This is a genomic window from Nesterenkonia sandarakina (genome assembly GCF_003003175.1).
GTDB lineage: Bacteria > Actinomycetota > Actinomycetes > Actinomycetales > Micrococcaceae > Nesterenkonia > Nesterenkonia sandarakina_A.
In genome coordinates, this window is sequence record NZ_PVTY01000007.1 from 113,999 (window position 1) to 171,669 (window position 57,671).

At 68.8% G+C, this 57,671-nt stretch carries 49 protein-coding genes and 1 tRNA gene (2 of these 50 running past the window's edge); 15 read left to right on the plus strand and 35 right to left on the minus strand.

The genetic code is table 11. From position 1 onward, the window contains the following. The 10 genes from BCL67_RS07315 to BCL67_RS07360 form a co-directional block, all read right to left on the minus strand. On the minus strand, positions 1-1,641 hold the 5' portion of the coding sequence (locus tag BCL67_RS07315; RefSeq protein WP_106122793.1) for a helix-turn-helix transcriptional regulator. The gene continues 423 nt to the left of window position 1, outside the view; only the first 1,641 of its 2,064 coding nucleotides appear in the window; the start codon lies at positions 1,639-1,641; its stop codon lies beyond the left edge, outside the window. 41 nt (positions 1,642-1,682) lie between these two features. Further along, entirely contained in the window at positions 1,683-2,087 is a 405-nt protein-coding gene (locus BCL67_RS07320; RefSeq protein WP_106122794.1) for an FKBP-type peptidyl-prolyl cis-trans isomerase, read from the minus strand. After that, positions 2,087-3,235 carry an FKBP-type peptidyl-prolyl cis-trans isomerase gene (locus tag BCL67_RS07325; RefSeq protein ID WP_106122795.1) on the minus strand — a complete coding sequence of 383 codons (1,149 nt, stop codon included), beginning with the start codon at positions 3,233-3,235 and terminating at the stop codon, positions 2,087-2,089. The genes BCL67_RS07320 and BCL67_RS07325 overlap by 1 nt, the downstream gene beginning before the upstream one ends. Positions 3,236-3,314: 79 nt before the next feature. Then, complete coding sequence (gene pafA / locus BCL67_RS07330) at positions 3,315-4,808, minus strand: Pup--protein ligase (RefSeq protein WP_106122796.1); 1,494 nt, start codon at positions 4,806-4,808, stop codon at positions 3,315-3,317. A 6-nt stretch (positions 4,809-4,814) separates the two neighbouring features. After that, positions 4,815-5,015 carry a ubiquitin-like protein Pup gene (locus BCL67_RS07335; protein WP_106122797.1) on the minus strand — a complete coding sequence of 67 codons (201 nt, stop codon included), beginning with the start codon at positions 5,013-5,015 and terminating at the stop codon, positions 4,815-4,817. 72 nt (positions 5,016-5,087) lie between these two features. Further along, positions 5,088-6,821 carry a depupylase/deamidase Dop gene (dop, locus tag BCL67_RS07340; protein WP_106122798.1) on the minus strand — a complete coding sequence of 578 codons (1,734 nt, stop codon included), beginning with the start codon at positions 6,819-6,821 and terminating at the stop codon, positions 5,088-5,090. After that, on the minus strand, positions 6,818-8,710 hold the full coding sequence (arc, locus tag BCL67_RS07345; protein ID WP_374955636.1) for a proteasome ATPase: 1,893 nt from the start codon (positions 8,708-8,710) through the stop codon (positions 6,818-6,820). Before arc ends, dop begins: the two co-directional genes overlap by 4 nt. Further along, a complete protein-coding gene (locus tag BCL67_RS07350; RefSeq protein ID WP_106122849.1) occupies positions 8,652-9,656 on the minus strand; it encodes a tRNA (adenine-N1)-methyltransferase in 1,005 nt (334 codons plus the stop codon). Before BCL67_RS07350 ends, arc begins: the two co-directional genes overlap by 59 nt. A gap of 207 nt (positions 9,657-9,863) precedes the next feature. Further along, a complete protein-coding gene (locus BCL67_RS07355; RefSeq protein WP_106122799.1) occupies positions 9,864-10,622 on the minus strand; it encodes a site-2 protease family protein in 759 nt (252 codons plus the stop codon). Further along, positions 10,619-11,368 carry an HAD family hydrolase gene (locus tag BCL67_RS07360; RefSeq protein ID WP_106122800.1) on the minus strand — a complete coding sequence of 250 codons (750 nt, stop codon included), beginning with the start codon at positions 11,366-11,368 and terminating at the stop codon, positions 10,619-10,621. The genes BCL67_RS07355 and BCL67_RS07360 overlap by 4 nt, the downstream gene beginning before the upstream one ends. A 53-nt stretch (positions 11,369-11,421) precedes the next feature. Here BCL67_RS07360 and BCL67_RS07365 point away from each other — a divergent pair, with 53 nt between their 5' ends. Continuing rightward, the gene (locus BCL67_RS07365) at positions 11,422-12,405 is read left to right on the plus strand and encodes a PAC2 family protein (protein WP_258174854.1); all 984 of its coding nucleotides are present in this window, start codon (positions 11,422-11,424) and stop codon (positions 12,403-12,405) included. A gap of 66 nt (positions 12,406-12,471) precedes the next feature. Here BCL67_RS07365 and mshC read toward each other — a convergent pair whose 3' ends face one another. The 3 genes from mshC to BCL67_RS15440 all read right to left on the minus strand — a co-directional run bounded on the left by mshC (position 12,472) and on the right by BCL67_RS15440 (position 15,246). Beyond that, entirely contained in the window at positions 12,472-13,842 is a 1,371-nt protein-coding gene (gene mshC / locus BCL67_RS07370) for a cysteine--1-D-myo-inosityl 2-amino-2-deoxy-alpha-D-glucopyranoside ligase (protein ID WP_106122801.1), read from the minus strand. Positions 13,843-13,944: 102 nt separating this feature from the next. Further along, positions 13,945-14,772, minus strand: a complete 828-nt coding sequence (locus BCL67_RS07375; RefSeq protein ID WP_106122802.1) for an undecaprenyl-diphosphate phosphatase — start codon at positions 14,770-14,772, stop codon at positions 13,945-13,947. 141 nt (positions 14,773-14,913) lie between these two features. Next, complete coding sequence (locus BCL67_RS15440) at positions 14,914-15,246, minus strand: primosomal protein (RefSeq protein WP_181255924.1); 333 nt, start codon at positions 15,244-15,246, stop codon at positions 14,914-14,916. Positions 15,247-15,390: 144 nt separating this feature from the next. Here BCL67_RS15440 and BCL67_RS07380 point away from each other — a divergent pair, with 144 nt between their 5' ends. Beyond that, positions 15,391-15,609 (plus strand): DUF5703 family protein, encoded by a 219-nt coding sequence (locus BCL67_RS07380; RefSeq protein ID WP_106122851.1) that lies wholly within the window; start codon positions 15,391-15,393, stop codon positions 15,607-15,609. A gap of 86 nt (positions 15,610-15,695) precedes the next feature. On the opposite strand, the gene BCL67_RS07385 is transcribed toward BCL67_RS07380, so the two are convergent. Both BCL67_RS07385 and BCL67_RS07390 read right to left on the minus strand, forming a co-directional pair. Next, the gene (locus tag BCL67_RS07385) at positions 15,696-16,856 is read right to left on the minus strand and encodes an acyl-CoA dehydrogenase family protein (RefSeq protein WP_106122803.1); all 1,161 of its coding nucleotides are present in this window, start codon (positions 16,854-16,856) and stop codon (positions 15,696-15,698) included. Between the two features lie 87 nt (positions 16,857-16,943). Further along, a complete protein-coding gene (locus BCL67_RS07390; protein WP_374955635.1) occupies positions 16,944-18,278 on the minus strand; it encodes a M20/M25/M40 family metallo-hydrolase in 1,335 nt (444 codons plus the stop codon). Positions 18,279-18,651: 373 nt separating this feature from the next. Between BCL67_RS07390 and BCL67_RS07395 the strand changes: the two genes are divergently transcribed. Then, complete coding sequence (locus BCL67_RS07395; protein WP_106122804.1) at positions 18,652-19,236, plus strand: hypothetical protein; 585 nt, start codon at positions 18,652-18,654, stop codon at positions 19,234-19,236. A 527-nt stretch (positions 19,237-19,763) separates the two neighbouring features. On the opposite strand, the gene BCL67_RS07400 is transcribed toward BCL67_RS07395, so the two are convergent. The 6 genes from BCL67_RS07400 to yczE all read right to left on the minus strand — a co-directional run bounded on the left by BCL67_RS07400 (position 19,764) and on the right by yczE (position 24,012). Continuing rightward, positions 19,764-19,849, minus strand: a tRNA-Leu gene (locus BCL67_RS07400). A 108-nt stretch (positions 19,850-19,957) separates the two neighbouring features. After that, on the minus strand, positions 19,958-21,049 hold the full coding sequence (locus tag BCL67_RS07405; RefSeq protein WP_106122805.1) for a lipoate--protein ligase family protein: 1,092 nt from the start codon (positions 21,047-21,049) through the stop codon (positions 19,958-19,960). Positions 21,050-21,089: 40 nt separating this feature from the next. Then, positions 21,090-22,163, minus strand: a complete 1,074-nt coding sequence (locus tag BCL67_RS07410) for a sugar-transfer associated ATP-grasp domain-containing protein (RefSeq protein ID WP_106122806.1) — start codon at positions 22,161-22,163, stop codon at positions 21,090-21,092. Positions 22,164-22,311: 148 nt separating this feature from the next. Beyond that, complete coding sequence (locus BCL67_RS07415) at positions 22,312-22,989, minus strand: hypothetical protein (RefSeq protein ID WP_106122807.1); 678 nt, start codon at positions 22,987-22,989, stop codon at positions 22,312-22,314. Positions 22,990-23,104: 115 nt separating this feature from the next. Then, positions 23,105-23,326 carry a hypothetical protein gene (locus BCL67_RS07420; protein WP_146131105.1) on the minus strand — a complete coding sequence of 74 codons (222 nt, stop codon included), beginning with the start codon at positions 23,324-23,326 and terminating at the stop codon, positions 23,105-23,107. Positions 23,327-23,373: 47 nt separating this feature from the next. After that, positions 23,374-24,012, minus strand: a complete 639-nt coding sequence (gene yczE, locus BCL67_RS07425) for a membrane protein YczE (protein ID WP_106122809.1) — start codon at positions 24,010-24,012, stop codon at positions 23,374-23,376. Between the two features lie 61 nt (positions 24,013-24,073). Between yczE and yczR the strand changes: the two genes are divergently transcribed. Then, a complete protein-coding gene (gene yczR, locus BCL67_RS07430; protein ID WP_258174856.1) occupies positions 24,074-25,489 on the plus strand; it encodes a MocR-like transcription factor YczR in 1,416 nt (471 codons plus the stop codon). 136 nt (positions 25,490-25,625) lie between these two features. Here yczR and BCL67_RS07435 read toward each other — a convergent pair whose 3' ends face one another. From BCL67_RS07435 to BCL67_RS07445, 3 genes are all read right to left on the minus strand, one after another. After that, entirely contained in the window at positions 25,626-25,883 is a 258-nt protein-coding gene (locus tag BCL67_RS07435; RefSeq protein WP_036474713.1) for a type B 50S ribosomal protein L31, read from the minus strand. Between the two features lie 184 nt (positions 25,884-26,067). Further along, positions 26,068-26,997: a sulfite exporter TauE/SafE family protein gene (locus BCL67_RS07440; protein WP_106122810.1), complete on the minus strand. Its 930-nt coding sequence runs from the start codon at positions 26,995-26,997 to the stop codon at positions 26,068-26,070. Continuing rightward, positions 26,997-27,836, minus strand: a complete 840-nt coding sequence (locus BCL67_RS07445; protein ID WP_106122811.1) for an ABC transporter ATP-binding protein — start codon at positions 27,834-27,836, stop codon at positions 26,997-26,999. The genes BCL67_RS07440 and BCL67_RS07445 overlap by 1 nt, the downstream gene beginning before the upstream one ends. A gap of 48 nt (positions 27,837-27,884) precedes the next feature. Between BCL67_RS07445 and serB the strand changes: the two genes are divergently transcribed. From serB to pgl, 7 genes are all read left to right on the plus strand, one after another. Then, positions 27,885-28,847 carry a phosphoserine phosphatase SerB gene (gene serB / locus BCL67_RS07450; protein ID WP_258174858.1) on the plus strand — a complete coding sequence of 321 codons (963 nt, stop codon included), beginning with the start codon at positions 27,885-27,887 and terminating at the stop codon, positions 28,845-28,847. 237 nt (positions 28,848-29,084) lie between these two features. Continuing rightward, positions 29,085-31,196, plus strand: a complete 2,112-nt coding sequence (tkt, locus tag BCL67_RS07455) for a transketolase (RefSeq protein ID WP_258174860.1) — start codon at positions 29,085-29,087, stop codon at positions 31,194-31,196. Between the two features lie 142 nt (positions 31,197-31,338). Continuing rightward, positions 31,339-32,460 (plus strand): transaldolase, encoded by a 1,122-nt coding sequence (gene tal, locus BCL67_RS07460; protein ID WP_106122813.1) that lies wholly within the window; start codon positions 31,339-31,341, stop codon positions 32,458-32,460. Positions 32,461-32,682: 222 nt separating this feature from the next. Continuing rightward, entirely contained in the window at positions 32,683-34,332 is a 1,650-nt protein-coding gene (locus BCL67_RS07465; protein WP_106122814.1) for a glucose-6-phosphate isomerase, read from the plus strand. Between the two features lie 113 nt (positions 34,333-34,445). Beyond that, positions 34,446-35,915 carry a glucose-6-phosphate dehydrogenase gene (gene zwf / locus BCL67_RS07470; protein WP_219886449.1) on the plus strand — a complete coding sequence of 490 codons (1,470 nt, stop codon included), beginning with the start codon at positions 34,446-34,448 and terminating at the stop codon, positions 35,913-35,915. Between the two features lie 13 nt (positions 35,916-35,928). Continuing rightward, on the plus strand, positions 35,929-36,891 hold the full coding sequence (locus BCL67_RS07475; RefSeq protein ID WP_106122815.1) for a glucose-6-phosphate dehydrogenase assembly protein OpcA: 963 nt from the start codon (positions 35,929-35,931) through the stop codon (positions 36,889-36,891). Positions 36,892-36,956: 65 nt separating this feature from the next. Beyond that, positions 36,957-37,760 carry a 6-phosphogluconolactonase gene (pgl, locus tag BCL67_RS07480; protein ID WP_106122816.1) on the plus strand — a complete coding sequence of 268 codons (804 nt, stop codon included), beginning with the start codon at positions 36,957-36,959 and terminating at the stop codon, positions 37,758-37,760. Positions 37,761-37,887: 127 nt separating this feature from the next. On the opposite strand, the gene secG is transcribed toward pgl, so the two are convergent. From secG to uvrA, 11 genes are all read right to left on the minus strand, one after another. Next, positions 37,888-38,139 (minus strand): preprotein translocase subunit SecG, encoded by a 252-nt coding sequence (gene secG / locus BCL67_RS07485; protein WP_106122817.1) that lies wholly within the window; start codon positions 38,137-38,139, stop codon positions 37,888-37,890. Between the two features lie 82 nt (positions 38,140-38,221). Beyond that, a complete protein-coding gene (gene tpiA, locus BCL67_RS07490; RefSeq protein WP_106122818.1) occupies positions 38,222-39,046 on the minus strand; it encodes a triose-phosphate isomerase in 825 nt (274 codons plus the stop codon). A 56-nt stretch (positions 39,047-39,102) separates the two neighbouring features. Further along, positions 39,103-40,329, minus strand: coding sequence for a phosphoglycerate kinase (locus tag BCL67_RS07495; protein WP_106122819.1), 1,227 nt, complete (start codon positions 40,327-40,329; stop codon positions 39,103-39,105). Between the two features lie 203 nt (positions 40,330-40,532). Continuing rightward, the gene (gene gap, locus BCL67_RS07500) at positions 40,533-41,537 is read right to left on the minus strand and encodes a type I glyceraldehyde-3-phosphate dehydrogenase (RefSeq protein ID WP_106122820.1); all 1,005 of its coding nucleotides are present in this window, start codon (positions 41,535-41,537) and stop codon (positions 40,533-40,535) included. A gap of 340 nt (positions 41,538-41,877) precedes the next feature. Then, positions 41,878-42,501, minus strand: a complete 624-nt coding sequence (locus BCL67_RS07505) for a superoxide dismutase (protein WP_106122821.1) — start codon at positions 42,499-42,501, stop codon at positions 41,878-41,880. Between the two features lie 212 nt (positions 42,502-42,713). After that, positions 42,714-43,694 (minus strand): DNA-binding protein WhiA, encoded by a 981-nt coding sequence (gene whiA, locus BCL67_RS07510; RefSeq protein ID WP_106122822.1) that lies wholly within the window; start codon positions 43,692-43,694, stop codon positions 42,714-42,716. A 71-nt stretch (positions 43,695-43,765) separates the two neighbouring features. Next, entirely contained in the window at positions 43,766-44,788 is a 1,023-nt protein-coding gene (locus tag BCL67_RS07515) for a gluconeogenesis factor YvcK family protein (protein ID WP_106122823.1), read from the minus strand. A gap of 3 nt (positions 44,789-44,791) precedes the next feature. Next, positions 44,792-45,685 carry an RNase adapter RapZ gene (gene rapZ, locus BCL67_RS07520; protein ID WP_106122824.1) on the minus strand — a complete coding sequence of 298 codons (894 nt, stop codon included), beginning with the start codon at positions 45,683-45,685 and terminating at the stop codon, positions 44,792-44,794. 67 nt (positions 45,686-45,752) lie between these two features. After that, entirely contained in the window at positions 45,753-47,780 is a 2,028-nt protein-coding gene (uvrC, locus tag BCL67_RS07525) for an excinuclease ABC subunit UvrC (RefSeq protein WP_106122825.1), read from the minus strand. Next, a complete protein-coding gene (locus BCL67_RS07530; RefSeq protein WP_106122826.1) occupies positions 47,773-48,483 on the minus strand; it encodes a lysophospholipid acyltransferase family protein in 711 nt (236 codons plus the stop codon). Before BCL67_RS07530 ends, uvrC begins: the two co-directional genes overlap by 8 nt. 78 nt (positions 48,484-48,561) lie before the next feature. Further along, positions 48,562-51,465 carry an excinuclease ABC subunit UvrA gene (uvrA, locus tag BCL67_RS07535; RefSeq protein ID WP_258174867.1) on the minus strand — a complete coding sequence of 968 codons (2,904 nt, stop codon included), beginning with the start codon at positions 51,463-51,465 and terminating at the stop codon, positions 48,562-48,564. A 576-nt stretch (positions 51,466-52,041) separates the two neighbouring features. On the opposite strand from uvrA, the gene BCL67_RS07540 reads away from it, so the two are divergent. The 4 genes from BCL67_RS07540 to BCL67_RS07555 form a co-directional block, all read left to right on the plus strand. Next, positions 52,042-53,301, plus strand: coding sequence for a cytosine permease (locus BCL67_RS07540; RefSeq protein ID WP_258174862.1), 1,260 nt, complete (start codon positions 52,042-52,044; stop codon positions 53,299-53,301). Positions 53,302-53,471: 170 nt separating this feature from the next. Beyond that, complete coding sequence (locus tag BCL67_RS07545) at positions 53,472-54,308, plus strand: HAD hydrolase-like protein (protein ID WP_181255925.1); 837 nt, start codon at positions 53,472-53,474, stop codon at positions 54,306-54,308. A gap of 5 nt (positions 54,309-54,313) precedes the next feature. Continuing rightward, complete coding sequence (locus tag BCL67_RS07550; RefSeq protein ID WP_106122828.1) at positions 54,314-55,018, plus strand: MBL fold metallo-hydrolase; 705 nt, start codon at positions 54,314-54,316, stop codon at positions 55,016-55,018. Continuing rightward, positions 54,997-57,671 carry the 5' portion of a DEAD/DEAH box helicase gene (locus BCL67_RS07555; RefSeq protein ID WP_106122829.1) on the plus strand. The gene runs 13 nt beyond the window's last position, so only the first 2,675 of its 2,688 coding nucleotides appear in the window; it begins with the start codon at positions 54,997-54,999; the stop codon falls past the right edge of the window. Before BCL67_RS07550 ends, BCL67_RS07555 begins: the two co-directional genes overlap by 22 nt.

Consider the following 57,671-nt stretch of genomic DNA (forward strand, 5'->3'; position numbering starts at 1 on the left):
GACGTGGGTCGGTTCGACCACCCGCTCGGTGATGGTCCCGGAGGCGTCCTCATAGCGCAGCTGCAGGCAGTAGCCGCCGGTGACGGCGTCGCGCAGCGCGGCGGTGGCGTCGTCGTGCGCCTGCGCGCCGGCGGCGACCTTGGTCGCGGCCTCCTGCAGCCCCTCGGGCAGCACGGTGGCGATCTTCTCGCGCAGCGACTCGGCGGCGGCGACCCAGTTCTCCGCGCCGGGCTCGGCGTCGGCCGCGCTGATCATGGTGTTCAGCGCGATCAGCAGCGAGAGCGCGCCGGGTTTGGTCAGCGTCAGCGGCCGGGCGAGGACGTCGCCGGTGCGCGCCGACGGCATCGCCAGGGTGATCGGCGCATCGGTCGCCAGGTAGTCCTGGGTGAAGCTGTCCAGGTTCAGCGGCGGCGCGGGGTGGATGTCGATGAACTCGCCGTACTGCCCGGGGCCGAAGCTGCCCGACTGCTGGATCGAGAGCAGGTCCTTGAGCAGCTGCTTCGGTGTGATCTGGTGGCGGGCCAGCAGCTCCGACGGGCGCACGCCGTCGGCGCTGAGCAGGTAGGCGGCCATGGCCAGCACCCGCTCGACCTTGCGGTGCGCGGGATCGGCCCGGCGCGGGGTCCCGGCGGGGGCGAGCCGGGGCGGCTTCGGAGCGGGACCCTCATGGGCTGCGAGAACGCCGTGCAGCAGCCGCCTGGGGTCCTCGTCACCGGTGAGTCCGTCCAGCGGAGATCCGGCATCCGCCGCGCTGCTGAGGGCCGCGTCGATGGCGGCGCGGTCGGCGTCGGTCAGCGCAGGTGCTGGGCGCAGCGCGGTGATCGGTCCGTGCACCCGGTCGAGCCGGAAGGTCCTGCGCGCGCCGCGGTCGAGGTCGTGCCCGATCAGGTACCAGTGGCCGCGGGCGGCGAAGTCCAGCAGCACCACGCGGCGGGAGGCTGGCTGCTGCGCTCCCCTGCCGGTGTAGTCGAAGCGGATCATCTGGCGCGGCGGCAGCGCGGCGAGCTCGGTGAGCCGTTCGAACTCCTCGTCGCTGCCCAGGTTGAAGCTCAGCGCGCCGGAAGGACGCGCAGGAGCGACGGACGGATCCGCGTCCGGCGAATCAGCGCCGGGCGCCGCGGCCTGGGGCGCCGCAGCCTGGTGCGCCGCGGCATCCGGTGCGAGCAAGGACGACGGCGCGGACGAGGACGGCGCGGGCTCGGCCGGTCCGGCCAGCGCCCAGCTCGCCTGGTCCAGCCAGGAGCGGGTGCGGCTGCCGGCCCAGAGCTGCGTGGCGCGGGAGAGCACCAGCGTCTCGGTCTCGCTCAGCGACAGCGGGGGCAGCCCGTAGTCCGCCGGGTCGATCCGGTAGCGGTAGTCCTCGCGGTCCGCGGCAGGCTCCTCGATCGCGATCCCGGAGCTGCGCAGGTGGTCCTTGTCGCGGCTGAACAGCCGCTCCCAGGCATCCTCGGACTGCTCCTCGGACTGGCTGCGGTAGTGCTCGACCCGTTCGCGGATCTCCGCCTTGGTGAGCCCACCCGCTCCGGCGTCGAGGATGCTCGCAGCCAGGGAGAAGGCACGCGCCACGCCGTAGTCGGCGAAGACGTCCTGTTCCTCCTCCGCGGGCTGCTGCGCCGCGTCGTCGTCGATCGTCTCAGTCACCGTGCTGCTCAGCTGCCGCGCTTCTCGGTCACCTTCGCGCTTCAGGAGGCCTTGCGGACGCTGACCAGGTCCACTACGAAGATCAGGGTCTCGTTGGGGCCGATGGCGGCGCCGGCGCCCTGCTCGCCGTAGCCCAGGTGCGGCGGGATCTCGAAGCGGCGGCGTGCGCCCTCCTTCATCCCGATCAGGCCCTGGTCCCAGCCCTGGATGACCTGGCCGATGCCGGCGGTGAAGTCGAGGGTCTCGCCGCGGTTCCAGGAGGCGTCGAACTCCTCGCCGGTGGACCAGGAGACGCCCACGTAGTGGCAGGAGATCGAGTCTCCGGGCTCGACGGTGTGGCCGCCGCCGGCGATGAGCTCTTCGATGACCAGTTCTTCGGGCGGGGTGTCGCCGGGGAAGTCGATCTCTGGGCGGGTGCGGTCATAGCTGCGCTGGCCGAATGACATCAGTCGGTCTCCTCTTCGTTCGCGTCTTCGTTGCTTGCATCATCGTTGCCGGCATCTTCGCCGCCGGCGTCCTCGCCCTCGGCGCCTTCTTCAGCACCTTCGGCGCCGCCCTGCTCGGCTTCCATCTGCTCGATCATCTCTTCGATGTCTTCCTCGGAGAGCTCGGGCTGGCCCTCGGGGGCGGGGGCGGGGGCTGCGGCCTGGGGCGCTTCGGCGGAGGCGATCAGGTCCACCACGAAGATCAGGGTCTCGCCTGCGAGTTCGTGCTGGGTGCCCTCTTCGGCGTCCTCGTCCGCCTCGCCGTAGCCTGATTCCGGCGGGATGACCATCAGCACGCGGGAGCCGATCTGCTCACCCTCGAGGCCCTCCGCCCAGCCGGGGACCAGGTTGCTCAGCGGGAAGCCCGCCGGTCCGGCGTCGGCCTCCTCGTCGTCTGCAGGCCAGTTGGAGTCGAAGAGCTCGCCGTCGGACCACTTCCAGCCGGAGTAGCGCACCACGACCTGGTCGTCGGCGGCCACCTCCTCGCCGTCGCCCTGGATCAGCACCTCGGTGCTGACGTCCTCGGGTGCGTCGCCGTCGTTGCCGCCGAGCAGCTCCGGGAGCACGCCTTCTTCGTTCTCGATCTCGGGCAGCTCGCCGTCCTGCTCCTGGACCTCGCCCTCGGCGAAGGCCGGGGACTGGCCCTCCACCCGCAGCACCAGCAGCGTGGCCGCCGCGCCGGTCTCGGCGTTGGCGGGTTCGAACAATGCGATCTCGGACCCGACGGTGAGGTCGGTGTCGGTGAGCGACTCGTAGATGAACTCGCTCTGCTCCTGCATCTGCGGGAGGAAGATCATCGAGGGGTTGTCCTGGCTGAAGCTCTCCTCCTGGATCTCTCCGGTGCTGGGGTCCGCCACAGCGTGGGATACCTCGAGGATCTGCTCCTCGTCGAGGTCCTCGCCGTCGCCGCGATCGAGCACCCGGGAGGCCTCCTCCTCGAGCTCCAGCGGGCTGCGCAGGATGACCTCTGGGGCACCGTCGTCGGTGAAATGCAGGTCCACACCGGAGAGCGCGTCGGTGTCGCCCAGCCCGTCGTCGGAGCAGGACGTGAGCAGCAGGACTGCCGGGATGGACAGTGCCACGCAGGTGCGGCGGAACGGAGAATGCACAGGGGTTTCCTTCAGCTTGAACGGCGACCTGACAAGGTCTGGGCCTGCCCAGCACTGTACAGGCCGGATACCTGGTTCGTCAGATCAGCGGAGGCTCAGCAAGCTCCTGGGGATGCCCCAGCTTGTAGCGCTCGCTGAGCGCCAGCGGGAGCTCCTGCGCCCGGCGCTCCTCGAGGCTCTGCTCGCGCAGCGTGGCGACCCGCTCGCCGAGCCGGCCCAGCAGCGTGTCCACGCGGGGGTCCTCGGCGCTGAGCGGATCCTTGAGCATCAGCGCGTCCAGCGGACGGTCCACCAGCTTGTGGTGCACCCAGTCCACGGTGTGCTCGGAGCCCATGGCGCGGGCGGTGGAGAGGAAGCGTCCGCGCAGCGCGGCCCGGGTGGTGGCCGGCGGGTCCACGATGGCGCGCTGGATCCGCTCGGGCTCCAGCTGGGTGCTGGCCCGGCCGCGGGCCGCGAGCAGGTTGAACACCCCGCGGGTGGGGTGGACGTCGTGATAGGCCATGTCGAGCTGTTCCAGCTTCGGGTGTCCCATGGGCAGGCCGCCGCGTTCGGCGACATCAATGAGCAGCCGCTTCTTGATCGCCCAGTCGATGTCGCGTTCGATCGGTGCGTGCTCGCCGCTGGCCACGGCCTGCAGGGTGCGTTCCCAGAGCTCGAAGATCTGCTCCACCCGGTCGTGGTGGGCGCCGTTCTCCCGGACGAAGCGTCGGGCGCGGTCGAGCAGCCGGGCCTGGATGTCCACGGCGGTCTGTTCGCCTCCATGACGAATCTTGACGCTGGCCTGCCCGGTGATGTCGTGGCTGATGTGCCGGATCGCGCCGATCGGGTTTTCCAGCTCGAAGTCCCCCACCGGGATCCCGGATTCGACCATCCGCAGCACCAGGTCGGTGGCGCCGTAGCGCAGCAGGCTGGTGGTCTCGGACATGTTGGAGTCGCCCACGATCACGTGCAGCCGCCGGTGCACGGCGGCGTCGGAGTGGGGCTCGTCGCGGGTGTTGATGATCGGCCGGGAGCGGGTGGTGGCCGAAGAGATGCCCTCCCACATGTGGTCCGCCCGCTGGGAGAACGCGTAGTGCGCCGGGGTCTCGTCGGTGGCCGGGACCAGCCGGCCGGCGCCGACCATGATCTGCCGGGTCACCAGGAAGGGCAGCAGGATGGTGGAGAGCCGCCGGAAGTGGGTGGTGCGCGGGATCAGGTAGTTCTCGTGGCTGCCGTAGGAGTTGCCCTGGGAGTCCACGTTGTTCTTCAGCAGGTACACGCTGCCGTCGAAGCCGTCCTCGGTCATCGCGGCCTCGGCGCGCTGGGCCAGGTCGTGCATGATCAGCTCGCCGGCCCGGTCGGAGGCGATCAGGTCCAGCAGGTCATCGCATTCGGCGGTGGCGTACTCCGGGTGGGAGCCGACGTCGAGGTAGAGCCGGGAGGCGTTCGGGATGAAGACGTTGGAGCTTCTCCCCCAGCGCAGCACCGGGCGGAAGAGGTAGCGCGCCACCTCCTCCGGGGGCAGGCCGCGGTGGGTGCCGCCGGTGTGGGTGATGCCGAACTCGGTCTCGACCCCGATGACGCGCCGATCCATGGAGGCCTACTCGCCGCCCTTCTGCACGAAGCCCTTGACGAACTCCTCGGCGTTGGACTCCAGCACCGAATCGATCTCATCGAGCAGGCTGTCGAGCTCGCCGGCCCGTTTCTGGGCCTGCGCGTTGGCGCCGACCGCGCCCGCGGCCTCGGGCGCTGCGCCGTCGTCGTTTCCGCCCTGCGGGCGCTTCTGCGGTTGCGTGGACATGATGTCTCCTTCTAGGAACCCTGCAGTTCGGTGACTCAGCAGCCTGTTCACCAAGGTCTGTCACCCGAGAGTCTAGTGACCCAGCAGCCGTTGGAGTCCGGTGATGAGGTCCTGCGCCGTCTCCGCGGTGGCAAGTGTATTCTCCGCCGCCGCCCGCGTGCCGGCATAGGGGTCGGGCAGGCCCAGCCGCACCACGGGGGAGACGTCATCGGCGCGCAGCAGGATCTGGTCCCAGCTGGCCCCGACGACGACGTCGGCATGGTCGCTGACCAGCTGGCCGCGCAGCCAGGCGCGGGTCTCCTCGGGCGGGTGCTCCGCGGCCCAGGCGATCTGCGCATCCGTGAACAGTCGGCGCATCCGTCCGGCGCGGGCGAGCTTGTAGTAGAGGCCCTTCTCCGGGCGCAGGTCCGCGTACTGCAGGTCCACCATGCCCAGCAGCGGGGCGTCCCAGGCGAGGCCGTCGCGGCGGCGGTAGGACTCGAGCAGGGTCAGCTTCGCGATCCAGTCCACCCGGTCCGCCGCGGCATAGAGGTCGGTGCCCAGGTCCTCGAGCAGCTCCTCCCAGGCCTCGAGCAGCTCCGCGGTCTCGGCGTCGGGGACGCTGACGCTGTCGCTGGGGCCCGCCTTCTCCTGCTCCCAAGCGATCGCCGCGTCCAGGTAGAGCTGCTGGATCTGGACCGCGGTGAGCTCCCCGCGGGAGGTCGGCACCGTGGCGGTGAGCGTCGGGTCGTGGGAGATGGTCTTCAGCGCGGCGACCGGGTCGCTGAGCGTCAGCTCCGGGGCTCGTCCGGATTCGATCAGGTCCAGCACCAGCGCGGTGCTGCCCACCCGCATCCAGGCCGAGTACTCGCTCATGTTCGCGTCACCGATGATCACGTGCAGCCGGCGGAACCGGTCGTGATCGGCGTGCGGCTCGTCGCGGGTGTTGATGATCGGGCGGCGCACCGTGGTCTCCAGGCCGACCTGTTCTTCGAAGAAGTCGGCGCGCTGGGAGATCTGGTACCCGGCCTGCGCGCTGGTGTGCCCGATCCCGACCCGCCCGGCGCCGCAGAGGACCTGCCGGGTCGCGAAGAAGGGCAGCAGCCCGGCGACGATCGCGTCGAAGTCCACGCTGCGCGGCACCAGGTAGTTCTCGTGGGCGCCGTAGGAGACGGACTTGTTGTCGGTGTTGTTCTTGTACAGCAGCACCTGCGGGGCGTGCTGCTCCTGGCTCAGCCGGCGGGCGGCGGCCAGCGCGACCCGGTCACCGGCGACGTCGTAGAGCACGGCGCGGCGGGCGCCGATGGCCTCGGGCGAGGAGTATTCCGGGTGGGCATGGTCCACGTAGAACCGGGCCCCGTTGCCCAGGACCAGGTTCATCAGCAGCTGCGGGGCCCCCTCGGCGGCCTGGAAGAACTCGCCGCGCCAGTGCGGCGATCCCGGCGCGTGGAAGGCGACGTCGGCCGGGCTGGGATCCCCGGAGCTGACGTTGCCCAGCGCGTCCCGCACCGGGCCGTGGCCGGGCTCCTGCTCGGTGGCGTAGCTGAGCGTGTCGTCGTGGCGGGCGTGGGCCAGCGCCTCCCCGGAATCGGTGAGCTGCGAGGGGTGCGCCGCGGAGCGCGGGAGCACCCAGCCGCGGGCGTCGACCAGCGGGGACTCGGACTGATAGTCCCATTCGGTGCCGGCCACTGCCCCGCCGGACTCGGTGACGTGGGCGGCGTAGGCGTTGACCAGCTCGATGGAGAGCGCGATGTGGCTGGCGCGCGGGTTGGCCGGGGCGTGGATCCCGTATTCGGTCTCCATCCCGATCAGCCGGCGCACGGTCATCGGTGCGCCCCGGCGGCGGCCTGGGAGGGCCGTTCGATCCGGACCACCGGGGAGGTCGAGGCGCCGACCACGCGGGCCCAGGCCTGCGGGTCTGCGGTGTTGACCAGGTCCTCCTGGTCGCGGAGCTCCTCCTCGGCGGCGGCGAGCAGATGATCCAGTGTGAGGCCCTTCTGCGCCGGGTCGGTGCCGGCGCGCAGGAAGTCCTTGATCGCGGCCTTCTTCGCCCGGTCCACGATGTTGCTGAGCACCGCACCGGACATGAAGTCCGCGGCCTGGAACGCGGTGTGGGTGCCGTCGGCGTGGATCAGGCGCAGCCGGGCCACAGGGGTGTGCGGGAAGAGCCGGTCCAGCAGCGCGTCCACCAGGGCGGCGACGGCGGCGGCGCGGTCTCCGTGGGCGGCGAGCAGCTCGGGGTGCAGCGGGACCGCTCCGCCGAGGTGGATGCCGAGGATCTCCCCGGCGCCCTCGCGGCCGGGACGCTGGACGCGGATCTTCACGTCGAGGCGGCCCGGGCGCAGGATGGCCGGGTCGATCATGTCTTCACGGTTGGAGGCGCCGATCACGATGACGTTCTCCAGCGATTCCACGCCGTCGATCTCGGCCAGCAGCTGCGGGACGATGGTGGTCTCCACATCGGAGGAGACCCCGGAGCCGCGGGTGCGGAAGAGCGCCTCCATCTCATCGAAGAACACCACCACCGGCTGCCCGGCGGAGGCGCGTTCGCGGGCCCGGGAGAAGATCACCCGGATGTGCCGCTCGGTCTCGCCCACGTACTTGTTCAGCAGCTCGGGGCCCTTGATGTTGAGGAAGAACGCGCCCTTGCCGGGGCCGGCGCTGCCGGAACCGGCACCTTGGCCGGTGCCGGGCTGGCCGGCGTCGTCGGCCGCTGACTGGCCGGTCTCGGCCAGCGAGCTTGCCACGGCCTTGGCGATCATGGTCTTGCCGCAGCCGGGAGGCCCGTAGAGCAGGATCCCCTTCGGCGCGCGCAGCCCGTGCTCCTTGTAGAGGTCCGCGTGCAGGAAGGGCAGCTCCACGGCGTCGCGGATCGCCTCGATCTGTTCGGAGAGGCCGCCGATGTCGGAGTAGGAGACGTCCGGGGACTCCTCGAGCACCACGTCCTCGACCTCGGAGAGCGGCACGATCTCGGTGGCGGTGCCGGTGCGCAGGTCCACCATCACGGCGTCGCCGACCCGGGCGCTGTGCAGTCCCTCGCGCTGGGCCGCAGCGGTGGCGGCCTCGGTGAGGGTGACCACCCGCTCGTCCTCGCCGCGGGAGATGATCACCAGTCGGGAGTCGGGCAGCACCTCTTTGACCCGGGCGAGCTCCCCGGTGCGCTCGGCGCCGAGGATCGCGACCACGGTGAAGTTCTCGTTCAGCAGCACCTCGTCGCCGGCCTGAAGCTGGTCCGGGCTGATCAGCGGGGACAGGCTGACCCGGAGCTTGCGTCCGGCCTGGAGGATGTCGACCCCGGCCACGGTGGTGGCCTGGATCTCGCGGCCCTCGGCCTGGGCGTGCGCGGGCCGGTACGCGATGACCGTGCCGAAGGTGAACGGCGCCTGGCCATCGGCCTGCAGCGCGTTGCGCAGCTGGGAGATCTCGTTGCGGGTGGTCTCCAGCAGGTCGGACATCCGCTGGTTGTTCCGCCCGGCGCTCTGCAGCTGGGCCTCGAGCTGCTTGGAGCGGCTGCGCAGCGTGTCCAGCTGGCGGTGCGCCTGGGCGAGACGCTCCTGCTGGCGCTGCGCCTCGCGGGCCTGCTCGGTGCTGGGCGTGAAGGTCTGCGCGGGCTCGAAGTCAGGGGTCCGTGCGGGGGTGCGCTCGTTGCCGGTCTGCTCACTCACGGGTGAACACCTCCTTGGCCTGGGCGGCGATCTTCTGGGACAGGGCCGCAGCCTTGCGGGCCTTCTTTCCGGAGACGGTGCGGGTCTTCAGGCTCTCCTCGTCCCAGACGGCGTCGGGATCGTTGGCCGGCCAGGCGGCGCGGTCCTCCTCGCTGACCACCGAGACCTTCTCGCGCTTCTTCAGCTGCAGCGGGGTCTGGTCGTCGGCGAGCCGGCGGGCTGAGAGCAGGAAGCCGGTGTGGGCGACCATCCGGTGGTCCGGGCGCACGGCGAGCCCGTCGAGGTGCCAGGTGCGCAGCATGGTCTCATGCGCCTCCGGCTCGGTGAAGCCCTCCGAGGAGCGGATCTCCTCGGCGAGCCGGGAGAGCTGGGTGACCGAGGCGACGTAGCTGACCCATACGCCGCCGGGGGCCAGCACGGTCTTCACCGCGTCCAGGCACTCCCAGGGGGCGAGCATGTCCAGCACCACCCGGTCCACGCTGCCGGGGGCCTCCACGGTGAGGACCTCCTCCTGCATGTCGCCGAGGTAGACCTCCCAGCCGGGGTGGGGTTCGCCGAAGAACGCCTCGACATTGCCCACCGCGATGTCCTTGAAGTCCTCGCGCCGCTCGAAGGAGTGCAGGATGCCGCTCTCCCCCACCGCGCGCAGCAGCGAGATCGACAGCGCCCCGGAGCCGACCCCGGCCTCGACCACGCGGGCGCCGGGGAAGATGTCGGCGACCTGGACGATCTGTGCGGAGTCCTTGGGGTAGACCACGGTGGCGCCGCGCGGCATGGACAGCACGAAGTCATTGAGCAGCGGGCGCAGCACCTGGTACTCGTGGCCGGCGTCGTTGGCGACCAGGATGCCTTCGCTGGCGCCGATGAGCAGATCGTGGCGCAGCACCCCCTGGTGGGTGTGCCATTCACCGCCGGGCTGCAGCGTGATGGTGCTGGGCCGGCCCTTGCGGTCGGTGAGCTGCACACGCTGGCCCGCGCGCAGCGGACCCGAGCGCATATGGGCCCCGATGGGACCGGTGCGGGTCGTGGTCGGGGTCTTGCCGGAGGTGCTCGTGGTCACTGAAACTCGCTCTCTGAGGTGCTGCGGCTCCGCCGACCGTGATCCGGTCCAGGCGGACGTATCGTCTGGCTTCAGCCTATCCCTGTCAGGGCTTCGGCTTCAGCGGCCGCTGTCACAGCGACTTCTCCTATCAGCGCCGGGTCCTCAGCGCGGGCGGCTGAGCCGGGCGTTGGCGACCCGGACGGTCTCCGAGGCGCCCTGCCAGAGGAAGAAGCTGACCATCACGGTCACCACGACGACGACCAGGCTCACCTCGCGCATCCCGCTGATCACCACGGCGGCCAGTCCGGCCAGCAGCAGGACGACGACGACGCGCCCGGCCCACCCGGCGGCGCGCATCCCGCGGTCCTGGTCTCCGGTGGCGGCCCAGACCGCGGATTCCACGATCCGTCCGCCGTCCAGCGGCAGTCCCGGCAGCAGGTTGAAGACCCCGACGAAGAAGTTCACCAGCACGGTGACCTGGAAGAGCATCGCGGCGACTCCGGTGAGCTCGAGGATCCCGGAGAGGTAGAGGCCGAGTCCGGCGATCACCAGGTTGGCGGCGGGTCCGGCCAGGGACACCGCGAGGGACTTCGCCGGGGTGGCCCGGTGGGCGAGGAACTCGGTGTGTCCGCCCCAGAGGTTGAGCTCGATCTCGGTGGTGGGCCAGCCGAAGGAGCGGGCGGCCAGCGCATGGGCGAGCTCGTGGGCCAGCACCGAGAACATCAGCAGCACCGCATAGCCCAGCGCCACCAGGTAGGCCAGGGCGCCCAGCTCGGGGAAGATCCGCTGGACCTGGGGGCCGAAGAGCACCACGATGACGGCGCTGACCAGGAACCAGGAGGCGCGGAAGCGCACGGGGACCCCGGCGATCCGCACCAGGGTCATCGCCTTGCGTGCTCGGCCGCCGGGGCGTGCGGTCATCGGGGCAGGAGTCCTTCGAGGTCTGCCGCGCTCACGCCGGCCAGCCCGTCGAGGGTCTGCCAACGGGCGTCGGCTGGGATCGGGGTGTAGTGCGGGACCGCGACGGTGACCAGCCCGGAGGCGGCCGCGGAGCTGACCCCCGGTACCGAGTCCTCGATCGCGATGCAGCGGCGGATCGCCAGCGGCTCCCCGCTGCGCTGTTCGTGATCTCCGGACATGGTGCTGAAGGCCTGCTGGTAGGCCTCCGGGTCGGGCTTGCCGCGGCTGACCATGTCCCCGCTGACGATGAACTCCATCGAACCCTCCGGGAGCGCGGCGACGATCGCCTCGGCCAGCGGCTTCTCGCTCATGGTGACCAGGGCGCAGCGGACTCCGGCGGCCTTGAGGTCGGCGAGCAGCTCGCGGGCTCCCGGGCGCCAGGGCATCTCGGCGGCGGCGCGGGCCGCGACCCGGGTGATGAGGTGATCGATGATCTCGCGCACCGTCATGTCCACCCCGGCCTCGCGCAGCACGGTGGCGCTGTAGCTCAGCGCCTGTCCGACCAGGCCGTGGGCCTGCTCCTGGGACCAGGTGCCGCCATGCGCCTCGACCAGGGCGCGCTCCTCAGAGATCCAATACGGCTCGGTGTCCACCAGCGTGCCGTCCATGTCCCAGAACACGGCCTGGAGCTCCCCGGAGAGCGGCTCGGAGGCGAGGGGGGCGGCGGAGGGCTGCTGCTGAACGGCGGCGGAGGAGGTCGAAGGCATGGGCTCAATCGTACGCTTCCCGTGTGCTCGCCAGGGGGGATAGTCTGAGAAGCGTGAGCGAAGAAACACCGTCTCAGGACTCCTCCCCCGAGGACTCCGGCGAAACTCCGGCAGCCGGAGACTCCACGCTGCCCGAGGGCTTCGCGCAGCGCTTCGCCGAGCATCTTCGGGCCAACCAGACCGCGGCGACCACCGGAGAGGGCCGGCCCGCGCGCTCGCGGCCCACGGTGATGGTGATGGCCTTCGAGGGCTGGAACGACGCCGGCGCCGCCGCCTCCTCCGCGGTGCGCGCAGTGGGCCAGGCCTGCGGCGCGGAGCTCATCGGCAAGGTCGACGACGAGGGATATTACGACTACCAGTTCTCCCGGCCCAAGGTGCGCAGCAGCGGCGGCCACCGCGAGATCATCTGGCCCTCCACCAAGATCTACCGAGCCCGGCCGGCCCGGGCGGCGGTGGACCTGCTGCTGGTCCACGGCGTGGAGCCGAGCTTCCGCTGGCAGGCCTTCACCGCGGATCTGCTGACCCGCGCCGCGGAGAACGACGTCTCCGGGATCATCCTGGTGGGTGCGCTGCTGGCCGATGTCCCGCACACCCGCCCGATCCCGGCCTCGCTCTCCAGCGAGGACGTGGCGCTCCAGGAGATCCTCGACATCGACGAGCCCAGCTACGAGGGTCCCACCGGGATCGTCGGGGTGCTCGCGCACACGGCCGCGCAGGCCGGTCTGCCCGCCGTCTCGCTCTGGGCGGCGATCCCGCACTACGTGGGCCAGGCGCCCTCCCCGAAGGCGCAGCTGGCGATCATGCGCGAGCTCGAGGACCTGCTCGGACTGACCCTCGATGAGAGCGAGGTCGTCGAGGACGCCGAGGCCTGGGAGCGCGGCGTCGATGACCTGGCCGAGGAGGACACCGAGATCGCAGATTACGTCAAGCGTCTCGAGGAGGCCACGGACACCACGAATCTCCCCGAGGCCAGCGGCGAGGCGATCGCCCAGGAGTTCGAGCGCTACCTGCGCCGGCGCAAGCGCCCGGAGAGCTAGCCCCGGCCTCAGCCGGAAGTCTTGACGGCGCCGGCCGACGGCGTCGCCGGCCCGGCAGTCGCAAGCTCAGCCGGCGGTGTTGACCGCGCCGGCCTCCACGCTGTGCGCGGGGCTGGCGTGCTGCAGCTCGATGCCCAGCAGCGCCTTGACCACGGCGATGACCCGGGCTCGGCTGGTGCCGCCGGCGAGCTGGCCGGTGGCCCACATGTCCAGGGTGTCCAGGGCCGCGGGGGCGTTGAGGTTCTGTGAGAGCGCCGAGTGCAGGGCGTACTGCAGGTCCTCGGGCACGGCGCTGGCGGTGCCGAGCTCTCCGTAGCCGTCGGTCTCCGGCGCCTGCTCCAGGGCGGCGTTCCAGCGCCCCCAGCGCTGGGCGGCGGCCTCGAGGAGGTCCGGCGTGTAGCTCCAGTCCGCCCGGTAGTGGTGGCTCAGCAGCAGGGTGCGGATCACCTGCGGGTCCACGCCCTCGGCGCGCATCCGCGAGGAGAGCACCAGGTTGCCCTTGGACTTGGACATCTTCTCGCCGTCGAGCCCGACCATCCCGGCGTGCAGGTAGGTCTTGGCCAGCGCGACGCCGTCGGCGGCGGTGGCGTGGGCGGCGCTGAACTCATGGTGCGGGAAGCGCAGGTCGGAGCCGCCGCCCTGGACCATGAACGGGGCGGGCAGGTGGCGGCGGGCGATGACCGAACATTCGATGTGCCAGCCCGGGCGGCCCTGGCCGAGGCTGCGCCCGTCCCAGTGCGGCTCGCCGTTGCGGCGGGCACGCCACAGCAGCGGATCCAGCGGGTCGCGCTTGCCGGCGCGCTCGGGGTCTCCGCCGCGCTGCGGGAAGAGCTCTTCCATCTCGGCGCGGTCGTAGTTGCCGATGCTGCCCAGGGTCCACGGGGTGGTGGCCTGCGCCGCGGTGGTGTCGAAGTAGATGTCGAAGGATTCGCGCTCACCGGGGGTGACGCCGTCGGCCAGCTCCTCCAGCAGCACCGGCACGGGGTAGCCCATGCCGAGCTCGACCAGCTGGGCCACGTCCTGGGCCACGACCGGGATGGTCTCCACCGCGCCGAGGTAGGTGTCCGGGGCGATGACGCCGAGGGCGGTCATGTCCTCGCGGAAGAGCTCGGTCTGTTCCTGGGCGAGTGAGAACCAGTCCACCCCGGTGGCAGTGGCGCGTTCCAGCAGCGGATCGTCGATGTCGGTGACGTTCTGCACATAGTTGACCCGCAGCCCGGCGGCGCGCCAGTAGCGCACCAGCAGGTCGAACTGGACATAGGTGTTCGCGTGGCCCAGGTGGGTGGCGTCATAGGGGGTGATGCCGCAGACGTAGAGCGACCCCACGCCGTCGGTGGACTCCACCGGGACCAGAGTGCCCGCCGAGGTGTCGTGCAGCTGCAGGGTCTCGGGCAGCGCAGGCAGGGTGGGCACGTCCGGGGAGATCCACGATTTCACGCAGAGGTCCTTTCACCAGTGGGGCCCCGGCAGCTGATCGGGAGGGCTCGCCCGCCGAAGAATCCCCTGCCGGGAAGAATGTCGTTACTGTCGCAACGCAGATCAGGCGTTGATGATTCCGAGGCCGAGCATCACGTAGACGAACAGGCCCAGCAGGATCCGGTAGTTCACGAACAAGGTGTAGGAGTTCGTGGAGACATATTTGAGGAACCAGCCGATGATCAGATATGCCACGAAGAACCCGACCAGGGTGGCCAGCAGGGTCTGGCCCATCGTGTAGGGGCCGGTCTGCTCCCCCAGCGAGCCGAAGAGCTTGTAGAAGCCCGAGCCGAAGACCGCCGGGATCGCCAGCAGGAAGGAGTACCGGGCCGCGGCCTCGCGGGTGTAGCCCATCAACAGTCCTGCGGTGATGGTGCCGCCGGAGCGGGAGACCCCGGGGATCAGGGCCATGGCCTGGGCGAAGCCGAAGATGATGCCGTCGCGGATGCTGAGCTGGTCCAGCGGTTTGCGCTGCTTGCCGTAGGCGTCCGCGAAGGCCAGCAGCACGCCGAAGACCACCAGCATGGTGGCGGTGAGCCAGAGCGTGCGGAAGACCGATTCGATCATGTCCTCGAGCAGCAGTCCGAGCACCACGATCGGGATGCTGCCGACGATGATGAGCCAGCCCATCCGCACGTCGGCGTCGGAATGCGGCAGCTTGCCCATCAGGGCGGCGAACCAGGCCTTGACGATGCGCACGATGTCGCGCCAGAAGTAGACCAGCACGGCGAACTCGGTGCCGAGCTGGGTGATCGCGGTGAAGGCCGCGCCGGGGTCAGCGGCGCCGGGCAGGAACTCCCCCACGATCCGCAGATGTGCGGATGATGAGACGGGGAGGAACTCTGTCAGGCCTTGCACCAGGCCAAGAATGATCGCTTCTATCCACTGCACAGGCCGAGCTTAGAGCATCGGAGCCTGGATGCCCGGGACCCACCACGGTGGTGAAGATCACCCAGGGCTGTGAGCGCGCTGGAAGTGCCCTGCTAGAGCCCTGCGAGTGACCTGGGGTTCAGCTGGACCGGCGCGGGGCGCTCAGCGCTCCTCGTCGTCCTCGTCCTCGTAGATCTCGTCCTCACCGTCGGAGTCTTCGTCGTTCTCGTCGTCGTCGTCGTCTTCGTCGAGATCGTCGTCGTCATCATCGTCATCATCGCTGTCGTTGTCGTCCTCGTCATAGAGGTCCAGCGGGGTGACCTCGCCGCTGGCGGCGAAGAGGGCGTCCTCATAGGCTTCGAAGGCGTCGGAGATGTTGTAGAACGCAGACTCCACCGAAGGATCCTCATCTCCACGGCGGTTCAACGAGGCGGAGAGGTGCTCTTCAAGAGCGTTTGTCAGCGCGTTGAGTGCCACGCGAGGATCCATAGTCATAAGCTCACCGTACCAACGAGACACCACTTCGGTAAGTCCTGGTTGTGATCTCGGATTGAGACTCAAGTTCCACGTAGGCTGAAGCTTCCCCACGAAAGTGAAGGTGAACCTCTGATGACCCAGCAGAACTGGTGGTCCCAGCCCATGGCCGAGCTCTACACCACGACCGACGACGCCGGTCCCACCTGGGAATACATGGTCATCACCTGCCAGCCGCAGGAGTCCTTGAAAGAGGTGCGCCGTCGGGTCACCGACCACGCGGAGTACGGCAAATGGGAGCTCCGCCGCTCCATGATCTACACCGGCGGGCTGCGCCGCTATTGGCTGCGCCGCCGCGTGATGCGGGTCCAGCGCACGCTGTAGCAGCGGAGCCGCGCGTCGAGCGCTGCTACGCGTTCCCGGGTGATCTTCAGCGGGCTGCTTGGGACGTGCTGGTCAAGACTTGTCCCTCAGAGCGGGCCGAGGGTGTAGTTCGCCAGGGTCCGGTGGGCTGATTCGTCGTCGGAGGGGTGATGGATCCCGGCCAGGGCGTCCCGGTAGAGCCGACTGAGCTCGGACTTACGGTGATACTGCGCTCCCCCGCTGACGCCCAGGACCAGGTCCAGGACCTTGCGTGCGGTCCGGGTGGCATTGGTGCGCAGCGCCGCGAGCCGGGGTGACCAGGAGGCGCCATGGTCGACGCCGGCTTCGATCTCCGCAGCGAGCCCGCGCAGCTGGGAGTCCAGAGACAGCTGGGCCAGCTGCGCCTCGGCCAGCTTGTACCGGGCATCGGGATCCCGGTCCATCGTCTCCCCGCTCAGCAGCGAGGTGCGTTTGGCCACCAGCTCCGCGCCCAGCGCCAGCGCCCGGTCCCCGATGCCGGTGTAGACCGCGGCGAGCAGGGTCAGGAACGAGGAGAAGATCGCGAACACCAGCGGGTCCGGGTTCGGTCCCACCGGGAGGCGTCGCACGATCCGTTCCGGCGGCACGCGTGCGCCCTCCAGCGCTGTGGCGTGGGACTGGGTGGCGCGCATCCCGAGGGTGTCCCAGTTCTCGATGGTGCGCCAGCCGGTGGCCTCGCGTTCCAGGAACCCGAAGATCAGCGGGGTCTCCCCCGCCTCACCGGTGGCCGCGGTGTCCTTGCCGAAGAGGCCGAGCCGGGTCCAGACCGGGGCCAAGGTGGTGAAGATCTTGGTGCCGGTGAAGGTGACCGCGCCGTCGTCGTCGACCTCGGCCTGGGTGGTGGAGTCGAAGAGCACCGCGTCGTTGCCGGCCTCGGAGATCCCGAAGGCGAAGATCTCCCCGCTCGACGCCTCGCGCAGCACCTGCTCGAAGGCGGTGTGCCCGCCGGCGACCATGCTGCGCGCCACGGACACCCAGATGTGGTGCATGTTCACCGCGAGCGCGGTGGCCGGGGCGGCGGCCGCGAGGCGGCGCTGCGCGGAGACCAGGGTCGGCAGGTCCCAGCCGAGCCCGCCCAGCTCGGTCGGGACCATGGCGCGCAGGTACCCGGCCTCGGTGAGCTCGGCGAGGTCCTCGTGGCAGAACTCGTTGCGGGCGTCGTATCCGGGGGCGCGGGCGGCGATGCGCGCCAGCAGCTCCGGGCTCAGCACGGCGGTGACGGGGTCCATGGTGCGCTCCTGCGGTGGGGACTGACTGTCGGGTGGGCGGTCTCGGGGGCGGGGCTGTCCTGCGGTGTGCCTGCCGGGGGGCGGGGCTTACTGGGCGGCGAGGAAGCGGTGCAGCACCCGGACGCCGAAGGTCAGCGCCTCGGTGGGGACGCGCTCGTCCACGCCGTGGAACATGCCGGTGAAGTCCAGTTCGGCGGGCAGCTGCAGCGGGGCGAAGCCGTAGCCGGAGATCCCCAGCGAGGACAGGTGCTTGTTGTCGGTGCCGCCGCCGAGCATGTAGGGAAGCACCACGGCCTCGGGATCCTCGGCCTTGAGCGAGGCGACCATCTGTTCGACGAGCAGCCCGGAGAACGGGACCTCCAGCGAGGGGCCGCCGTTGAGCAGCTCGAAGCTGACCTTCTCGCCGGCGAGCTCCTTGAGCTTCGCGGCGACCTGCTCGTCCTGCTCCGGGAGGGTGCGCGCATCGACCAGCGCCGACGCGGAGCCGGGGACCACGTTGTGCTTATAGCCGCCCTCGAGCAGGGTCGGGTTGGAGGTGTTGCGCAGGGTGGCGGAGATGAACTTCGAGGCGCTGCCGGTGGCTTCGAGGAGCTCGGAGGGGTCCTTCTCGTCGAAGGGGATCCCGGTGAGCTCGGAGAGCTGTTCCATCAGCGCCCGGGTGGTCTTGGTGTAGTCCAGCGGCCACTCGTATTCGCCGATGGCGGCCACGGCGGCGCCGAGCCGCACCACCGGGTTGTCGCTGTGGATCGCGGAGCCGTGCCCGGCGGTGCCGGAGGCGGTCATCTTGGTCCAGTGCAGGCCCTTCTCCCCGGTCTGGATCAGGTAGGCGCGCTGCCCGGCGACGTCGGTGGAGAACCCGCCGACCTCGCTGATCGCCTCGGTGGCGCCGGCGAACGCCTCGGGGTGGTGCTCGACCATCCACTTGGCGCCGAAGCTGCCGTTGTCCTCTTCATCCGCGAAGAAGGCGAAGATCAGGTCGCGCTGGGGCTGGTGGCCCTCGCGGTGCATCCGCAACAGCGCGGCGAGGATCATCGCGTTCATGTCCTTCATGTCCACCGCCCCTCGGCCCCAGATCATCCCGTCACGGATCTCCGCGGCGAAGGGATCGACCTGCCAGTCCTCGGCCTGGGCGGGGACGACGTCGAGGTGCCCGTGCACGACCAGCGCGCCCAGCTCCGGGTCCGCGCCCTTCATCCGGGCCACCACGGAGGTGCGTCCGGGTGCGGATTCGTAGATCTCCGGTTCAAGCCCGGCCTGGCGCATGATCGCGGCACAGTACTCGGCGGCCTCGCGCTCCCCGTTGGACTTGCCCTCGCCCCAGTTGGAGGTGTCGAAGCGGATCAGGTCCCGGCAGAAGTCGATGACCTCGGTCTCAGCGGCGGCTGCGGGATCTGCGGGATTCGTGCCGGGGGCGATGCTCACAGTGCGTCTCCTGGGGTAGGGGAATCTTCTGCCCCCAGCCTATCGAGTCTCCTCCTCCCAGGCTCTGTACAGGTTGCATGCACTCTTTAGGTGTGTCCTCGGCTATACTCCGAACATGATCATCAGAACAGTTCTCATGTGGCTCGGCCGCAAAGTCTTCCGTATGGTACGCAGCCGCTCCGGCCGCAACCCCGGCAACCCCGGCGCAGGCACCGCCCCGCGCTGACCCTGCTCGACCCTTTCCACGTTGAGGGGCGGATTCTGCGCCTGGTTTGACCCGAGACGGGCTTGAACCGGTGGCAGAATCCGCCCCTCAGTGCGTGGTGCATAATTTTCTCTCGCCTAGAGACCCTCGTTTTTGTAGAGTCGCGATATGAACATACGCAAGTGGTGGCCTGCCGCCTCGATCGTGGGTGTCGCTCTCTTGGTCTCTTCCTGCGCCGAGAACCCTGCTCCCGCTGATGTTGCGGCGGCCGACGACGGCTCACTCGATGCTGCGGGTTCGTCAGACGCAGTGGAGGCCGACGAGGTGCCCGACGGCGTCGACCCTGACTACTTGGAATGGGAGGCTGCCCAGGCTGAAGATGCCGACGCAAGCGACATGTACGCCCCGCCGCTGCCTCCCGCCGAGGACTCCCCGCCGATCGCCGCTTACGACGAGGTGCCGACGCCGGAAAACCCCTTCGACCACGAACTCACCTCGACCGCCTTCGCTGAGGCCCAAGCACAAGGTGCAGATCCAGACGAGACCGGCCTGATCGAGCTGGACGAGGCTCTCTGGGAACTCGACATCGATGGCACTACCTTCACGATCGACGGAGTGATCAATCCCGGCGACGCAACGCCGTTGTATGAGGACGAACACAGCGAAGGGGCTATCAGCCTGACTCCTGTGATTGAAGAGCTCACCAACATCCCTTGGCCTGAGCGGCGCGAGGACATTCTCCGAGATCAGTAATCAGAGGCAGCGTGCGGAGACGGGCGTCAGCACCTCTGGCTCAGTTTCGACACGGAACAGGATCCAACCTGTTTCCAGGAATCCGGAGGTGTTGTCGATCCCTACTTTCGGACGATCAGCGCCATCTGCCATGCGTCTGAGCCCCAGCAGGCCCGGACCTTGTACATGGGTCTGGGCGGAGGCCAGTCTTTCCAGTCCGACTACGGCCAAGGCACGGGCTGGGACCTGATGTACCGCAGTCCCCGGATCGTCGAGGCGAACAGTTGCTACGCCTTCACCGTGCCCGTCCGTGGCGCAGTCGCCTCCTTCGGAGACTCTGCCCACTGAGACCCATCCCCGGCGTCAGAAGCGGATCTGGCCCTTTCTGCGTTGACGGGCGGAATGTACGACCAGTTGGGCGGATAAACCGCATGAGATGCCCGCCGCATCCGCCCCTCAACGCAGGGGGCCCGGCAGGACGAAACAAAAGACCCCGGCCGACTGGATTGCTCCATGTCAGACCGGGGTCTTTGCTTCGTTCTCAGATGTGCGCGGAAGGGGACTTGAACCCCTACCCTCTTATACGAGGACTAGCACCTCAAGCTAGCGCGTCTACCTATTCCGCCACCCGCGCATCTTGTTTTTGCCTCAAAGGCAACGACAAGAAACATTAGCACGGCCCTGAACGGGAGGGCGAATCGGGCACGTCACCACCCGCCGTCGGACGCTGTGTCGACCCAGCTCAGGGGACTCGTGCGGTCCATTCGTCGGTGCTGAACTTCTCCTGGACGAGCTGCTCGGCGCGGGCCAGCTCCTCGGGGCGGATCTCAGCGATCCGCGCGCCATACTTGGTCGCGAAGGTCTCCACGAAGGCGTCGAGGATCTCCTGACGGGCCAGCCCGGTCTGGCTGCGCAGCGGGTCCACCCGCTTCGCGGCGGAGGTGATCCCCTTGTCGGAGATCTTCTCCCGCCCGATGCGCAGCACCTGGAGCATGTCGTCGGCGTTCATGTCGTAGCTCATGGTCACGTGGTGCACCATGCCGCCGCTGGCCAGGCGCTTCTGCGCCGCGCCGCCTATCTTGCCCTCAGTGGAGACGATGTCGTTGAGCGGCTTGTACGAGGCGGTGATCCCGATCGAGGTCAGCGCCTCCATCGCCCAGGCATCGAGGAACGGGTAGGAATCGGCGAAGCTGAGCCCGTCCACCAGAGACTGCGGGACCGAGAGCGAGTAGGTGACGAAGCTGCCTTCGTCCATGTACATCGCTCCCCCACCGGTGATCCGTCTGACCACGGTGGCGCCGAGCCGCTGGGCTGCCTCGGAGTCCACCTCGTTGGCCAGGGACTGGAAGGAGCCGATCACCACGGCGCGGCCGGAGTAGTCCCACATCCGCATCAGCGGGGGCCGGTTGCCGCGACCCACCTCCTCGGTGAGCACCTGGTCCAGCGCCACGTGCATCTCCACGGGCAGCTGCAGCGCGGGCATGACCTCCCAGTCGTGGTCCTCCCAGCGGGTGGCATGACCGAGGGCGCGGCGCACCGCGGTGGCGATGGCGTATTCGTCGAAGCCGAACATGTGCGCCTCCGCCGGCAGCTGGGCACGCACCGACTCGGCGATCTCCTCCCGGGTGGCACGGGTCGGCAGTCCGATCAGCGCGGCGTTGAGCGAGTCCAGCGCCTCATCGGGCTCGAGGAAGAAGTCCCCGTTGACCGAGGCGGCGGTGATGGTGGCGTCCCGCGGGTGGCTGCGGGGGTCGAGGTCAGTGTGGAGGTCGACGACGACGAGCTTGCCGCCCACGACCTTGTACTCCCCGTGATGCTGATGCGTATCCGTCATGGGGCAATCCTATGGGTGCTGGCGGTGCGGCCGCCCGCGGTCACCCGGTGACCGGGACCTCGGCACGGCTTCGGCCGAGGTGCTCCCAGCCCAGGCCTGTGAAGCACGGACCAGAGGTCGCTTCGGAGAACTTGATGTCGTTGTGGCCGCTGTTCCACTCCAGCACCTGCACCGAACCGTCCTGGTCAACCGTGAGATCCCAGCCGATGGACGGGACCATGGGGATGCGCCGATGCAGCCGTTCTACCGCCTCGAGGCACGCTGCATAGTTCGGCACCTGGTTCCCCGCGAACACGAAGCCGGAGTCAGGATGCCGGTCGATCTCGAGCCAGTCCACCGAGTAGCCGATCGGACTGAAGACACCGGTGGCAGTGTCCAGCAGCACGCGGATATTGGACTCGGAGAAGACATGGTCGTCGGTGTCCCGGCCGAACCGCATATAGGCATCTCTGGTGGTGATCTGCCCGTCTGGCTCGATCACAGTCGTCATGCGCAGCGTGCCGACCGAGCGGGACGCGACCTGCGCAAAGGCCTCGTGCTGGTCGATGAAGGGCTGGATCACGCCGTCGGGAAGACCCACCGCCGTCTGCATGAACCTGTCTCGATCAAGGATCTTCACGCCGCGTCCGCGATCACTCGCGTCGGCCTTGAAGGCCACCTTCTCAACCCCGGAGAAGATGTGGTTCGTGAACTCCTCGAACGACGAGACCGGTTCAAGTGACGCGTCGTACAGCCGGCCCTTGACCACGTATCCCCGGTCGGGGATCTCTTTTCCGTGGCCGAAGACGCGCGCCGTCATCGACCGCATATCAGAGAGCCCGCCGTACCGACCTTCGATCGCAGGAAGGACCACCGACATGTAGTAGTTGTCGGGGATCCACCCCTCTCGGAACTCACCGGCGATCGCGCTGTAGACGTACAGCCACGGCGCATAGCTCTTGGAGCCGAGGACATCGGCCGCGTAGGCATCGGCCTGTGCCTTGAGATGCCCTGGAAGCGGGCCCTTGGCGGCTTCGATGGACTTGAGCACTTTCGCGGCGATCCGGCTGTTCAGGCGGGAACGGACTCGCATCAGCAGGTCATTCTGAGCCCGCTCAACGGTGTACAGGTTCACGTCAACTCCTCTGAGTTCAGGTGATGACAACCTATGTTCATTTGGGCCGAAAAGACAGGTGTTTCTGAGGTGAATAGGAATGGATTCGATGTTGGGGCGCGGTTCAGCCCAGGGACACCCATGACTGAGCGCCCCCACTTCAGGTGCATCATGGTTCCTGGCACGGCGGGCTGACGTCGTCGTCGTTCCCGGCCCAGACGACCGCACCTCCGGGACAGAGCGTCACTTCGAACGCCATGCCGTCCCGTTGGGCACGGAGGTGGTTCTCGTCGTCGTCGACCACGTCCCAGCCGGTCTCTGGCAGCGCGCCCCGGTAGTGCCCGAGCACATCGACCTCCTCCGAGACCTCCAGGCTCCGGTCACAGCCGCCGACGCCGCTGGTCCCGCCTCGGTTGAAGGATCCGATGTGCTCGAGGGAGTCGAACGCTTCCTGGGACTGACGCTCCGCGGTGGCGGCGGGCTCCCCCGAGTCCTCGCTCACGCATCGCGGGACGGAGTCGTACTGGGCCTCGATCTTCTGCCTGAGCGCCAAGGGCGTGAGGGCGAGCATCGTGAGCAGCATGATGACCGGGATGGCGACGGCGGTCCACCGGATCCAGGTTCGGCGAGAGAGCACCAGGACGATCCCGGCGATGACGAGGACCAGAACGAGTGCGACGCCGGAGACGCCGGCAGTCAGCCCCCAGACCAGGCCCTCAAGGGCATTGTCGGTGATGATGCCGTACTCGACCAGGAACCCGTGGTGGAGCAGCACCCCCAGCAGCGCCACTGCCGCCGCGAGGACCAGCAGCACCGCCGCGGCGGTGGTCCGGCCGGTCTGAGCCATAGCTCATTCTAGTTTCCGGGGCGGGGGCTCAGACAGGGTCCGGTCTCGGAACCTCAGCCCAGCGACCGCCGGCCGAATGGCGCGAGCAGGTCCCCCCGCGAGGCTCCGCGACACCTCACTGTCCTTTGGGCGGGGTCTTGTCGGTGGGCTGATCCAGAACCCGCTGCAGCGGCGTGCGCGCGGCGCACACATCGATCCCGCGCCGGGCATTTCGCCACAGGTCTTGAGAGCTCCAGCTGGTCACGGGGAGGCGCTCCCGGGCAGGCATCGACGCCCGCCCGACATATGCAATGACAGCAACGGTGAAGAGCACGACAGACAACAGTGACAGCATCATGGTCCCTTGAGTTGATGGGTCTGGCCGGTGATCGCGACGCTCTGCGTCTATGTGTAGCCGTGGAGCGTCGACGGCCCGGGAGGCTGCGGGCGTTGCTCGGGCAGCGGGATGAGGAAGATCGGCAGCGCCAGGTGGACCAACGGGCCGATGAGCAAGGCGACCGCCACCGTCCCAAGGCCCACAGGACCGCCGAGCAGCCACCCCAGAACAAGCACCGTTCCCTCGATACCTGTGCGAACCAGCCAGATGGGTAAGCCGAAGCGACGATGCACTCCGGTCATGAGCCCATCCCGGGGGCCGGGTCCGTATTGGGCTCCGATATAGAGCCCCGTGGCGACTGCGAGGAGGACCAAGCCGCCGGCGAACAGCAGGATGCGCGCCCACAGCGCCTCGGGTTCGCCGAGGACCGCCAGGCCGACCTCCGCGCTCGGCCCCACCAGCAGCACGTTGAGGACCGTGCCCACTCCGGGCTTCTGCCGGAGCGGGATCCACAGCAGGAGCACGATGAGTCCGATGATGTTGGTCATCACTCCAAACGGGAGTCCGGTCTGCAGCGCTGAGCCTTGGCCCAGGACGTCCCACGGGGAGACACCAAGCGTGGCTCTGATCATCATGGCGAGCGAGAACCCATAGAGGAACAATCCGACCATCAGCTGGGCACTGCGCCACACATCACGAAGACTCATGAGAGAAGTTCACCAGCTGATTGGCATTACAACAAGAGTCCAATTGTGGCATGGTGGACTGATGATGGTTCTCACTGCCCGCCGGCTGGCCTCGGAACTCGGCGCGTGGCGCGTGGCGGGGCCTGCCTACAGTGCTCTCGCCGATCGTATCCGCCTCCTCACCCTCGATGGTCGGATCCCGCTCGGCACCCGGCTCCCGGCGGAACGGGAACTCGCCTCCGAGCTGGGCGTGAGTCGCACGACCGTCGCGGCCGCCTATGCGCGGCTTCGCGAGGCCGGCTACCTGCACAGCACCCGCGGATCCGGCAGCGTGGTCTCGATACCGGGACGTGACAGCCCGGTGCCGGACATCGAGGCGCGGACCACCACCACTCTCGACTTCAGCAAGGCGGCACCTCCCGCTGCCCCGCAGGTCGCCGAGGCCGCCCTGCGAGCCGCGCACGCGCTGCCGGCCTACCTGGGCGGCACCGGCTATGACCTGCTCGGGCTGCCTCGACTCCGCCAGGCTCTGGCCGACCGGTACACGGCCAAAGGTGTGCCGACCGAGCCCGAGAACATCATGGTGACCCTCGGGGCGCAGCATGCCATCTCACTGATCACCAAGACGTTCCTGTCTCGGGCCGACACCGCCCTGGTGGAGGCCCCCAGCTACCCCCACGCCTACGACGCCTTGGGCCTGAAGGCTCGCAGGCTGGTGACCGTCACCGTGGACCCCCGCCGAGGCTGGGACGACAACGGGCTGGTGCAGGCCTTCCGCGGGGCGAGACCGGGCCTGGCCTACGTGATGCCGGACTTCCACAACCCCACGGGTGCCGTCATGCCGGCGAGTCAGCGCGAGCTGCTCATGGATCTGGCCCGACGCCACGACACGTTGGTGGTCGCCGATGAGACGACGGCGGACCTGCACATCGACGGCGCTGCGGGAGCCCCGCTGGCCGCTTATGGGCCGGCGATCCTGGTCGGGTCCATGGGCAAGACCGTCTGGGGCGGACTGAGGCTCGGGTGGATCCGCGCGCAGCCCGACAAGATCAGGCGACTCGAACAGGCCCGCTACGCGCAGGACCTGGGCACGCCCATCTTGGAGCAGCTCATCGCCCTGGAGCTGCTCGGACAGTACGACGAGATCCTGCGCTTCCGGACGGTGCAGCTCACCGAGGGGCGCGACCATGTGGAGCACCTGCTGCGCGCGAACTTCCCGCAGTGGGATGTCCCGCACGTCGCCGGGGGGCTGTGCACCTGGGTCAACATCGGGGAACCCGTCAGTTCCCAGCTGGCGCTGGCCGCGCGCGACGGCGGCCTCCCGATCGGCGCGGGCCCGAGGTTCGGACTCGGCGGAGCCTTCGAGCGGTTCCTGCGCTTCCCGTTCAGCTACCCCGCGGAGGAGACCAGCCTCGCCGTGGAGATCCTCGCCGACGCCTGGCGCCGCGTGGAGCCCAGCAGCACGGTGGGCACCGAGTTCAAGCCGGCTCTGGTCTGAGCGGTGAACTCACCAGCGGCAGACTCGCGCGGCTGGCCGGGTTCCAGCCCAACAGGCTCGCAAAACAGCAGCAGGGCCACAGTCGAAGATGACTGTGGCCCTGCTGGAGGTGCTTGGAGCGAAAGAAGCGAAGTGCTTACTTCTTGCCGCCGAAGCCCTTGAAGCGTGCGTTGAAGCGCTCGACGCGACCCTCGGAGTCCATGATGCGCTGCTTGCCCGTGTAGAACGGGTGCGAGGCTGCGGAGATCTCGACGTCGATGACCGGGTAGGTGTTGCCGTCTTCCCACTCCATGGTCTTCTTCGAGGAGGTGGTGGAGCGGGTGAGGATCTTCTCACCGGAGGCCAGGTCGTTGAAGATGACCGGCTCGTACTTGGGGTGGATATCAGACTTCATGAAGTGTGTCCTTTTCATCTGCCGCTGGATTTTGCCAGAAGCGTGGAACTGAGGGTGGGCCGAGTTTGGACCAACACAGCACTATATCAAACCGACCCCGCACCTGCCGGACACCCCGCTGTCCTGGGTGGTTGTGTGTCCTGGGTGGTTGAGTTTTCCGGCGGTTACGTAGTAGCCGGAAAACTCAACCACCCAGGAAGAGGTTGCGCAGCATCACGAACAGCGCGACCAGGCCCAGGGTGACGATGATCAGGCGCAGCACCAGCGGGGAGAGCCGGCGGCCGACCCAGGCGCCGATGAGTCCGCCGAGCATGGAGCCCACCGCGATGACCACCACGATCTCCCAGAGGATCACCCGGTCATCGGCCTCGCGCAGCACGTAGTCCACGAACAGGTAGCTGATCGCGGCGGTCAGGTTCACGACGGCGACCAGCAGGTTCTTCACGCCGTTGGCCTGCTGGATGTTGGCCATCAGGAAGATTCCGAGGATGCCCATCAGCAGGATCCCCTGCGCGGCGACGAAGTAGCCGCCGTAGATGCCGGCGGCGAAGACCAGCAGCATCAGCACCAGGCTCACCGTGGGCATCGAGGGCTTAGAAGACTTCGCGGCGCCCTCCGTCCCGGCGGCAGAGGCGGCGTCGGCGTCAGTGGTGGAAGCATCCGTCGCGGGATCGGCGTCCTTCTCCCGAGCCGCGGCCCGGGCCCGCACCCAGGCGGAGAGCCGGGGCTGGGCGATGACGAAGCCGAGCGAGACCACGATCAGGATCGGCGCGACCCGGCCGAAGACCTCTTCGGGCAGGGTGATCAGCAGCACCGCGCCGATCACGCCGCCCAGCACCGAGGCCGGGATCAGCTTCACCAGCACCGACTTCACCTGCCGGATCTCGCGCCGGTAGCCCCAGGCGCCGGTGAAGTTGCCGGCGATGAGTCCCATCGCGTTGGAGATCGTCGCGGAGACCGGCGGGACGCCCATGGCGACCAGCACCGGGAAGGTCACCAGCGTGCCGGAGCCCACGACGGTGTTGATCGCGCCGGCCCAGATCCCTGCCACCAGGATCAGCAGCAGCTGCGCGACGCTCAGGTCATCGAGGAAGAAGTCAGCGAGCGCCTCCATCAGCCACGAGCCTGCGAGGACGCGGAGCCGGCCGACGACGCCGCCACAGCCGCAGCCGGCTTCTTGAACGCGGAGAAGCGTCCGTCCCGGTGGATCAGCTCCAGCTCGGTGTCAAAGGTCTTCGAGAGGTTCGCCGAGGTCATGGTCTCCTCGATCGGTCCCGCGGCGACGGTCGTGCCGTCGCGCAGCAGCAGCACGTGGGTGAATCCGGGCGGGATCTCTTCGAGGTGGTGGGTGACGAGCACCGTCGTCGGCGCCTCCTCGCTGGTGACCAGCTCGCTGGTCCGCTCCACGAGCGCCTCGCGTCCGCCCAGGTCGAGTCCGGCGCCGGGCTCGTCGAGGAGCAGCAGCTCGGGGTCGGTCATCAGCGCCCGGGCGATCTGCACCCGCTTGCGCTCCCCCTCGGAGAGCGTGCTGAACGGGCGGTCGAAGACCGTGCCCACGCCCCACTCGTTGAGCAGCGCGAAGGCGCGGCGCTCATCGAGCTGCTCGTACTCCTCGCGCCAGCGACCGGTGACCCCGTAGGCGGCGGTGACGACGACGTTCAGCGCCGTCTCCTGCATCGGGACCGTGGTGGTCAGCGAGTTGGAGCTGAACCCGATCAGCGGGCGGAGCTCGAAGACGTCGACGGCGCCGAGCTGCTCGTCGAGGATCTTCGCCGTGCCGGTGGTCGGGAACAGCCGGGCGGCGGCGATCTGCAGCAGGGTGGTCTTGCCTGCCCCGTTCGGTCCCAGAATCACCCAGCGCTCGTCCTCGTTCACCGTCCAGGAGACGTCATGGAGGAGATTCTTGCGCCCTCGGCGCACGCTGACATTCTGGATATCGAGGACAGGGCTCATGGGCCCAACACTATCGAACCCGATCAGGCGCTATAGGCTGAACACGCTATGACTGCGCACCCTGATCCTGATCTCCCCGCCGGCACGGTGGCCATGTTGGCGGCCGCTGAACTGGACGGACCACTCATCCGTTCCCTGACCCACGAGTTCTCTCGACGCGGCGTTGTCCACAGTGTGGAACTGCGCCAGGTCCCGCTGGCCGACGGCACCGAGGTCTCGGCGGTGCGCTGGTCTGTGACGCTGGATGACTCCGACGACTCCTACGGCTCGCAGCTGGCGGTCTCGCTGCTCGAGGACGCCGCGTACCAGCTTCAGGGCCCGGTCACCCAGACGGTGCTCCCGGCCCCGCGCCGGGCGCAGCTGCACGCGCCCGACGGCCGGCTGATGCTGCTCATGGATGTGGACTCCACGCTGATCGACCAGGAGGTCATCGAGCTCCTGGCCCGCGACGCCGGCCGGGAGGCCGAGGTCGCCGAGGTCACCGAGCGCGCGATGCGCGGGGAGATCGACTTCGCCGCCTCGCTGCACCAGCGGGTGCAGGCGCTCACCGGCCTGCCCGAGAGCGTCATCGACTCCACCCTCGCCGCGATCACCCCCACCCAGGGCGCCCGGGAGCTGCTCGCGGAGCTGCGCCGACGCAGCTGGCCCAGCTACGCCGTCTCCGGCGGATTCCTGCAGGTGCTGGCCCCGCTGGCCGCGGATCTGGGCCTCACCGGCTATCACGCGAATGACCTGTCGATCTCGCCGCAGGGGATTCTCGAGGGCACCGTCCGGGGCGCCGTCGTCGACCGGGAAGCCAAGAGAGAGTATCTTGAACAGTGGTCGGCGTCACAGGGTCTGCTCCCCCGCAACGTGGTCGCCGTGGGCGATGGCGCCAATGACCTGGACATGATCACCGCCGCCGGAGTGGGAATCGCCTTCTGCGCGAAGCCCGCCCTGCGTGAGCAGGCGGACCTGGTGATCGACCACCGCTCCTTCGAGCTCATCTCGCTGGCCCTGGGGATGAGCTGAGCCGACCGGCTCGAACAGGAGAAACACCGGCCTGCACCGTCGCAGAACATCGGCAGCCGCTGCGAAGACGATAGCGGCTCCAAGATTTCATACTCGCGATCATCGCTCGTGAGCATTCAGCAATGCTCTGATGATCCGCCAGGAATAGCCTCTACCCCGGTAGGGTTGAACCTGCGCGGCACAACGATGTGCGCGGCCCTCGTTGTCCACCGTCCCTCACCATCTGGAGGAAACCTAGTGACCGATAATGCCGTATTCACCGATCTGGACAAGCGGGCAGTCGATACGCTGCGCGTGCTCGCAGCCGACTCCGTGGAAAAGGTCGGCTCAGGCCACCCCGGCACCGCGATGTCGCTGGCCCCAGCCGCTTACCTGATCTTCCAGAAGATGATGAAGCATGACCCCACTGATCCCAAGTGGATCGGCCGCGACCGCTTCATCCTCTCCCCCGGTCACACCTCTCTGACCCTGTACCTCCAGCTCTACTTCTCCGGCTACGGCCTCGAGGTCGAGGACCTGGCCGCGCTGCGCACCTGGGACTCGCTGACTCCGGGTCACCCCGAGTACGGCCACACCGCCGGCGTGGAGATGACCACCGGCCCGCTGGGCCAGGGTCTGGCCTCCTCGGTCGGCTTCGCCTACGGCCAGCGCCGGATGCGCGGCCTGATGGACCCCGACGCACCTGCCGGCGAGTCCCCCTTCGACCACACCATCTGGGTCATCGCCTCTGACGGCGACCTCCAGGAGGGCGTGACCTCCGAGGCCTCCTCGCTGGCCGGCCACCAGGAGCTCGGCAACCTCGTCGTGGTCTGGGATGACAACAAGATCTCCATCGAAGACGACACCGACATCGCCTTCACCGAGGACGTCGCCGCCCGCTACGAGGCCTACGGCTGGCACGTGCAGCGCGTGGACTGGAAGAAGTCCGGCGACTACGACGAGGACATCGAGGAGCTGCACCGCGCACTGGAGGCGGCCAAGGCCGAGACCTCCAAGCCCTCCCTGATCGCGCTGCGCACCGTGATCGGCTACCCCTCCCCGAAGAAGCAGAACACCGGCGGCATCCACGGTTCGAAGCTCGGCAACGACGAGCTCGTCGCGCTCAAGGAGCTGCTCGGCTTCGACACCGAGGCGCACTTCGCCGTGGAGGGCGAGGTCCTGACCCACGCCCGCAAGATCCTCGAGCGCAGCGTCGAGACCCGCCAGGAATGGGACAAGAAGTTCGGCTCCTGGCGCGACGCCAACCCCGATGCCGCGAAGCTGCTGGACCGGCTCACCGCCGGCGAGCTGCCCGAGGGCTGGGAATCGAAGCTGCCCGAGTTCCCGGCCGGTGAAGAGGTCGCCACCCGCGCCGCCTCCGGCAAGGTGCTCAACGGCATCGCCGAGGTGCTGCCCGAGCTGTGGGGCGGCTCCGCCGACCTCGCCGGCTCGAACAACACGCTGCTCTCCGGCTACGACTCCTTCGTCCCGGAGTCCCGCTCCACCGAGAAGTTTGCCGGCAACCCCTACGGGCGCAACCTGCACTTCGGCATCCGGGAGCACGCCGCCGCGTCGATCACCAACGGCATCTCGCTGTCCACCCCGCTGCGGACCTACAACGGCACGTTCCTGATCTTCTCGGACTATCAGCGCCCCGCCATCCGGCTCGCCGCGCTCATGGGGACCGGGTCGATCTTCGTCTGGACCCATGACTCGATCGGCCTGGGCGAGGACGGCCCGACCCACCAGCCGGTGGAGCAGCTCGCCAGCCTCCGGGCCATCCCGAACCTGGATGTGATCCGCCCCGGTGACGCCAATGAGGTCGCGATCGCCTGGCGCGAGGTGCTGCGCCGCAACGACCGGCCCGCCGGTCTGGCGCTGACCCGCCAGAACATCCCCACCTACGCCCGCGGCACCGGTGTGGCCACCGCCACCGAGTTCGGTGCGGTCGAGGGCGCGGCCAAGGGAGCCTACGTGCTCGCCGAGGCGGTCCGCGACGGCGCCGTGGTCACCCCCGACGTCGTGCTCATCGGCACCGGCTCCGAGGTCCAGCTGGCCGTGGAGGCCCGCGAGGCCCTCAGCCAGCAGAACATCGCCGCCCGCGTGGTGTCGATGACCTGCCGCGAATGGTTCTTCGAGCAGGACGCCGACTACCGCGAGAGCGTCATCCCGGCCGCGGTGAAGGCACGCGTCTCCGTGGAGGCCGCGTCCTCCATGGGCTGGCGGGACATCGTCGGTGACGCCGGCCGGATCATCGGTCTGGACCACTTCGGCGCCTCCGCCGACTACAAGGTGCTCTACGAGAAGTTCGGGATCACCACCGCCGCTGTCACCGAGGCAGCCCAGGAATCCATCGCCGCCGCCTCCTAGGAGCAGCGTCGCTCGACTGGCACGTCCTGTCGAGCGGCACCGCTCTCACCCGGCACCGCCTGGAGGCTGAGCCTCCGACCGGCTCAGCCCCCAGGCACCCGGCGCATCAGACTCATCCACACCCTGGCATCAGGAGAACAACATGACTGCAAACAAGAACACCCAGGCGCTCTCAGACCTCGGCGTCTCGATCTGGCTCGATGACCTCTCCCGCGAACGGCTGAACTCCGGCTCGCTCGCGAAGCTGATCGACTCGCACAACGTCGTCGGCGTCACCACCAACCCGACGATCTTCGAGTCCGCGCTGAAGGACGGCGAGGCCTACGAGGCGCAGCTGGCCGAGCTGGCCGCCGCCGGAGCCGACGCCGAGAAGGCCGTCTTCGACATCACCACCGCCGATGTGCGCGAGGCCTGCGACGTGTTCGCCGGGGTCTACGCCGCCACCGACGGCGTCGACGGCCGGGTCTCGATCGAGGTCGACCCCCGGCTGGCCCGCGACGCCGCCGGCACCATCGCCCAGGCCCGCGAGCTCTACAAGGCGGTGGACCGGGAGAACGTGCTGATCAAGATCCCCGCCACCGTCGAGGGCATCGAAGCGATCGCCGCCGTGGTCGCCGAGGGCATCAGTGTCAACGTGACCCTGGTGTTCTCGCTCGAGCGCTACCGCGCGGTCATCAACGCGTTCATGCTCGGCCTGGAGAAGGCCCACTCGGACGGGATCGACATCTCGAAGATCCACTCGGTGGCCTCCTTCTTCGTCTCCCGCGTGGACGCCGAGATCGACAAGCGCCTGGAGCTCGCCGCCGAAGAGGGCAAGCCCGGCACCGAGAAGCTGAAGTCCCAGGCCGCGGTGGCCAACGCCCGCCTGGCGCACCAGATCGCGGTGGAGACCTTCTCCTCCGAGCGCTGGCAGCTGCTGGCCGAGCGCGGCGGACGCCCGCAGCGCCTGCTGCTGGCCTCCACCGGCACCAAGGACCCGAACCTCTCGGACACGTTGTATGTGACCGAGCTGGCCGGGACCGACGTGGTCAACACCATGCCGGAGAAGACCCTGCTGGCCCTGGCCGACCACGGCGTCGTCGAGAAGGACACGCTCACCGGCACCTACGTGGAGGCCAACCGGGTCCTCGACGGCATCTCCGCCGCCGGGATCCGCTACCGCGAGGTCGTCGACACCCTGGAGACCGAGGGTCTGCAGAAGTTCGAGGTCTCCTGGACTGGCCTGCTGGGCACCATCGATGATGGGCTCAAGCGCAACAGCTGACCTGATCTCCGGTCGGCTCACCCGCTGAGCTGACCGGCGACTGTTCACTCCGTACGGTGCCCGGCTCGGGCGGCGTCGCAGGCCCCAGCAGGACTGGAGCCTATGACTCCCCCGACCGGGCATCGATCAGGGTCAACAGCCATGTGAATCCCACCGGCCCCCTATAAGCGCAGATGCTGGCCAGGCTGAACCGAGGCGTTCGGCTGAGAAAGGAAGCACGTCATGAGCTCACTCTCCCTGACATTGACCGGAGCGGCCCGTGAGGCCGCTGAGCACCAGGTTCCCGGTCTGCTCGACCACGAATTCGCCTCCCGGCTGGTCGCGAAGGACCACACCCTCTGGGGCGTGGACGCCGAGGACGAGGCCAGCAAGCGGCTCGGCTGGGTCTCGCTCTTCGAGGACTCCCGGGCGCTGCTGCCGAAGATCGCCGCGCTGCGCGAGGAGCTCGCCGCCGAGGGCGTGACCCGGGTGGTGCTCGCCGGCATGGGCGGCTCCTCCCTCGCCCCTGAGGTCATCTGCGCCACCGCCGGGGTGGAGCTCACCGTGCTGGACTCCACCGACCCGCAGCATGTGGCCGCCGTCATCGGCGCCGACATCGACAAGACCGTGCTCGTGGTCTCCTCGAAGTCCGGCTCCACCGTGGAGACCGACTCACAGCGCCGGATCGTGCAGCAGGCGATGACCGAGGCCGGCATCGACGCCGTGTCCCGCACCGTGATCGTCACCGATCCCGGCTCCCCGCTGAGCGAATCCTCCACCGAGGCCGGGGTCCGCGCGATCTTCGAGGCCGACCCCACCGTGGGGGGCCGCTACTCCGCGCTCACCGCCTTCGGCCTGGTCCCCTCCGGTCTGGCCGGCGCCGACCTCGAGTCGCTGCTCGACGACGCCGAGGAGACCCTCGCGATCCTCTCCGAGGACGACGCCGACAACCCGGGTCTGCGCCTGGGCTCCGCGATCGGCGGCACCGTCCCGCTGCGCAACAAGCTCGTGATCGTCGACGACGGGTCCCCGCTGATCGGGCTGGGCAACTGGATCGAACAGCTGATCGCCGAGTCCACCGGCAAGAACGGCACCGGCCTGCTGCCGGTGATCGTCGCCGACGGCGAGCCCGAGCTGCACCGCGACGAGGACGACGTGCTCATCGTGCAGATCATCGACGTCGAGGTCGAAGACGGCGCCTCGGTGGACAACGACGACGCCGACCTGGTGGTCAGCTCGCACAAGGTCCGCACCGGCGGCAGCCTCGGCGCCCAGTTCATGCTCTGGGAGGTCGCCACCGTGGTCGCCGGCGCGCTGCTGGGCATCAACCCCTTCGACCAGCCCGACGTGGAGTCCGCCAAGACCGCGGCCCGCGGCCTGCTCGACGCCCCCGCCCCTGAGGCCGGAGACTCCGTGACCGACGGCGCGGTCGCGTTCCGCACCATCGGCGGCTCCGCCCTGACCGAGGCTGACCCCTCGACGCTGAGCGAGGCGCTGCAGGCGCTGGTGAAATCCGTGCCGGCGGACGGCTACCTCGCCGTGACCGCCTACCTGGACCGCACCACCGAGACCCAGCTCGAGGCGATCCGCGCGCAGCTCTCCTCGCTCGCCGGACGTCCGGTGACCTTCGGCTGGGGCCCGCGGTTCCTGCACTCCACCGGACAGTTCCACAAGGGCGGCCCCCACGTGGGCGCGTTCCTGCAGCTGACCACCAGCTCGGCGAGCGACGTGGAGGTCCCGGACCGGCCCTTCACGCTGGCCAAGCTGATCGCCGCCCAGGCCGAGGGCGACGCCCAGGTCCTGGCCGGGCATGACATGCCGGTGCTGCAGGTGCACCTGAACGACCGCACCGCCGGTCTGACCCAGGTCATCGAGACCGTGGACGCCCTGTGAGCGAGTCTGCCAAGCGCAGCGGCGCGGGATCGCGCAGCAAGCCGAGCAAGTCCAGCAACCCGCTGCGGGATCCGCGTGACCGCCGGCTGAACCGGATCGCCGGCCCCTCGGCGATGGTGATGTTCGGCGTCACCGGCGACCTCGCGCGCAAGAAGCTGCTCCCGGCCATCTACGACCTGGCCAACCGCGGGCTGCTGCCGCCGAGCTTCTCGCTGGTCGGCTTCGGCCGGCGCGACTGGACCCACGAGCAGTTCGCCGGGGAGGTGCTCGAGCAGGTCAAGGCCTCTGCGCGCACCCCGTTCGATCAGCAGGTCTGGGACCAGCTCTCGGCCGGGCTGCGCTTCGTGACCGCCTCCGGGTTCGACGACGACGACGCCTATGCCCGCCTCGGCGAGACCCTCGAGGAGCTCAAGGAGTCCCGCGGGACCCGCGGCAACCACGCCTACTACCTCTCGATCCCGCCGAACTCCTTCGAGATCGTCTGCCACAAGCTCTCCTCGCACGGGCTCGCCGCCCCGCAGGACACCCTGGAGGACCCGTGGAGCCGGGTGGTCATCGAGAAGCCCTTCGGCCATGACCTCGACTCGGCGCGCGAGCTCAACGCCGTCGTCGAGTCGGTGTTCCCGCCGGATGCGGTCTTCCGGATCGATCACTACCTGGGCAAGGAGACGGTGCAGAACCTGCTGGCGCTGCGCTTCGCGAACCAGCTCTTCGAGCCGCTCTGGAACGCCCAGTACGTGGACCACGTGCAGATCACCATGGCCGAGGACATCGGCATCGGGGGGCGCGCCAGCTACTACGACGGCGTCGGCGCCGCCCGCGACGTGATCCAGAACCACCTGCTCCAGCTGCTCGCGCTGACCGCGATGGAGGAGCCGATCTCCTTCGACGCGGATCACCTGCGCGCCGAGAAGGAGAAGGTGCTCGCCGCCGTCCGGCTGCCCGAGGACCTCGGCGCCGCCTCGGCCCGGGGCCAGTACACCTCCGGCTGGCAGGGCGGCGAGAAGGTCGTCGGGTTCCTGGACGAAGAGGGCTTCAACCCCGACTCGATCACCGAGACCTTCGCCGCGCTGAAGCTCGACATCAACACCCGCCGCTGGGCCGGCGCCCCGTTCTACCTGCGCGCCGGGAAGCGGCTGGGCCGCCGGGTCACCGAGATCGCGGTGATCTTCAAGCGCGCCCCGAACCTGCTCTTCCAGGACCACGACGACCACGAGTTCGGTCAGAACGCCGTCGTCATCCGGGTCCAGCCCGATGAGGGTGCGACCATCCGGTTCACCTCCAAGGTCCCGGGCACCCAGATGGAGGTCCGCGACGTCACCATGGACTTCGGCTACGGGCATGCCTTCACCGAGGACAGCCCCGAGGCCTATGAGCGGCTGATCCTCGACGTGCTGCTCGGCGAGCCGCCGCTGTTCCCGCGGCAGGAGGAGGTCGAGCTCTCCTGGAAGATCCTGGATCCCTTCGAGGAGCACTGGGCCGCCCAGCAGGTCCAGCCCGAGCCCTATGCCCCGGGCGGCTGGGGACCCCAGTCCGCCCATGACCTGCTGGCCCGCGACGGCCGCACCTGGCGCAGGCCATAAAGGAGAACTCCCAGTGATCGTCGATATCGAGAACACCACCACCTCCAAGGTCTCCAAGAAGCTGCGTGAGCTGCGCGAGGACGGCGGCGTCGTCGCGCTGACCCGGGTGCTGACCCTGGTCATCCTGACCTCCAAGGACAACGCCGAGCCCGCCATCGCCGCGGCGAACCTGGCCTCCCGGGAGCACCCCTGCCGGATCATCGTGCTGGCCACCGGCCGGTCCGCGGACGAGACCCGGCTGGACGCCCAGATCCGGGTGGGCGGGGACGCCGGCGCCTCCGAGGTGATCGTGCTGGAGGCCTCCGGCGAGCTCGCCCAGCAGAACGAGGCGATGGTCTCCGCGCTGCTGCTGCCCGACGCGCCGATCGTGGCCTGGTGGGCCGATGAGCTGCCGGAAAACGTCAGCCGCACCCCGATCGGGCGGATCGCGCACCGCCGGATCACCGACTCCGCGATGGACCCGCGGCCGCTGCAGGCGCTGCAGCGGATCTCCGCGCACTACGCCGACGGCGACACCGATCTGGCCTGGACCCGGCTGACCCATTGGCGGATCCAGCTGGCCAGCGTCCTGGACACCCTGGACCCGGCAGACCTGACCTCGGTGACCGTGGAGGCCGCCGCGGACCTGCCCAGCGCGGCGCTGCTCGCCGCCTGGCTGCAGCAGGCGCTGCAGATCCCGGTGACCCTGGCGTCCACGGAGGCTCCCGCCGACTCTCCGCTGCCGCTGACCCTGACCGCGGTCACCTTCCACCGCCCCAGCGGCGACGTGAGCCTGTCCCGGCCGCGCGGCGAGGAGATCGCCGAGCTGCGCTCCGCGGACGGCCTGGTCCAGGGCGTGCCGCTGCCGGTGCGCACCCTGGAGGTGTGCCTGGCCGAGGAGCTGCGCCGGCTGGACTCCGACGAGGTCTTCGGCGAGGTGCTCACCCGGGCGCTGCCCGCCACGGACCTCTCCGGCGCCACCCAGACGATCAGCTGACTCATCCCCGACCGACCCACTAGGCTCGCAGCATCAGTGACGATGCTGCGGAAGGATGCACCCTCATGACCGATTCCCCCCAGACCACCCTGGCGGCTCCCCGCACCGAGATCTACGCCGACAAGGACCAGCTGGTCACCGTGGTCGCGGAGCGGCTGCTCGCGGTCCTGGTCGACGCGGCACGTCAGCACGGTGACGCCCACGCGGTGCTCACCGGCGGAAGCGCCGGCATCGCCGTGCTCTCCCAGGTCGCGGAGCTGGTCGCGAAGCCCGGCGTGGAGACCCCGCCGTGGAGCAAGGTCCACTTCTGGTGGGGCGACGAGCGGCTGCTGCCCAGCGACGACCCGGAGCGCAACGCCCAGCAGGCTCATGAGGCGCTGCTCGATCATCTGCTGATCCAGCACGGGCTGCCGGAGGAGAACGTCCACCGGATGGCCACCTCGGAGGAGGCCGAGGCCCCGCCGATCGGCGCGGAGATGTATGCCTCCGAGCTGGCCGGTCACACGGTCGAGGGCGGCCGCAACGGGCTGGCCCTCCCCCGCTTCGACGTGCTGCTGCTCGGCGTCGGCCCCGACGGCCACGTGGCCAGCCTGTTCCCGGGCAAGGACTCGCTGCACGTCACCGAGCAGACCACGACCAGCGAGGACCAGTCCCCGAAGCCCCCGCTGCAGCGGATCACCCTGACCTTCCCGGCGATCCACACCGCCGAGCGGGTCTGGATGGTCGTGGCCGGCGCGGACAAGGCCGAGGCCGCCTCGAAGGCGCTGACCCAGGGCACCGAGCTCACCGAGATCCCGGCGGTCAACGCCCGCGGCGCCCGGGAGACCATCTGGCACCTGGATCAGGCAGCCGCCACGAAACTCCGCTAACCCCTTCCTGGGTGGTTGCGTTTTCCGGCTACTTCGTAACCGCCGGAAAACGCAACCACCCAGGAAACGAGAAAGCCCAGTCCGACCGGATGGTCGAGCTGGGCTTTTCTCGTGCCGGGGTGGGGCGTCAGATATCGGCGCCCAGGGGGACGATCAGGGCCAGGGCCACGATGATCAGTCCCCAGGTCACCGCCAGGGTGATGGTCAGCCGGTTCAGGTTCCGCTCCGCCACGCCGGAGGACCCCAGGGATGAGGTCACGCCGCCGCCGAACATGTCAGACATGCCGCCGCCGCGGCCCTTGTGCAGCAGGATGAGCAGGATCAGCAGCAGGCTGATCAGGGCAAGGACGACCTGAAGTGTGATGGTCAGCGCAGACACAGCGACCTTTCGTGATGGAACGGGAGCGAATCAGCTACCAGGATAGCCCGGATGGGACCGAATCCTGGCTTCCGGAGCCAGCTCAGCCCTGCACCCCGGTGTCGGTGTGCTTCTCGAAGGAGATGATCTTGCTGAACTCGTCGGTGTCCAGGCTCGCGCCGCCGACCAGGGCGCCGTCCACGTCGGCGCCGGCCAGGATCGAGGCGACGTTCTTGGACTTCACCGAACCGCCGTAGAGCACCCGGACGGTGTCGGCGAACTCCTGGGAGTACAGCTCGGCGAGCTTGGCGCGGATCGCAGCCGACATCTCCTGCGCGTCCTCGGGGCCGGCGACCTTGCCGGTGCCGATGGCCCAGACGGGCTCGTAGGCGACGACGAGCTCGGTGAGCTCCTCGGCGCTGCGACCGGCCAGGGCGCCCTCGAGCTGGGCCAGGGTGTGGGCCACGTGGTTGCCCGCCTCGCGGACGTCCAGGCCCTCACCGACGCAGAGCACCGGGGTCAGCCCGTGGCGCAGCGCGGCGACGAGCTTGGCGTTGAGCAGCTCGTCGGTCTCGCCGTGGACCTCGCGGCGCTCGGAGTGCCCGATGAGCACCTGGGTGCAGCCGAGCTTCTTCAGGAAGGCCCCGGAGATGTCCCCGGTGTAGGCGCCGGAGTCCTGGTCGGAGAGGTCCTGAGCGCCGTAGTCGATGCTCAGCTTGTCCCCGGTGACCAGGGTCTGGACGCCGCGCAGATCGGTGAACGGCGGGAACACCGAGACCTGCACGCGGTCGTAGTCGTGGCCGGCGTCGTTCAGCGTCCAGGCGAGCTTCTGGACCAGCGCGATCGCCTCCATGTGGTCGATGTTCATCTTCCAGTTGCCAGCGATCAGCGGGCGACGCACGAAGACGCCATTCTTCTGAGTAGTCATGGAGAGGGATTCCCTTTCAACAGTGGTGAGATCAGCAGGTCGGCGGGAGCGCGAGCTCAGCCTTCGAGTGCGTCGATGCCGGGCAGCGACTTGCCTTCGAGGTATTCCAGGCTGGCGCCGCCGCCGGTGGAGATGTGGCCGAAGCTGTCCTCGTCGAAGCCCAGCGCGCGCACGGCGGCTGCGGAGTCGCCGCCGCCGACCACGGTGAAGGCTTCGGTGGTGGTCAGCGCCTCGGCGACCGCGGCGGTGCCCTTGGCGAAGGCCTCCATCTCGAACACGCCCATGGGCCCGTTCCAGAAGACCGTCTTGGCCTGGGCGATCTCGGCGGCGAAGGCCTGGGAGGTCTCGGGTCCGATGTCCAGGCCGAGCGCCTCGGCGCCGGCGGCCCCGGACTCCAGGGCGTCCACCGGGAGCACCTCGACGTCGGCGTCGGCGGCGAAGGCCGAGGCCATCACGATGTCGGTGGGCAGCACGATCCGGCAGTTCTGCCGTTCGGCGGCCTCCAGGAAGCCCTTGACCGTGTCGAGCTTGTCGTTCTCCACCAGCGACTTGCCGATGCCGTGGCCCTGGGCCTTGAGGAAGGTGAACACCATGCCGCCGCCCACCAGGAGCGTGTCGGCGCGGCTCATCAGGTTCTCGATGACGGCGAGCTTGTCGGAGACCTTGGACCCGCCGAGGACCACGGTGTAGGGCCGCTCCGGGGTCTCGGTGAGGCGCTGGAGCACCAGCAGCTCGTCGCGGACCAGGTCGCCCTGGTAGGCGGGGAGCTTCGTGGTGATGTCGGCGACCGAGGCGTGGGCGCGGTGCACGGCGCCGAAGGCGTCGTTGACGTAGGCGCCGTCGGTGCCGGTCAGGGCGGCGAGCTCGGCGGCCAGGCTGGCCCGCTCGGCGTCGTCCTTGGAGGTCTCGCGCGGGTCGAAGCGGACGTTCTCCAGCAGCAGGATCTGACCGGGCTCCAGCGCGGCGGCCTTCTCCTGGGCGCTGGGGCCGACGAGGTCATCGGCGCGCAGCACGTCGACCTTGCTGAGCTCGGCCATCCGGGCGGCCACGGGGGCCAGCGAGTACTGCGGGTCGGGCTCGCCCTTGGGGCGGCCCAGGTGCGCGGTGACCAGCACCCGGGCGCCGGCGGCGGCGAGCTTCTCGAGCACCGGCAGCGAGGCGCGGATGCGGCCGTCGTCGGTGACGACACCATCCTTCAGCGGCACGTTGAGGTCGGAGCGGACGAGCACGCGGCGCCCGTCCAGGCCTTCGGAGAGCAGGGCGTCAAGGGTGGCTGCAGTCATGTGATCAGGGTACCAATCGCTGGAAGGGAGAGACAGGGAGCTGGGGGCCGGAGGGCGGGCGCCGCGTCACGGCCGGTTCAGGCCAGAACAGATCAGGACCGGCCAGAACAACAACGACGACGACGCGCCGGTGCCGCACGGCAGAGGCCCCGGTCCCGACGAGGATTCGTCGAGCCGGGGCCCTTGCGGTCAGGCGAGCTGGATCAGCGGCCGACGTGTGCGGTCATGTCCACCAGGCGGGAGGAGTAGCCGTACTCGTTGTCGTACCAGGCGAAGACCTTGACGGTCTTGCCGATGACCTTGGTCAGCGGTGCATCGAAGATCGAGGAGTGCGAGTCGCCGACGATGTCGGAGGAGACCAGCGGGTCCTCGTTGTAGGCCAGGATGCCCTTGAGCGGTCCCTCGGCGGCCTTCTTGAAGGCGGCGTTGACCTGCTCGGCCGTGACACCCTCCTTCTCGATGGCGACGGTGAGGTCGGTGCCGGAGCCGGTGATGACCGGGACGCGGATGGCGTAGCCGTCAAGCTTGCCGTCGACCTCGGGGATGACGTGACCGATGGCGGCGGCCGCACCGGTGGAGGTCGGGACCATGTTCACGCCGGCGGCGCGGGCACGGCGGGCATCGCCGTGCGGCGCGTCGTGCAGGCGCTGGTCACCGGTGTAGGCGTGGACGGTGGTCATCAGACCCTCGACCAGACCGAACTCGTCGTTGAGCACCTTGACCAGCGGAGCCAGGCAGTTGGTGGTGCAGGATGCGTTGGAGACCACAGTGTGGTTCTCCGGGTCATAGGTGTTCTCGTTGATGCCCATGACCAGGGTCGCGTCGACGCCCTTGCCCGGTGCCGAGACGATGACCTTCTTGGCGCCGGCCTCGAGGTGCTTGCCGGCGGACTCCTTGGTGGTGAAGAAGCCGGTGCACTCGAGCACGACGTCCACGCCGAGCTCGCCCCAGGGCAGGTTCGCCGGGTCCTTGTCGGAGAGGAGCTTGATCCGGCGGTCACCGGCGACGAGGGTGTCGCCGTCCAGGGAGACATCTGCCGGGTAGCGGCCCATGACGGAGTCGTACTTGGTCAGGTTCACCAGCTGGGCGGGGTCGGTGAGGTCGTTGATCGCCACGAGTTCCAGGTCGGTGCGGCCGGTGTTCTCCAGCACGCGCAGCACGTTGCGGCCGATACGTCCAAAACCATTGATCGCGATTTTCGTCGCCATGAGGTTCCTCTCTTGAGCATGGGACCGCAGTTCCTGCGGGCCTTGGGGCCGTTCTGGCAGAGGCAGCGCGAGGGCCTTCCCGGAAGGGGAAAAGGCCCTTAGACACACGTTGGGGATCAGCAGCTCGACCGTAGTCGAACCGCTGACCCCCAACAACATCGTTGTCCATCAGGCTGTCTGCAGAACGTGATTTTCAGTTTTCTCGTACATCATTCAATCATGTCGCCATGGCTGGCCCCAACATCGTGGGGCCGAGTCTCCCTGGTCGGACAGCGTCACCGTCCGGACCGGACCGTGTAGCTGTCCGGTCCGGACAGCTACATCGTCCGGGTGGAGATGATCAGGGAGTGATCAGCTTGGAGGCGCCCGAGCGAGCGGCTTCGAGGCGCGCGGCGACGTCGGACCAGTTGATGATGTTCCAGAAGGCCTTCACGTAGTCAGGCTTGACGTTCTGGTAGTCCAGGTAGAAGGCGTGCTCCCACATGTCCAGCATCAGCAGCGGGATGGTGCCCACGGGCACGCCGTTCTGCTGGTCATAGAACTGCTCGATGACCACGTTGCCGCCGACGGGCTCGTAGGCGAGGATCGCCCAGCCGGAGCCCTGGATGGTCAGCGCGGCAGAGGTGAACTGCTGCTGGAAGGCCTCGAAGGAGCCGAAGTACTCGTCGATGGCTGCTGCCAGCTCACCCTCGGGGCGCTCCTGGCCCTCTGGGGAGAGGTTCTTCCAGAAGATCGAGTGGTTGGTGTGGCCGCCGAGGTTGAACTGCAGGTCCTTGAGCAGCTTCGGGGTGGTGGCGTAGTCGCCCTTCTCGCGGGCTTCGGCCAGCTTCTCCAGCGCGGTGTTGGCGCCGGTGACGTAGGTCTGGTGGTGCTTGGAGTGGTGGAGCTCCATGATGCGAGCCGAGATGTGCGGCTCGAGCGCAGAGTAGTCGTAGTCCAATTCAGGAAGCGTGAAGTCAGTCAAAATGTCCTCCTAGACACAGGGGTTCGTCGAGGCCAGCTGCACCCCAACTCGGTTCTCATCCTATGCCGTGAGGGCATCGCCATAAAGAGGATTGACGCCTATGACCTGCGGTGTTCACCACCGGAGTAACTGCCGTGTGAGGTGGGCCTCAGGCCCGGGGAGACCAGCCTCAGGCCTCGCGGAACCCAGCCTCAACCCTGCAGAACCCAGCCTCAGCCGTCGAGCATGTCCGGGGTGACGCTGGATTCGGTGCCGGGGATCTTCAGCTCGGAGGCCTGCTTGTCCGCCATGGCCAGCAGCCGGCGGATCCGTCCGGCGATCGCGTCCTTGGTCATCGGTGGATCGGCGAGCCGGCCGAGCTCGTCCAGGGAGGCCTGCTTATGCGCCAGCCGGAGCTCGCCGGCGTATTTGAGGTGGTACGGGGCGTCGTCGCCGAGGATCTCGAGGGCGCGCTGGACGCGGGCGCCGGCGGCGACGGCGGCCTGGGCGGAGCGGCGCAGGTTGGCGTCGTCGAAGTTGGCCAGTCGGTTGGCGGTGGCGCGGACCTCTTTGCGCATCCGGCGCTCCTCCCAGACCAGCAGGGTCTGGTGGGCGCCCATGAGGGTGAGCAGCTTCGCGATGGAGTCGCCGTCGCGGATCACGACGCGGTCCACGCTGCGCACCTCGCGGGCCTTGGCCGGGATGCCGAGCCGGCGGGCGGAGCCGACCAGGGCCAGGGCGGCCTCGGGGCCGGGGCAGGTGACCTCCAGCGAGGAGGAGCGTCCGGGTTCGGTGAGCGAGCCGTGGGCCAGGAACGCGCCGCGCCAGGCGGAGACGGCGTCGGCCATGGACCCGTTGACGACCACCGAGGGCAGGCCGCGCACGGGGCGGCCGCGGGCGTCGAGCAGACCGGTCTGCCGGGCTAGCGCCTCGCCGTCGCGGACGACGCGGACCACAAAGCGGGAGCCGCGCTTGAGCCCGTTGCCGGAGACCACGATCACCTCAGGGTTGTGCCCATAGACCTCGGTGATGGTGGTCTTGAGCCGCCGCGCGGTGGCCGCGTGGTCCAGCTCGGCCTCGATCACGATCCGACCAGAGATGATGTGCAGTCCCCCGGCGAAGCGGAGCATGGCCGAAACCTCGGCCTTCCGCTCGGAGGTGGTCTTGACGTGTTGGCGGGAGAGCTCTTCTTTGACCGACTCGGTCAGCGCCATATGTGTTGTCCTCTGGTCTTCGTGTGATGCTGATCCGTCATCGTACCCAATGCCCCTGAGCGCGGTGCCGCTCAGCCCCCGAAGACCTCGCTGAACGCGATGGCCAGCCGCAGCGGGTCGTGCACATCCGGCTGACCTGCCTTGGCGACGTCGTGATACCGCACCTCGGCGCCGAGCAGCCCGGCCGCCTCCGCGAACTCTTCGCGCTCCTGACCTGGGACTGATGCGGGATCCGCGATGATGCGGTGCACACGCAGTCCGGGGGCATAGTGATGAAGGACTCGCAGATGTTCGGCGGGGCTCATCCCGGCGGTCTCGTCGGTGTGCGGTGTGAGGTTCATCACGATACACCGCCGGGCCTCGGTCTCATAGAGAGCGTCCCGGAGCTCGGGCAGCAGCAGATGCGGCAGCACCGAGGTGTACCAGGAGCCAGGTCCTAACACCACCCAGTCACTGAGCTCGATGGCGGTGAGCGCCTCGGCGCAGGCCGAGGCCTCGGCCGGGTGCAGCTGCACATCGCGGAGCCGGCCCAGGCTGCCGGCGGTGGCCAGGGCGACCTGGGAGGAGAGCCGGTCCCCGTTGTTGAACGGCGCCTCGAGACCGGACTGGCCCTCGAGCGGCTCCACGACGCCGGACATGGTCAGCGGCTGCCGGGACATGGGCAGCACCTGGCCGCGGGCGCCGAGCAGGGTCCCGGCCCAGCGCAGCCCCTCCACGGAGTCACCGATGAGCTCCCAGAGCGCGACGATGAGCAGGTTGCCCATGGCGTGGTCGTCCAGGCTGCCGGTGACGCCCTCGCGGGAGCGGAACCGGTGCTGCATGACCTGGGCCCAGGTGCGGCCCCATTCGGTGTCGTCGCACAGCGCGGCCAGCGCCATCCGGAGGTCTCCGGGGGGCAGCACGTCCATGTCCTCGCGGAGCCGGCCGGAGGAGCCGCCGTCGTCGGCCACGGTGACGATCGCGGTGAGGTGCTCCGCCGCGATTACGCGCAGCGCCGAGAGCGTGGCGGAGAGCCCGTGTCCCCCGCCGAGGGCGGAGACCCGGAAGGAGCCGCGGGCGGAGCTGCGTGGCTGGGGCTGGGCGTTCTGGCTCACGCCTTACTCACGTCCCAGATCACGGTGGATGGTGTTCACCGTGACGTTGGGCAGCTGGCTCAGGCGGCGGGCGAGCTCTTCGGAGACGGCGACGGAGCGGTGCTTGCCGCCGGTGCAGCCGACGGAGATGTTGGCGTAGTGCTTGTTCTCGCGGCGGTAGCCCTCGATGACCGGGCGCAGCGATTCCACGTAGTTGTCCAGGAAGTCCCCGGTGCCCTCGTTGCCGAGCACGTACTCGCTGACTTCGGGGTCCAGGCCGGTGTGTGCGCGCAGCTCGGGCACCCAGTGCGGGTTGGGGATGAAGCGCATATCGGCGATGAAGTTGGCGTCGGCAGGGACCCCGTATTTGAAGCCGAAGCTCATCACGTTGAGCCGGAGCTGGACCGGGCCGTCCTCGTTGAAGATCTCGGTGATCTCGCGGGCCAGCCCGTGGACGTTGAGGTCGGTGGTGTCGAGCACGATCTCCGCGGCGGCCTTGACCTCCTTGAGCAGGTCACGCTCGGCGGTGATGCCGTCGAGGATCCGGCCGGAGCCCTGCAGCGGGTGCGGCCGGCGGCCCTGTTCGAAGCGGCGGACCAGCAGCGCGTCGGAGGAGTCCAGGAAGAGCATCCGGTAGGTCACCCCGGTGGCCTTGAGCTGCTCCAGGGCACCGAGCATGTCGGAGAACAGCGCGCGGGTGCGCACGTCGATCACGACGGCCAGCTTCTCCATGGACCCGGGGTGCCGGGAGATGATGTCGATCATGGTGGTGATGAGCTCCGGCGGGAGCCCCTCGACCACGTACCAGCCCAGGTCCTCCAGGGCGTGGGCAGCGGTGGTGCGGCCGGCACCGGACATGCCGGTGACGATCAACAGTTCGTTCTCGGGCGGCTTCACCGGGGTCAGACCAACATCCATGCTCAAAGCCTATCTGCCGGGTATGACAAGGGTGAACCCCCGGTTCAGGCCCTGGTTTAGGCCCAGGTCAGACCTCAGCGGCAGGCGTCTCCGCATGCAGGTGGTCGAGGATCTTCTGCGCGGTGCCGCGGCCCATGCCGGGAACCTCGATGATCTCCTCCAGGCTGGCCTTCTTCAGGTTCGCCACCGAGCCGAAGTGCGCGACGACGGCGGCGCGGCGGCTCGACCCCAGGCCCGGCACGTCGTCGAGCGCCGAGGCGGTCATCGCCTTGGACCGCTTGGACCGGTGGTAGGCGATGGCGAAGCGGTGGGCCTCGTCGCGGATCCGCTGCAGCATGTAGAGCGCCTCGGAGGAGCGCGGGAGCACCAGCGGGAAGTCGTCCCCGGGCAGCCAGACCTCTTCGAGGCGCTTGGCCAGGCCGACGACGGGCAGGTCGGTGATCCCGAGGTCATCCAGCGCCTGCCGGGCCACGTTGACCTGCGGCTGGCCGCCGTCGACGACGACCAGGCTGGGCGGATACGCGAAGCGCTCGGCCTCGCGCTCCACCACGGTGGAGTCCTTGGTGCCGACCGTGGAAGCGCCGTCTGCGGCAGACTCCCCCGCAGCAGGCTCCCCCGCAGCAGCTTCGGCCGGGTCAGATGAGTCAGCAACCTCCACCGCGGCCTCCGACTGGGCCTGGTCCTTCAGGTGCCGGGCGAACCGGCGAGTGATCACGTCGTACATCGCGGAGGTGTCATCCCGCGCGGCGTCGCCCTTGATCGCGAAGCGCCGGTAGTCGCGCTTCTTGGAGAGTCCGTCCTCGAGCACCACCATCGAGGCGACCACGTTGGTGCCGGAGGTGTGGGAGATGTCGAAGCATTCGATGCGCAGCAGCGGCTCGGCGGCGCCCAGCGCCTCCTGCAGGTCGCGCAGCGCGGCGGAGCGGGTGGTGATGTCGGAGTTGCGCCGGGACTTGTGCAGCGCCAGCGCCTGGGCGGCGTTCTCCTGCACGGTGCCCAGCAGGGCGGCCTTGTCCCCGCGCTGCGGCACGCGCAGGCTGATCTGCGCCCTGCCCTCGCCCGAGTCGCTGCGCAGCTGGCGCAGCCAGGCGGTCATCTCCTCGGCGTTGTCCGGCAGCGCCGGGACCAGCACCTCGGGCGGGATCCGTTCGGTGTCGGCCATGGAGCCGTAGACCTGCATCAGCAGCTGCTCGACCATCGCGCCGGCGTCGGTCTCCTCGACCTTCTCCACGACCCAGCCGCGCTGGCCGCGGATCCGGCCCTGCCGGACATGGAAGACCTGGGCGGCAGCCTCGAGCTCGTCCTCGGCGAAGGCGAAGATGTCGGCCTCGGTGTCCTCGGAGAGCACCACGGCGTTGCGTTCGAAGACCCGGCGGATGGCCTCGAGGTCGTCGCGGTGCCGGCCGGCGTCCTCGTAGCGCAGCTCGGCCACGGCGGCCTTCATCTGGTTCTCGATCCGCTTCACGTGGGGGCCGGGGCGTCCGGCCATCACCTCGCAGAACTCCTCGGCGAGCTTGCGGTGGTCTTCTTCGCTGATCTGCCCCACGCAGGGCGCGGCGCATTTGCCGATGTAGCCCAGCAGGCACGGCCGGCCGGAGGCCTTGGCGCGCTTGAACACCCCGGCGGAGCAGGAGCGGACCGGGAAGACCCGGAGCATGGTGTCCACGGTCTCGCGGATCGCCTTGGCCGGGTAGAAGGGACCGAAGTACTTCACGCCGGGCTTCTTGTCCCCGCGCATCACCTGGACCCGCGGGTACTTCTCGTTCATGGTGACCGCGAGGTAGGGGTAGGACTTGTCGTCGCGGTACATGATGTTGAACCGCGGGGCGTGCTGCTTGATCCAGGTGTATTCGAGCTGGATCGCTTCGAGCTCGGAGCCGACCACGGTCCATTCCACGCTGGCCGCGGCGTGGACCATGGCGTAGGTCTTAGGGTGCAGCGTGTTGACCCGGGCGAAGTAGGAGTTCAGCCGGGAGCGCAGGTTCTTGGCCTTGCCCACGTAGACCACCCGGCCGTGCGGATCGATGAAGCGGTAGACCCCGGGGGTGGTGGGGATCTCCCCGGTCTTCGGACGGTAGGAGGAGGGATCAGCCATGGTCCTCGGCGGGGGGCGCGTTGTACTTCTCGACCCGCTCCTGGCCGCTCAGCGCAGCGATCGAGTCCATGATCGCTTCGGTGGCGGCCCGGCGGGCGGGCAGCGGGTGCTTCCTGCCCAGCTTCTCGAACTGCAGCGGCTCCCCCACGTGCATCTCGAACTTGGTGGGCCGGATCATCCGGGAGTCCGGCTTCTGCAGCGCCTCGGTGCCGCGCAGCCCGACAGGGACGATGGGCAGCCCGGTGGCCACGGCGAGCCAGCCGACGCCGTTCTTGCCCCGGTAGAGCCGGCCGTCGCGGCTGCGGGTGCCCTCGGGGTAAATCCCGACGCCGTGGCCGGCCTCGGCGATGGCGCCGAGCTCGAAGAGCGCCTCCACCGAGGCGGACTGACGCTGCCGCTCCACCGGGACCGAGCCGACGGATTCGAAGAACAGCTTCATCGCGCGGCCCTTGACCCCGGTCTGGTTGAAGTACTCCGCCTTGGCGAAGAAGCTCACGGTGCGCGGGAACAGCGCCTGGATCAGCACCGAGTCCAGGAAGGAGAGGTGGTTGGACGCGACGATGAACCCGCCGGTGTCCGGGGTGTTCTCCAGTCCGGTGATGACCGGCCGGCAGGACAGCTTCACCGCGATCTCGAAGGTCTTGCGGACCGCATCGTTGGTGGCGACGCGCTGCGACTCCTGCGCCTCGGGGGTGGTGCTCACCTGGTGCCTCCGCTTACTCGCTGATCAGCGACGTCGTCCTGCTGTGTGGAATGGGTGCCGGTCTGTGAACTGGCCCACTCACTTTAGCAGTGCGGCAAGGAATGCGCCCGTGTGCGAGCCGGTCTTCTCCGCGGTGGAGGCGACCTTCTCCGGGGTGCCCTGGGCGACGACGAGCCCGCCGCCGCTGCCCCCTTCGGGGCCGAGGTCGATGACCCAGTCGGAGGACTTGATCACATCGAGGTTGTGCTCGATGGTGATCACGCTGTTGCCCTTCTCGACCAGTCCCTGCAGCACCTGGAGCAGCTTGCGGATGTCCTCGAAGTGCAGACCTGTGGTGGGTTCGTCCAGCACGTAGACGCTGCGCCCGTTGGAGCGGCGCTGCAGCTCCGAGGCGAGCTTCACCCGCTGGGCCTCGCCGCCGGAGAGCGTGGTGGCGGACTGGCCGAGCCGCACGTAGCCCAGCCCGACCTCGACCAGGGTGTTCAGGTGCCGGGCGATCGGGGCGAAGGCGGCGAAGAACTCCGCGGCCTCCTCGATCGGCATGTCGAGCACCTCGGCGATGTTCTTGTTCTTGTACTTCACCTCGAGGGTCTCGCGGTTGTACCGGGCGCCGTGGCAGACCTCGCAGGGCACGTAGACATCCGGCAGGAAGTTCATCTCGATCTTCAGCGTGCCGTCGCCGGAACAGGCCTCGCAGCGGCCGCCCTTGATGTTGAAGGAGAACCGGCCGGGCTGGTAGCCGCGGGTCTTGGACTCCGGCGCCTGGGCGAAGAGCTTGCGGACGTGGTCGAAGACCCCGGTGTAGGTGGCCGGGTTGGAGCGCGGGGTGCGCCCGATCGGTGACTGGTCCACGTGGATCACCTTGTCCAGGTGATCGTCGATCCCGTCGATCCGGCGGTGCCGGCCGGGAACCTGCTTGGCGCCGTTGAGCTTGTTCGCCAAAGACTTGTAGAGGATCTCGTTGATCAGCGTGGACTTGCCGGAGCCGGAGACGCCGGTGACCGAGAGGAAGATCCCCAGCGGGATCTCCACCGAGACCTTGTCCAGGTTATTCTCCTGGGCCTCGACGACCTTGAGCATCCGGGTCTTGTCCACCGGGCGGCGGGTGGCCGGCACCGGGATGCTGCGCCGGCCGGAGAGGTAGTCGCCGGTGATCGAGTGGGTGTTCTCGCGCAACCCCTGCACGGAGCCGGAATGCACGATCTCGCCGCCGCGCTCACCGGCGCCCGGGCCGATGTCCACGATCCAGTCGGCCTCGGCGATGGTGTCCTCGTCGTGCTCCACCACGATCAGGGTGTTGCCGAGGTCGCGCAGCCGGGTGAGCGTCTGGATCAGCCGGGCGTTGTCGCGCTGGTGCAGCCCGATGGAGGGCTCGTCCAGGACGTAGAGCACGCCGACCAGGCCGGAGCCGATCTGGGTGGCGAGCCGGATGCGCTGGGCCTCACCGCCGGAGAGCGTGCCGGCGGCGCGTTCCAGGTTGAGGTAGCTCAGGCCGACGTCGAGCAGGAAGTTCAGCCGGGCCAGGATCTCTTTGAGCACCTGGTCGGCGATGGCGGCGTCGCGGGCGGAGAGCTCCACGGTGGTGAAGAACTCGGCGCACTTGTCCAGCGGGAGCCGGGCGATCTCGGCGATCGAGGCGCCCTGCACGGTGACCGCGAGGGCGGCGGGGTTCAGCCGCTGCCCGTTGCAGGCCGGGCAGGGGACCTGGCGCATGTACTGCGCGTAGCGGTCCCTGGCGTTGTCGGACTCCACCTCGAGGTGCTTGCGCGAGATGTAGGAGAGCACGCCTTCGAAGCCGGTGGAGTAGGTGCGTTCGCGGCCGAAGCGGTTGCGGTACTGCACGACGACCTTGTGGTTGCGGCCGTGCAGCAGCGCCTTCTGCGCCTTCTTGGGCAGGTCCTTCCAGGGGGTGCGCACCGAGAAGTCCAGCTCCTTGGACAGCGCGGTGATCAGCCGGAGCCAGTAGTCCTTGGAGGCCTTGCCCAGCGCCCAGGGGGCGATGGCGCCGTCCTCGAGCGAGAGCGTGTCATCCGGGATGACCAGGTCGATGTCGACCTCGAGGCTGGAGCCGATGCCGGAGCAGACCTCGCAGGCGCCGAAGGGGTTGTTGAAGGAGAAGGAGCGCGGCTCGATCTCGTCGAGCTGCAGCGGGTGCTCGTTCGGGCAGGCCAGGTTCTCGGAGAACGGCCGCTGCTTCGGGCCCTTCAGGCCTTCGGGGACCCGGTCGTTGGTGGGTTCGCCGTCGTCGTCGAGGTCGACAAGGTCGATGACCAGGCGTCCGTCGGCGAGCTTCAGCGCGGTCTCCACCGAGTCGGTGAGCCGCTGACGCATGCCTTCGCGGATCACCAGGCGGTCGATGACCACCTCGATCTGGTGCTTATAGGTCTTCTCCAGCGTGGGCGGCTCGCTGAGCTGGATGATCTCCCCGTCGACGATGGCGCGGGAGAAGCCCTCACTGGCGAGATCGCGGAACAGGTCCTTGAACTCGCCCTTGCGGCCACGGACCACGGGGGCCAGCACCTGGAAGCGGGTCTTCTCGGGGAAGCCGAGGACCTGGTCGACGATCTGCTGCGGGGTCTGGCGTTCGATCTTCTCCCCGCAGGTGGGGCAGTGCGGGACCCCGATCCGGGCCCAGAGCAGGCGCAGGTAGTCGTGGATCTCGGTGACCGTGCCCACGGTGGAGCGGGGGTTCTTCGAGGTGGACTTCTGGTCGATGGAGACCGCTGGGGAGAGGCCCTCGATGAAGTCGATGTCGGGCTTGTCCACCCGGCCCAGGAACTGCCGGGCGTAGGCGGAGAGCGACTCGACGTAGCGGCGCTGGCCCTCGGCGAAGATGGTGTCGAAGGCGAGCGAGGACTTGCCGGAGCCGGAGAGGCCGGTGAAGACGATGAACGAGTTGCGCGGCAACTCGACGGTGACGTCCTTGAGGTTGTGCTCGCGGGCACCCTGGACCACGATCCGGTCCGCCTCGGCACGACCGATCGTGCCGTTGGTGGCGGATTTTCGTCGCGCACCCTCGGCGTAATAGTCGTCCACGGATTCGATGATCGCTGTTTCTGCTGCTCGCTCTGACACGTCGTTCAGTGTAGAACCCCTGACGCGCTCGAACAAACGTTCGAAGCGAGGGCGGGGTGGGGGCCGCGGGTGTGTTTCATTCGTTGCAGGAGTCCCTAAACGGTGATGCCGAACGTTTCACCGAGGCTAGTCTCGCTGTGCATCCACCCCTCCCCCGCGCCACGCTCACCCCGGAGATCACAGTGACTCAGACCGCCCACACCACCCACCAGTCTCCCCCTGCGCAGCGCACGGCACCGCACCCCGCCCTGCACAACAAGGACCTCGGACCCGTCGGCCCGGATGAGAAGCGCTGGGGCTGGTTCGAGATCTCCAACGTCTGGACCAATGACGTGCAGTCCCTGGCCGGGTACACCCTGGCAGCCTCGCTGTTCATCGGCGCCGGGATCAACGGCTGGTACGTCTTCGCCGCGATCATCCTCGCCGGGGTCTTCGTGAACTGGCTGGTCAACCTCTCCGGCACCCCCGAGCGTCCGGCACGGCGTGCCCTATGCGGTGATGGCCCGGCCCTCGAGGGGCGTGCTGGGCGCCCGGTTCCCCGCGATGGTCCGCGGCGTGGTGGCGATCTTCTGGTACGGCGCGCAGACCTACTTCGCCTCCACCGCGGTGGCCCTGGCGTTCAACGCCGCGCTGGGCAGCCCGCAGACCGGCAGCTTCCTGGGCCTGGACGCGATCGGCTGGGTCTCCTATGTGATCGTCGCGCTGATCCAGGTCTGGCTGTTCACCCGCGGGATCGGCACCATCGCCAAGTTCCTGAACTTCGCCGGGCCCGCGGTCTACGTGGTGATGACGGTGCTGCTGATCGTGATCTGGGTCCGCGCCGGGTCCGACCTGCTCCCGGCGGTGGGCACGATCTTCAGCAACCAGGACGTCACCGGCTGGGCCGCGATCTCGGCCTTCGTCGGGGTGGTCGGCACCATGGTGGCCTACTTCGCCGCGGTGATCATCAACTTCGGCGACTTCTCCCGCTTCTCCAAGACCGAACGCTCCATGCGGATCGGCAACTTCACCGGACTGCCGATCTCGCTGGCCTTCTTCACGTTCCTGTCACTGTTCATCACCGCCGGCGCCTATGTGGTGTTCCAGGGCGGCACCGGGGAACCGCTGGACAACCCGACCGACATCGTCGCGCAGACCGAGTCCGTGATCCTGGCGATCGTCGCGGCGATCACCTTCCTGCTGGCCACCGTGGGCATCAACCTGGTCGCCAACTTCATCCCCACCGTGGGCATCAACCTGGTCGCCAACTTCATCCCGCCGGCCTATGACCTAGCGAACCTGGCCCCGCAGAAGATCAGCTTCCGCACCGGCGGCTACATCACCGCGGTCATCGGGTTCATCATCGGCGCGCTCTGGGTCGCGGTGATCGAACAGATCGGGCTGCCCACCTTCGTGGACACGCTCGGCGCGCTGCTGGCCCCGCTCTATGGGGTGCTGATCGTGGACTACTACATCATCCGGCGCAGCCAGATCTCCACACCGGACCTGTTCAGCATGGATCCGGCCGGACCGTACTACTACACCCGCGGCTGGAACCTGCGCGCGATCGCGGCCTTCGGCGTCGCGGCGATCTTCGCGGTGCTCACGGTCTGGGTCCCGGCGCTGGCCGGCCTGGCCGGGTTCGCGTGGATCATCGGCGCGGCCCTGGGCGGACTATTCCACTGGCTGGTGATGCGCGGACAGGCCACTGCCGGAGCACAGAGCACCCAGCAGACGACGACGCCGGCCGCCGCTCCCCGGTGACGCTGACTCCCAGTGATCCGGCCTCCCGGTGAGGCCCCCGTTGAGGGGCGGATTCCCCGAGTACCTGCTACGGATTTCATGCCCAGGTATTCGAACATTCCGCCCCTCAAAAGAGGTGTTCTTGATCACGCTGGGGACTCCGCACAATGCGACCATGTGAGAATGGCCCCGTGATCTCTGACTCTCTCACCGCCTCCGCCGCCGTCCGCTCCGACGATGTGGTCGTCACCGCTCCCGATATCCGGGCGGTCCTCTTCGACCTCGACGGCACCCTGGTGGACCCGGCCGGGGCGATCACGCTGGGCATCGTCCACGCGCTGAACGTGCACGGGATCGAGATCCCGGACCAGGAGGTGCTGGACTCCTTCGTCGGCCCGCCGCTGGCCACCTCGCTGGCCAGCCTGCCCGGGGTCACCGAGGCGATGATCCCCTCGATCGTGGAGGAGTACCGGCAGCGCTACCTGGCCGAGGGCATGCAGGCCAGCCGGGTCTACCCGGGCATCGAGGACCTGCTGCGCACGCTCAACGCCGCCGGCGTGGTCTGCGCGGTGGCCACCTCGAAGCCCACCGGTCTGGCCGAGCGGCTGCTGAGCATCCAAGGCATCCGCGACCACTTCGCTGCGGTGGCAGGGTCTCCGGAGGACGAGTCGATCCCGCACGCCGGCAAGGGCCCGATCCTCGGGGCCGCGCTGGAGGCGATCGGCCTGGAGCCCGCAGACGGCCCGCTCGCGGAGACCTCACCGCAGGCCAAGGTGGTCATGGTCGGTGACCGGATCTTCGACGTGGACGGCGCCGCCGCCCACGGACTGTCCTGCATCGGGGTGCGCTGGGGCTACGCGCCGGCTGGTGAGCTGGAGCAGGCCGGCGCGCGCCCGATCGTGAGCACCGCCGAACGCCTCGAGGAGGCGCTGGTCTCCGCCGGGATCCTGGTCCCGGTCAAGCAGCCGGCCTATGCGCCGGGGTACGTCCGTTTCGTGGTTCCGCAGGGTCGCCGCACCTTAGACTGACCCTTATGGCCTCTGACAGTTCTCTGCTCTACGATCTCCCCGCAATCACGCTGCGCCGCATCTCGGTCTCCGAGATGAACAACAACGTGTATCTGCTCACCGCGAAGAAGTCGGGGGTCCAGGTGCTGATCGATGCCGCCGACGACGCCGGGGCCATCCGGGGTCTGCTCGCATCCGCCGCCCAGGACACTCCCTGCCCGCTGGAGCTGACCGCGGTGCTCACCACGCACTCGCACTGGGATCACATCCGGGCGCTCGAAGAGCTGCTCAGCTCCCCCGCCGGCGGTGTGGGAACCGGCGCAGCAGCCGCCGCCCGCCCGGAGTCCGCCGCCGGCGCCGAGGACGCGCCCGCCATCGAGGCCGAGAAGAACGTCAGCATCGACCGGCGGCTCAGCCACGGCGAGAGCCTCTCCTATGACGGCATCGACCTGGCCGTGATCCACCTGCGCGGCCACACCCCCGGGTCCATGGCCTTCGTCTACCGGGTGGAGGACGGCCCCACCCACATCTTCACCGGCGACTCGCTCTTCCCCGGCGGCGTCGGCAAGACCTGGGCAGCCGAAGACTTCACCACCCTGCTCGATGACGTCGAGGCCCGACTCTTCGAGGTCTACGAGGATGACACGATCATCCACCCCGGCCACGGCGACCCCACGACGTTGGGCGCCGAACGCGCCCAGCTCCCCGCATGGCGGGAACGCGGCTGGTGAGCCCGGTGAGTGCTGCCACAGCATCCAAACGACTGCACAAGCTCGAACCCGCCGAGGGAACAGACGGCCCCGCCGGACCGGAGGAGCTCTACGCGGCCTTCGAGGCCTGGACCCAGACCCAGGGGATCACGCTCTACCCCGCGCAGCAGGACGCCATCCTGGAGCTCGCCGACGGCCAGCACGTCATCATGGCCACCCCCACCGGGTCCGGCAAGTCCCTGGTCGCCACCGCGGCGCACTTCTTCGCGCTCTCCCGCGGCGAACGCAGCGTCTACACCGCCCCGATCAAGGCGCTGGTCTCGGAGAAGTTCTTCTCCCTGGTGGAGATCTTCGGCGCCGAGAACGTCGGGATGGTCACCGGTGACTCCTCGGTCAACGCCGGCGCCCCGATCGTCTGCTGCACCGCGGAGATCCTCGCCAATGAGGCGCTGCGCGACGGCCGTGACGCCAATGTGGGCCCGGTGATCATGGACGAGTTCCACTTCTACGCCGATCCGCAGCGCGGCTGGGCCTGGCAGGTCCCGCTGCTGGAGCTCACCGGTCGCGCCGAGCCCGGCACCCCCGGACACGGCGCCTCCGGCAGCCGGGCGCAGTTCCTGCTGATGTCCGCCACCCTGGGCGACACCTCCCGGTTCGAGGCCCGGCTGAGCGAAGGGACCGGGCGCGACGTCGTCACGGTCTCCAGCGCCGAGCGTCCGGTGCCGCTGAGCTACGAGTACTCCGTCACCGCGCTGCAGACCAAGCTCGAGGAGCTGGTCAGCACGCACCAGGCCCCGGTCTACGTGGTGCACTTCTCCCAGCGTGAGGCGGCCGAGCGCGCCGTCGGCCTGGCCTCGCTCAACGTGGTCTCCAAGGAGGAGCGTGAGCTGATCCGGGTGAAGCTGGAGACCTTCCGGTTCGCGGCAGGCTTCGGCAAGACGCTGAACCGGCTGCTCCGCGCCGGGATCGGCGTGCACCACGCCGGCATGCTGCCCAAATACCGCCGGCTGGTCGAGCAGCTCGCCCAGCAGGGCCTGCTGAAGGTCATCTGCGGCACCGACACCCTCGGGGTCGGGATCAACGTGCCGATCCGCACGGTGCTGCTGACCGCGCTGAGCAAATACGACGGCACCCGCACCCGGCAGCTCAATGCCCGCGAGTTCCACCAGATCGCCGGTCGCGCCGGCCGGGCCGGGTTCGACACCCACGGCACCGTGGTGGTTCAGGCGCCAGAGCATGTGATCGAGAACAACGCCTCGATCGAGAAGGCCCGCGCCAAGCACGGCGACGATGAGAAGAAGGTCTCCCAGGCGATCCGCTCGGCCGGGAAGAAGAAGCCGCGCGACGGGTTCGTCTCCTGGTCCGATAAGACCTTCGAGCGGATCATCACCGCCACCCCGGAACCGATGGTCTCCCGGATGAAGGTCAGCTACTCGATGGTGCTGCACCTGCTGGAGCGGCCCGAGGACCCGATCCGGGCGATGCGCCGGATGATCCTCGCCGCCGATGAGACCCCGGCCCGGAAGGCCCAGCTGCAGCGTCAGGCGCTGCAGATCCTGCGCGAGCTGCTCACCGCCGGTGTGCTCGAGCGCCTGGAGCGGCCGGACGAGGACGGCCGTACCGTGGACCTGACCCTGGACCTGCAGGACAACTTCGCGCTGAACCAGCCGCTGGCGCCCTTCGCGGTGGCCGCGGTGGAGCTGCTCGACGTCGAGTCTGAGTCCTACGCCCACGATGTGATCAGCGTGATCGAATCCATCCTGGAGACCCCGCACCAGATCACCGGCGCCCAGGTGAAGCAGCTGAAGGCGGAGAAGATCGGCGAGCTCAAGGCCGAGGGGGTGGAGTATGTGGACCGGATGCGGATCCTCGATGAGCTCACCCACCCGATGCCGCTGGCCGAGCTGCTCACCCAGCAGTTCGAGATCTACCGCACCGGCGCCCCCTGGGTGTCCGACCATGCGCTGCAGCCGAAATCGGTGGTCCGCGACATGCTCGAGCGCGCCTTCGACTTCACCACTATGGTCAACCACTACCAGATCGCCCGCTCCGAGGGCGTGCTGCTGCGCTACCTCAGCGACGCCTATAAGGCGCTGAAGCAGACGGTCCCGGAGAACCGGCTCACCGAGGAGCTCGAGGACCTGCTCGCCTGGCTCGGCGAGGTGGTCCGGCAGACCGACAGCTCGCTGCTGGAGGAATGGGAGCGGCTCCAGGCCGGGGATGCCCCGGAGAAGCTGGCCGAGCTGGCCGCCATGGAGGCGGACATCTCCGCGCTGGATCACCCGGACCGGGTCACCGCCAACACCCGGGCGTTCAAGGTGATGGTGCGCAACGCATTGTTCCTGCGCGCGGAGCTCTTCGCCGAGGAGAAGGAGGCGAAGCTCGCCGAGCTCGACGCTGAGCACGGCTGGGACAAGGACCGCTGGGGTCAGGCGCTGGACGCCTACTTCGAGATCTACGAAGAGGTCTACATCGACGCCCAGTCCCGCGGGCCGTCCCTGGTCCGGATCGACGTCTCCCCGAAGGACACCCCGGATCCGGAACGCCGCTTCTGGCGGGCCGTGCAGGTCCTGGATGACCCGGAATCGAATCACGACTGGGGCATCCACGCCTGGATCGACCTCACCGCCTCCGATGAGACCGGGGCACCCGTGGTGATCATGGACCGGGTCGG

Excerpts from the sequence above, each read along its gene's own strand:
- BCL67_RS07360 (WP_106122800.1), bottom strand. The coding sequence starts at position 11,368 with ATGCCTTCGACCTCCTCCGCCGCCGTTCAGCAGCAGCCCTCCGCCGCC.
- BCL67_RS07350 (WP_106122849.1), bottom strand. The coding sequence starts at position 9,656 with ATGCGCTCGGGTCCGCTGCGCGCGGGCCAGCGTGTGCAGCTCACCGAC.
- BCL67_RS07355 (WP_106122799.1), bottom strand. The coding sequence starts at position 10,622 with ATGACCGCACGCCCCGGCGGCCGAGCACGCAAGGCGATGACCCTGGTG.
- BCL67_RS07495 (WP_106122819.1), bottom strand. The coding sequence starts at position 40,329 with ATGACTGCAGCCACCCTTGACGCCCTGCTCTCCGAAGGCCTGGACGGG.
- BCL67_RS07385 (WP_106122803.1), bottom strand. The coding sequence starts at position 16,856 with ATGGACCCCGTCACCGCCGTGCTGAGCCCGGAGCTGCTGGCGCGCATC.
- BCL67_RS07380 (WP_106122851.1), top strand. The coding sequence starts at position 15,391 with ATGGCCGAGCTCTACACCACGACCGACGACGCCGGTCCCACCTGGGAA.
- BCL67_RS07320 (WP_106122794.1), bottom strand. The coding sequence starts at position 2,087 with ATGTCATTCGGCCAGCGCAGCTATGACCGCACCCGCCCAGAGATCGAC.
- tal (WP_106122813.1), top strand. The coding sequence starts at position 31,339 with ATGACTGCAAACAAGAACACCCAGGCGCTCTCAGACCTCGGCGTCTCG.
- BCL67_RS07435 (WP_036474713.1), bottom strand. The coding sequence starts at position 25,883 with ATGAAGTCTGATATCCACCCCAAGTACGAGCCGGTCATCTTCAACGAC.
- BCL67_RS07420 (WP_146131105.1), bottom strand. The coding sequence starts at position 23,326 with ATGATGCTGTCACTGTTGTCTGTCGTGCTCTTCACCGTTGCTGTCATT.
- uvrC (WP_106122825.1), bottom strand. The coding sequence starts at position 47,780 with ATGGCTGATCCCTCCTCCTACCGTCCGAAGACCGGGGAGATCCCCACC.
- pgl (WP_106122816.1), top strand. The coding sequence starts at position 36,957 with ATGACCGATTCCCCCCAGACCACCCTGGCGGCTCCCCGCACCGAGATC.
- BCL67_RS07440 (WP_106122810.1), bottom strand. The coding sequence starts at position 26,997 with ATGGAGGCGCTCGCTGACTTCTTCCTCGATGACCTGAGCGTCGCGCAG.
- pafA (WP_106122796.1), bottom strand. The coding sequence starts at position 4,808 with ATGGATCGGCGCGTCATCGGGGTCGAGACCGAGTTCGGCATCACCCAC.
- tpiA (WP_106122818.1), bottom strand. The coding sequence starts at position 39,046 with ATGACTACTCAGAAGAATGGCGTCTTCGTGCGTCGCCCGCTGATCGCT.
- BCL67_RS07405 (WP_106122805.1), bottom strand. The coding sequence starts at position 21,049 with ATGACGGATACGCATCAGCATCACGGGGAGTACAAGGTCGTGGGCGGC.
- BCL67_RS07335 (WP_106122797.1), bottom strand. The coding sequence starts at position 5,015 with ATGTCCACGCAACCGCAGAAGCGCCCGCAGGGCGGAAACGACGACGGC.
- serB (WP_258174858.1), top strand. The coding sequence starts at position 27,885 with ATGACTGCGCACCCTGATCCTGATCTCCCCGCCGGCACGGTGGCCATG.
- BCL67_RS07465 (WP_106122814.1), top strand. The coding sequence starts at position 32,683 with ATGAGCTCACTCTCCCTGACATTGACCGGAGCGGCCCGTGAGGCCGCT.
- gap (WP_106122820.1), bottom strand. The coding sequence starts at position 41,537 with ATGGCGACGAAAATCGCGATCAATGGTTTTGGACGTATCGGCCGCAAC.
- BCL67_RS07395 (WP_106122804.1), top strand. The coding sequence starts at position 18,652 with ATGAACATACGCAAGTGGTGGCCTGCCGCCTCGATCGTGGGTGTCGCT.
- BCL67_RS15440 (WP_181255924.1), bottom strand. The coding sequence starts at position 15,246 with ATGACTATGGATCCTCGCGTGGCACTCAACGCGCTGACAAACGCTCTT.
- zwf (WP_219886449.1), top strand. The coding sequence starts at position 34,446 with ATGGTGATGTTCGGCGTCACCGGCGACCTCGCGCGCAAGAAGCTGCTC.
- BCL67_RS07415 (WP_106122807.1), bottom strand. The coding sequence starts at position 22,989 with ATGGCTCAGACCGGCCGGACCACCGCCGCGGCGGTGCTGCTGGTCCTC.
- whiA (WP_106122822.1), bottom strand. The coding sequence starts at position 43,694 with ATGGCGCTGACCGAGTCGGTCAAAGAAGAGCTCTCCCGCCAACACGTC.
- yczE (WP_106122809.1), bottom strand. The coding sequence starts at position 24,012 with ATGAGTCTTCGTGATGTGTGGCGCAGTGCCCAGCTGATGGTCGGATTG.
- dop (WP_106122798.1), bottom strand. The coding sequence starts at position 6,821 with ATGACCGTGCGCCGGCTGATCGGGATGGAGACCGAATACGGGATCCAC.
- yczR (WP_258174856.1), top strand. The coding sequence starts at position 24,074 with ATGATGGTTCTCACTGCCCGCCGGCTGGCCTCGGAACTCGGCGCGTGG.
- BCL67_RS07445 (WP_106122811.1), bottom strand. The coding sequence starts at position 27,836 with ATGAGCCCTGTCCTCGATATCCAGAATGTCAGCGTGCGCCGAGGGCGC.
- rapZ (WP_106122824.1), bottom strand. The coding sequence starts at position 45,685 with ATGGATGTTGGTCTGACCCCGGTGAAGCCGCCCGAGAACGAACTGTTG.
- BCL67_RS07550 (WP_106122828.1), top strand. The coding sequence starts at position 54,314 with ATGGCCTCTGACAGTTCTCTGCTCTACGATCTCCCCGCAATCACGCTG.